The organism is Ruegeria sp. D4, from assembly GCF_056534475.1.
Genome location: NZ_JBQFPJ010000004.1, coordinates 1 through 53517 on the forward strand (window position 1 = coordinate 1; position 53517 = coordinate 53517).

General features: G+C 59.7%; 64 protein-coding genes and 1 tRNA gene (1 of these 65 only partly in view). 34 read left to right on the forward strand and 31 right to left on the reverse strand.

The features are described from left to right. Positions 1 to 57: 57 nt before the first annotated feature. Positions 58 to 219, reverse strand: a complete 162-nt coding sequence (locus ACR0MI_RS07555; RefSeq protein ID WP_170614122.1) for a hypothetical protein — start codon at positions 217 to 219, stop codon at positions 58 to 60. A gap of 60 nt (positions 220 to 279) precedes the next feature. Between ACR0MI_RS07555 and ACR0MI_RS07560 the strand changes: the two genes are divergently transcribed. From ACR0MI_RS07560 to ACR0MI_RS07590, 7 genes are all read left to right on the forward strand, one after another. Continuing rightward, positions 280 to 1461 (forward strand): phosphoserine transaminase, encoded by a 1182-nt coding sequence (locus ACR0MI_RS07560; protein ID WP_170614135.1) that lies wholly within the window; start codon positions 280 to 282, stop codon positions 1459 to 1461. A gap of 59 nt (positions 1462 to 1520) precedes the next feature. Then, on the forward strand, positions 1521 to 3116 hold the full coding sequence (gene serA / locus ACR0MI_RS07565) for a phosphoglycerate dehydrogenase (protein WP_170614136.1): 1596 nt from the start codon (positions 1521 to 1523) through the stop codon (positions 3114 to 3116). Positions 3117 to 3234: 118 nt separating this feature from the next. Further along, positions 3235 to 3972, forward strand: coding sequence for a metallophosphoesterase (locus ACR0MI_RS07570; RefSeq protein ID WP_170614137.1), 738 nt, complete (start codon positions 3235 to 3237; stop codon positions 3970 to 3972). A 103-nt stretch (positions 3973 to 4075) separates the two neighbouring features. Further along, complete coding sequence (gene serB / locus ACR0MI_RS07575) at positions 4076 to 4954, forward strand: phosphoserine phosphatase SerB (protein ID WP_170614138.1); 879 nt, start codon at positions 4076 to 4078, stop codon at positions 4952 to 4954. 42 nt (positions 4955 to 4996) lie between these two features. Further along, positions 4997 to 5326 carry an ArsR/SmtB family transcription factor gene (locus tag ACR0MI_RS07580; RefSeq protein WP_170614139.1) on the forward strand — a complete coding sequence of 110 codons (330 nt, stop codon included), beginning with the start codon at positions 4997 to 4999 and terminating at the stop codon, positions 5324 to 5326. Next, a complete protein-coding gene (locus ACR0MI_RS07585) occupies positions 5314 to 5742 on the forward strand; it encodes an SRPBCC family protein (RefSeq protein WP_170614140.1) in 429 nt (142 codons plus the stop codon). The genes ACR0MI_RS07580 and ACR0MI_RS07585 overlap by 13 nt, the downstream gene beginning before the upstream one ends. 23 nt (positions 5743 to 5765) lie before the next feature. Continuing rightward, on the forward strand, positions 5766 to 6086 hold the full coding sequence (locus ACR0MI_RS07590; protein WP_170619302.1) for a YciI family protein: 321 nt from the start codon (positions 5766 to 5768) through the stop codon (positions 6084 to 6086). 5 nt (positions 6087 to 6091) lie between these two features. Here the strand turns inward: ACR0MI_RS07590 and ACR0MI_RS07595 are convergent, their stop codons facing one another. Beyond that, positions 6092 to 7090, reverse strand: coding sequence for an asparaginase (locus ACR0MI_RS07595; RefSeq protein ID WP_170614142.1), 999 nt, complete (start codon positions 7088 to 7090; stop codon positions 6092 to 6094). Positions 7091 to 7270: 180 nt separating this feature from the next. Between ACR0MI_RS07595 and ACR0MI_RS07600 the strand changes: the two genes are divergently transcribed. From ACR0MI_RS07600 to ACR0MI_RS07620, 5 genes are all read left to right on the forward strand, one after another. Beyond that, positions 7271 to 7804 carry an invasion associated locus B family protein gene (locus tag ACR0MI_RS07600; protein ID WP_170614143.1) on the forward strand — a complete coding sequence of 178 codons (534 nt, stop codon included), beginning with the start codon at positions 7271 to 7273 and terminating at the stop codon, positions 7802 to 7804. Positions 7805 to 7975: 171 nt separating this feature from the next. Continuing rightward, positions 7976 to 8140, forward strand: a complete 165-nt coding sequence (locus ACR0MI_RS07605) for a hypothetical protein (RefSeq protein WP_170614144.1) — start codon at positions 7976 to 7978, stop codon at positions 8138 to 8140. Between the two features lie 145 nt (positions 8141 to 8285). Next, positions 8286 to 8663 carry a lysozyme inhibitor LprI family protein gene (locus ACR0MI_RS07610; protein ID WP_170614444.1) on the forward strand — a complete coding sequence of 126 codons (378 nt, stop codon included), beginning with the start codon at positions 8286 to 8288 and terminating at the stop codon, positions 8661 to 8663. Between the two features lie 79 nt (positions 8664 to 8742). Next, positions 8743 to 9930, forward strand: coding sequence for a dual-specificity RNA methyltransferase RlmN (rlmN, locus tag ACR0MI_RS07615; RefSeq protein ID WP_170614145.1), 1188 nt, complete (start codon positions 8743 to 8745; stop codon positions 9928 to 9930). A 234-nt stretch (positions 9931 to 10164) separates the two neighbouring features. Continuing rightward, positions 10165 to 10791 carry a cytochrome P460 family protein gene (locus ACR0MI_RS07620; RefSeq protein WP_170614146.1) on the forward strand — a complete coding sequence of 209 codons (627 nt, stop codon included), beginning with the start codon at positions 10165 to 10167 and terminating at the stop codon, positions 10789 to 10791. Positions 10792 to 10798: 7 nt separating this feature from the next. On the opposite strand, the gene ACR0MI_RS07625 is transcribed toward ACR0MI_RS07620, so the two are convergent. Together ACR0MI_RS07625 and ACR0MI_RS07630 are read right to left on the reverse strand one after the other, a co-directional pair. Beyond that, on the reverse strand, positions 10799 to 11143 hold the full coding sequence (locus tag ACR0MI_RS07625) for a hypothetical protein (protein ID WP_170614147.1): 345 nt from the start codon (positions 11141 to 11143) through the stop codon (positions 10799 to 10801). Continuing rightward, positions 11140 to 12066: a DnaJ C-terminal domain-containing protein gene (locus ACR0MI_RS07630; RefSeq protein ID WP_170619301.1), complete on the reverse strand. Its 927-nt coding sequence runs from the start codon at positions 12064 to 12066 to the stop codon at positions 11140 to 11142. The genes ACR0MI_RS07625 and ACR0MI_RS07630 overlap by 4 nt, the downstream gene beginning before the upstream one ends. A 151-nt stretch (positions 12067 to 12217) precedes the next feature. On the opposite strand from ACR0MI_RS07630, the gene ACR0MI_RS07635 reads away from it, so the two are divergent. Next, complete coding sequence (locus ACR0MI_RS07635; protein WP_170614149.1) at positions 12218 to 12601, forward strand: aromatic acid exporter family protein; 384 nt, start codon at positions 12218 to 12220, stop codon at positions 12599 to 12601. Here the strand turns inward: ACR0MI_RS07635 and ACR0MI_RS07640 are convergent, their stop codons facing one another. After that, complete coding sequence (locus ACR0MI_RS07640; protein ID WP_170816976.1) at positions 12602 to 13702, reverse strand: cystathionine gamma-lyase; 1101 nt, start codon at positions 13700 to 13702, stop codon at positions 12602 to 12604. Positions 13703 to 13705: 3 nt separating this feature from the next. Beyond that, positions 13706 to 14548, reverse strand: a complete 843-nt coding sequence (locus ACR0MI_RS07645; RefSeq protein ID WP_170614151.1) for an LOG family protein — start codon at positions 14546 to 14548, stop codon at positions 13706 to 13708. Between the two features lie 79 nt (positions 14549 to 14627). Between ACR0MI_RS07645 and ACR0MI_RS07650 the strand changes: the two genes are divergently transcribed. From ACR0MI_RS07650 to dapD, 3 genes are all read left to right on the forward strand, one after another. Continuing rightward, entirely contained in the window at positions 14628 to 15539 is a 912-nt protein-coding gene (locus tag ACR0MI_RS07650) for a threonine/serine dehydratase (RefSeq protein ID WP_170614152.1), read from the forward strand. A 44-nt stretch (positions 15540 to 15583) separates the two neighbouring features. After that, complete coding sequence (locus ACR0MI_RS07655) at positions 15584 to 16183, forward strand: GntR family transcriptional regulator (RefSeq protein WP_170614153.1); 600 nt, start codon at positions 15584 to 15586, stop codon at positions 16181 to 16183. A gap of 151 nt (positions 16184 to 16334) precedes the next feature. After that, positions 16335 to 17162: a 2,3,4,5-tetrahydropyridine-2,6-dicarboxylate N-succinyltransferase gene (gene dapD / locus ACR0MI_RS07660; RefSeq protein WP_170619300.1), complete on the forward strand. Its 828-nt coding sequence runs from the start codon at positions 16335 to 16337 to the stop codon at positions 17160 to 17162. A 134-nt stretch (positions 17163 to 17296) separates the two neighbouring features. Here dapD and ACR0MI_RS07665 read toward each other — a convergent pair whose 3' ends face one another. After that, the gene (locus ACR0MI_RS07665; RefSeq protein ID WP_480440789.1) at positions 17297 to 17731 is read right to left on the reverse strand and encodes a hypothetical protein; all 435 of its coding nucleotides are present in this window, start codon (positions 17729 to 17731) and stop codon (positions 17297 to 17299) included. Positions 17732 to 18222: 491 nt separating this feature from the next. Then, a complete protein-coding gene (locus tag ACR0MI_RS07670) occupies positions 18223 to 19155 on the reverse strand; it encodes an MBL fold metallo-hydrolase (protein WP_170614155.1) in 933 nt (310 codons plus the stop codon). 116 nt (positions 19156 to 19271) lie between these two features. Between ACR0MI_RS07670 and ACR0MI_RS07675 the strand changes: the two genes are divergently transcribed. Then, a complete protein-coding gene (locus ACR0MI_RS07675) occupies positions 19272 to 19706 on the forward strand; it encodes a DUF1801 domain-containing protein (protein ID WP_170614156.1) in 435 nt (144 codons plus the stop codon). Positions 19707 to 19802: 96 nt separating this feature from the next. After that, the gene (gene gltX, locus ACR0MI_RS07680) at positions 19803 to 21128 is read left to right on the forward strand and encodes a glutamate--tRNA ligase (protein WP_170614157.1); all 1326 of its coding nucleotides are present in this window, start codon (positions 19803 to 19805) and stop codon (positions 21126 to 21128) included. A gap of 81 nt (positions 21129 to 21209) precedes the next feature. Here gltX and ACR0MI_RS07685 read toward each other — a convergent pair whose 3' ends face one another. Continuing rightward, the gene (locus ACR0MI_RS07685) at positions 21210 to 21779 is read right to left on the reverse strand and encodes a gamma-glutamylcyclotransferase family protein (RefSeq protein ID WP_480854048.1); all 570 of its coding nucleotides are present in this window, start codon (positions 21777 to 21779) and stop codon (positions 21210 to 21212) included. A 95-nt stretch (positions 21780 to 21874) separates the two neighbouring features. Between ACR0MI_RS07685 and ACR0MI_RS07690 the strand changes: the two genes are divergently transcribed. Further along, on the forward strand, positions 21875 to 22321 hold the full coding sequence (locus tag ACR0MI_RS07690) for an RrF2 family transcriptional regulator (RefSeq protein ID WP_170614159.1): 447 nt from the start codon (positions 21875 to 21877) through the stop codon (positions 22319 to 22321). 3 nt (positions 22322 to 22324) lie between these two features. Here ACR0MI_RS07690 and ACR0MI_RS07695 read toward each other — a convergent pair whose 3' ends face one another. Beyond that, the gene (locus ACR0MI_RS07695; RefSeq protein ID WP_170614160.1) at positions 22325 to 24853 is read right to left on the reverse strand and encodes an FtsX-like permease family protein; all 2529 of its coding nucleotides are present in this window, start codon (positions 24851 to 24853) and stop codon (positions 22325 to 22327) included. Continuing rightward, the gene (locus ACR0MI_RS07700; protein WP_170619298.1) at positions 24850 to 25545 is read right to left on the reverse strand and encodes an ABC transporter ATP-binding protein; all 696 of its coding nucleotides are present in this window, start codon (positions 25543 to 25545) and stop codon (positions 24850 to 24852) included. The genes ACR0MI_RS07695 and ACR0MI_RS07700 overlap by 4 nt, the downstream gene beginning before the upstream one ends. A gap of 65 nt (positions 25546 to 25610) precedes the next feature. Between ACR0MI_RS07700 and ACR0MI_RS07705 the strand changes: the two genes are divergently transcribed. After that, complete coding sequence (locus ACR0MI_RS07705; RefSeq protein WP_170614445.1) at positions 25611 to 26231, forward strand: arylesterase; 621 nt, start codon at positions 25611 to 25613, stop codon at positions 26229 to 26231. A gap of 9 nt (positions 26232 to 26240) precedes the next feature. After that, positions 26241 to 26855: an SOS response-associated peptidase gene (locus ACR0MI_RS07710; RefSeq protein ID WP_170614162.1), complete on the forward strand. Its 615-nt coding sequence runs from the start codon at positions 26241 to 26243 to the stop codon at positions 26853 to 26855. A gap of 5 nt (positions 26856 to 26860) precedes the next feature. Here ACR0MI_RS07710 and ACR0MI_RS07715 read toward each other — a convergent pair whose 3' ends face one another. Both ACR0MI_RS07715 and ACR0MI_RS07720 read right to left on the reverse strand, forming a co-directional pair. Then, positions 26861 to 27421: a L,D-transpeptidase gene (locus ACR0MI_RS07715; protein ID WP_170614163.1), complete on the reverse strand. Its 561-nt coding sequence runs from the start codon at positions 27419 to 27421 to the stop codon at positions 26861 to 26863. Between the two features lie 167 nt (positions 27422 to 27588). Continuing rightward, complete coding sequence (locus ACR0MI_RS07720; protein ID WP_170378838.1) at positions 27589 to 27795, reverse strand: cold-shock protein; 207 nt, start codon at positions 27793 to 27795, stop codon at positions 27589 to 27591. Positions 27796 to 28333: 538 nt separating this feature from the next. Here ACR0MI_RS07720 and ACR0MI_RS07725 point away from each other — a divergent pair. The 5 genes from ACR0MI_RS07725 to ACR0MI_RS07745 all read left to right on the forward strand — a co-directional run bounded on the left by ACR0MI_RS07725 (position 28334) and on the right by ACR0MI_RS07745 (position 30871). Then, on the forward strand, positions 28334 to 28753 hold the full coding sequence (locus tag ACR0MI_RS07725; protein WP_480440795.1) for a hypothetical protein: 420 nt from the start codon (positions 28334 to 28336) through the stop codon (positions 28751 to 28753). Between the two features lie 241 nt (positions 28754 to 28994). Then, positions 28995 to 29231 carry a transposase gene (locus tag ACR0MI_RS07730; RefSeq protein ID WP_480854054.1) on the forward strand — a complete coding sequence of 79 codons (237 nt, stop codon included), beginning with the start codon at positions 28995 to 28997 and terminating at the stop codon, positions 29229 to 29231. Positions 29232 to 29316: 85 nt separating this feature from the next. Further along, positions 29317 to 29556: a hypothetical protein gene (locus ACR0MI_RS07735; protein ID WP_480440799.1), complete on the forward strand. Its 240-nt coding sequence runs from the start codon at positions 29317 to 29319 to the stop codon at positions 29554 to 29556. A 244-nt stretch (positions 29557 to 29800) separates the two neighbouring features. Beyond that, the gene (locus ACR0MI_RS07740; RefSeq protein ID WP_170815840.1) at positions 29801 to 30145 is read left to right on the forward strand and encodes a hypothetical protein; all 345 of its coding nucleotides are present in this window, start codon (positions 29801 to 29803) and stop codon (positions 30143 to 30145) included. Between the two features lie 375 nt (positions 30146 to 30520). Next, entirely contained in the window at positions 30521 to 30871 is a 351-nt protein-coding gene (locus tag ACR0MI_RS07745) for a hypothetical protein (protein WP_480854057.1), read from the forward strand. A gap of 41 nt (positions 30872 to 30912) precedes the next feature. Here ACR0MI_RS07745 and ettA read toward each other — a convergent pair whose 3' ends face one another. Then, positions 30913 to 32580, reverse strand: a complete 1668-nt coding sequence (gene ettA, locus ACR0MI_RS07750) for an energy-dependent translational throttle protein EttA (RefSeq protein ID WP_010442471.1) — start codon at positions 32578 to 32580, stop codon at positions 30913 to 30915. Positions 32581 to 32717: 137 nt separating this feature from the next. On the opposite strand from ettA, the gene ACR0MI_RS07755 reads away from it, so the two are divergent. The 3 genes from ACR0MI_RS07755 to dacB all read left to right on the forward strand — a co-directional run bounded on the left by ACR0MI_RS07755 (position 32718) and on the right by dacB (position 35387). Beyond that, on the forward strand, positions 32718 to 33188 hold the full coding sequence (locus tag ACR0MI_RS07755; RefSeq protein ID WP_480440802.1) for an MOSC domain-containing protein: 471 nt from the start codon (positions 32718 to 32720) through the stop codon (positions 33186 to 33188). A 32-nt stretch (positions 33189 to 33220) separates the two neighbouring features. Next, a complete protein-coding gene (locus ACR0MI_RS07760; RefSeq protein ID WP_170614167.1) occupies positions 33221 to 33841 on the forward strand; it encodes a nicotinate-nucleotide adenylyltransferase in 621 nt (206 codons plus the stop codon). A gap of 67 nt (positions 33842 to 33908) precedes the next feature. Beyond that, complete coding sequence (gene dacB, locus ACR0MI_RS07765; RefSeq protein ID WP_480854060.1) at positions 33909 to 35387, forward strand: D-alanyl-D-alanine carboxypeptidase/D-alanyl-D-alanine endopeptidase; 1479 nt, start codon at positions 33909 to 33911, stop codon at positions 35385 to 35387. A gap of 2 nt (positions 35388 to 35389) precedes the next feature. On the opposite strand, the gene ACR0MI_RS07770 is transcribed toward dacB, so the two are convergent. The 4 genes from ACR0MI_RS07770 to modA form a co-directional block, all read right to left on the reverse strand. Next, positions 35390 to 35812, reverse strand: coding sequence for a tellurite resistance TerB family protein (locus ACR0MI_RS07770; protein WP_170614169.1), 423 nt, complete (start codon positions 35810 to 35812; stop codon positions 35390 to 35392). 129 nt (positions 35813 to 35941) lie between these two features. Continuing rightward, entirely contained in the window at positions 35942 to 37039 is a 1098-nt protein-coding gene (modC, locus tag ACR0MI_RS07775; protein WP_170614170.1) for a molybdenum ABC transporter ATP-binding protein, read from the reverse strand. After that, positions 37036 to 37728, reverse strand: a complete 693-nt coding sequence (gene modB, locus ACR0MI_RS07780) for a molybdate ABC transporter permease subunit (protein ID WP_170614171.1) — start codon at positions 37726 to 37728, stop codon at positions 37036 to 37038. Before modB ends, modC begins: the two co-directional genes overlap by 4 nt. Before the next feature lie 5 nt (positions 37729 to 37733). Next, on the reverse strand, positions 37734 to 38513 hold the full coding sequence (modA, locus tag ACR0MI_RS07785; protein ID WP_170619294.1) for a molybdate ABC transporter substrate-binding protein: 780 nt from the start codon (positions 38511 to 38513) through the stop codon (positions 37734 to 37736). A gap of 204 nt (positions 38514 to 38717) precedes the next feature. Here modA and ACR0MI_RS07790 point away from each other — a divergent pair. Next, positions 38718 to 38793: transfer RNA gene (locus ACR0MI_RS07790), tRNA-Val, on the forward strand. A gap of 85 nt (positions 38794 to 38878) precedes the next feature. On the opposite strand, the gene ACR0MI_RS07795 is transcribed toward ACR0MI_RS07790, so the two are convergent. From ACR0MI_RS07795 to ACR0MI_RS07810, 4 genes are read right to left on the reverse strand one after another with little or no spacing between them, the layout of a single operon-like run. Next, positions 38879 to 40120, reverse strand: a complete 1242-nt coding sequence (locus tag ACR0MI_RS07795) for a membrane dipeptidase (protein ID WP_170816973.1) — start codon at positions 40118 to 40120, stop codon at positions 38879 to 38881. Between the two features lie 46 nt (positions 40121 to 40166). Further along, positions 40167 to 41348 carry a carbohydrate porin gene (locus ACR0MI_RS07800; protein ID WP_170619292.1) on the reverse strand — a complete coding sequence of 394 codons (1182 nt, stop codon included), beginning with the start codon at positions 41346 to 41348 and terminating at the stop codon, positions 40167 to 40169. After that, complete coding sequence (locus tag ACR0MI_RS07805; protein ID WP_170614174.1) at positions 41345 to 42109, reverse strand: DUF3299 domain-containing protein; 765 nt, start codon at positions 42107 to 42109, stop codon at positions 41345 to 41347. Before ACR0MI_RS07805 ends, ACR0MI_RS07800 begins: the two co-directional genes overlap by 4 nt. Positions 42110 to 42135: 26 nt before the next feature. Continuing rightward, positions 42136 to 43548, reverse strand: a complete 1413-nt coding sequence (locus ACR0MI_RS07810; protein ID WP_480854067.1) for an amidohydrolase family protein — start codon at positions 43546 to 43548, stop codon at positions 42136 to 42138. Between the two features lie 127 nt (positions 43549 to 43675). Here ACR0MI_RS07810 and ACR0MI_RS07815 point away from each other — a divergent pair, with 127 nt between their 5' ends. Then, positions 43676 to 44683 carry an AraC family transcriptional regulator gene (locus ACR0MI_RS07815; RefSeq protein ID WP_170619291.1) on the forward strand — a complete coding sequence of 336 codons (1008 nt, stop codon included), beginning with the start codon at positions 43676 to 43678 and terminating at the stop codon, positions 44681 to 44683. 132 nt (positions 44684 to 44815) lie between these two features. On the opposite strand, the gene ACR0MI_RS07820 is transcribed toward ACR0MI_RS07815, so the two are convergent. From ACR0MI_RS07820 to ACR0MI_RS07850, 7 genes are all read right to left on the reverse strand, one after another. Beyond that, positions 44816 to 45613, reverse strand: a complete 798-nt coding sequence (locus ACR0MI_RS07820; protein WP_170614177.1) for a DUF1217 domain-containing protein — start codon at positions 45611 to 45613, stop codon at positions 44816 to 44818. Then, positions 45613 to 46011, reverse strand: coding sequence for a flagellar biosynthesis repressor FlbT (flbT, locus tag ACR0MI_RS07825; RefSeq protein ID WP_170614178.1), 399 nt, complete (start codon positions 46009 to 46011; stop codon positions 45613 to 45615). Before flbT ends, ACR0MI_RS07820 begins: the two co-directional genes overlap by 1 nt. Further along, positions 46008 to 46385 (reverse strand): flagellar biosynthesis regulator FlaF, encoded by a 378-nt coding sequence (gene flaF / locus ACR0MI_RS07830; RefSeq protein WP_170614179.1) that lies wholly within the window; start codon positions 46383 to 46385, stop codon positions 46008 to 46010. The genes flbT and flaF overlap by 4 nt, the downstream gene beginning before the upstream one ends. Positions 46386 to 46462: 77 nt before the next feature. After that, complete coding sequence (locus ACR0MI_RS07835; protein WP_170619290.1) at positions 46463 to 47674, reverse strand: flagellin N-terminal helical domain-containing protein; 1212 nt, start codon at positions 47672 to 47674, stop codon at positions 46463 to 46465. A 5-nt stretch (positions 47675 to 47679) separates the two neighbouring features. Further along, a complete protein-coding gene (locus ACR0MI_RS07840) occupies positions 47680 to 47811 on the reverse strand; it encodes a hypothetical protein (RefSeq protein WP_480440811.1) in 132 nt (43 codons plus the stop codon). 73 nt (positions 47812 to 47884) lie between these two features. Then, a complete protein-coding gene (locus tag ACR0MI_RS07845; protein WP_170816982.1) occupies positions 47885 to 48244 on the reverse strand; it encodes a flagellar biosynthesis protein FlgN in 360 nt (119 codons plus the stop codon). Continuing rightward, positions 48234 to 48509 carry a rod-binding protein gene (locus ACR0MI_RS07850; protein ID WP_170614182.1) on the reverse strand — a complete coding sequence of 92 codons (276 nt, stop codon included), beginning with the start codon at positions 48507 to 48509 and terminating at the stop codon, positions 48234 to 48236. The genes ACR0MI_RS07845 and ACR0MI_RS07850 overlap by 11 nt, the downstream gene beginning before the upstream one ends. 112 nt (positions 48510 to 48621) lie before the next feature. Between ACR0MI_RS07850 and ACR0MI_RS07855 the strand changes: the two genes are divergently transcribed. The 3 genes from ACR0MI_RS07855 to ACR0MI_RS07865 are packed head-to-tail and all read left to right on the forward strand — an operon-like array spanning position 48622 to position 51436. Next, positions 48622 to 49845, forward strand: a complete 1224-nt coding sequence (locus ACR0MI_RS07855; protein WP_170816970.1) for a flagellar hook-length control protein FliK — start codon at positions 48622 to 48624, stop codon at positions 49843 to 49845. Between the two features lie 3 nt (positions 49846 to 49848). Beyond that, on the forward strand, positions 49849 to 50514 hold the full coding sequence (locus tag ACR0MI_RS07860; protein ID WP_170619288.1) for a flagellar hook capping FlgD N-terminal domain-containing protein: 666 nt from the start codon (positions 49849 to 49851) through the stop codon (positions 50512 to 50514). Next, the gene (locus ACR0MI_RS07865; RefSeq protein WP_170816968.1) at positions 50486 to 51436 is read left to right on the forward strand and encodes an aminoglycoside phosphotransferase family protein; all 951 of its coding nucleotides are present in this window, start codon (positions 50486 to 50488) and stop codon (positions 51434 to 51436) included. Before ACR0MI_RS07860 ends, ACR0MI_RS07865 begins: the two co-directional genes overlap by 29 nt. A gap of 7 nt (positions 51437 to 51443) precedes the next feature. On the opposite strand, the gene ACR0MI_RS07870 is transcribed toward ACR0MI_RS07865, so the two are convergent. Beyond that, a complete protein-coding gene (locus tag ACR0MI_RS07870) occupies positions 51444 to 52745 on the reverse strand; it encodes an NAD(P)/FAD-dependent oxidoreductase (protein WP_170816967.1) in 1302 nt (433 codons plus the stop codon). Next, a protein-coding gene (locus ACR0MI_RS07875; protein ID WP_170614186.1) for an ABC transporter permease crosses the window boundary here: on the reverse strand, positions 52742 to 53517 show its 3' portion. Its footprint extends 43 nt past the window's final position; 776 of the gene's 819 nt are visible here — the last part of the coding sequence; its start codon lies off the right edge, out of view; it ends in the stop codon at positions 52742 to 52744. The genes ACR0MI_RS07870 and ACR0MI_RS07875 overlap by 4 nt, the downstream gene beginning before the upstream one ends.

The window sequence follows — 53517 nt, forward strand, 5'->3', positions numbered from 1 at the left end:
AACCGCGTCGACAACGCATACGGCGACAGAAACCTCATCTGCACATGCCCTCCAATGTCAGAATACGAAGAAGCCGCTGAGTGAAAGATAATACCCCGCCAGCAAAATGGCGGGGTTTTTCGCCAATCGGAAACCTGCGTTCCAATTTGTGCCATTTTCAGATGTCGTTTTCACCCAATGAAGCGTCTTTTCTGCTTGCTGCGGGTGCAAACTGACCATACCTCTGTCCGTGGGACACCCCTCCCCAACGAGGGGCGTGTATCTGGAAGGGTAATACAGATGACTATCGAACAACCGGCGCCGCGCGACGCCGTGCGCAAACCCGAACTGCGGCCGGCGAACCCGCGTTTTTCTTCGGGCCCCTGCGCCAAACCCCCTACATTCGAACTGAACAAGCTGGCCGATGCCGCACTCGGTCGGTCGCACCGGGCCGCTGTCGGCAAGGACAAGCTCAAGGCGGCCATTGAAGGCACGCGCGAAATTCTGGGTATTCCGGCCGACTACAAGATCGGCATTGTTCCCGCTTCGGACACCGGCGCGGTTGAGATGGCGCTCTGGTCGCTGCTGGGCGAACGCAAGGTCGAGATGCTGGCGTGGGAGAGCTTTGGCGCGGGTTGGGTGACCGATGTGGTCAAGCAGCTGAAGATCGACGCCGAGGTCAAGACTGCGGATTACGGTCAGATTGTTGATCTGGCGACGGCCGATTTTGCCAATGATGTGGTGTTCACTTGGAACGGCACGACTTCGGGTGTGCGGGTTCCGAATGGCGACTGGATTGCTGATGACCGTCAGGGCCTGACGATCTGCGACGCGACTTCGGCAGCTTTCGCGATGGACCTGCCGTGGGACAAGCTGGATGTGACCACCTTCAGCTGGCAGAAAGTGCTGGGCGGTGAGGCGGCGCACGGTATGCTGATCCTGAGCCCTCGCGCTGTGGAGCGGCTGGAAAACTACACGCCGGCCTGGCCTCTGCCCAAGATTTTCCGCCTGACCAAGGGTGGCAAGCTGATCGAGGGCATCTTTACCGGCGCCACGATCAACACGCCGTCGATGCTGGCGGTCGAGGATTACCTGTTCGCGCTGGACTGGGCGCGCTCGGTCGGCGGGTTGCAGGGGCTGATGGCCCGTGCGGATGCCAATGCCGGTGCGGTGCACGCGTTCTGCAAACAGAATGACTGGATTGCCAATCTGGCCGAGGATGCGGCGACGCAGTCGAATACTTCGGTCTGTCTGAAGTTCACCGACGCGCGCATTCAGGACGGAGCGGGTTTCGCCAAGGCCGTGGCCAAGCGGCTTGAAGCCGAGAATATCGCGCTGGACATCGGGGCCTATCGCGACGCGCCTGCGGGCCTGCGCATCTGGTGCGGCGGCACGGTTGAAACCTCGGATATCGAGGCGATGCTGCCTTGGCTGGCGTGGGCCTTCGAGGCTGAAATCGTGGCGCAATCTGAAGCCGCCTGATCTTATTCACCGGGCCATATCCGGCCCGGACATCCAATACAATTCAAGGACCAGAGAATATGGCTCCCAAAGTACTCGTCTCTGACAAACTCAGCGAAACCGCCGTGCAGATCTTCCGTGATCGCGGCATCGACGTGGATTTCATGCCTGACCTGGGCAAGGACAAAGACAAACTGGCCGAGGTGATTGGCCAATATGACGGTCTTGCCATCCGGTCGGCCACCAAGGTCACACCGACAATTCTGGAGAAGGCGGACAAGCTGAAAGTCATCGGCCGCGCCGGGATCGGGACCGACAATATCGACAAGGAAGCGGCCTCGAAAAAGGGCGTGATCGTGATGAACACGCCTTTCGGCAACATGATCACCACCGCAGAACATGCGATTGCGATGATGTTCGCCGTGGCACGGCAAATTCCCGAGGCCAGCACCTCGACCCATGCGGGCAAGTGGGAAAAGTCCAAGTTCATGGGGATCGAGCTGACCAACAAGACCCTGGGCGTAATCGGTGCGGGCAATATCGGCGGCATCGTCTGCGAGCGCGCGCATGGGTTGAAAATGAAGGTCATCGCTTATGACCCCTATCTGAGCGAGGAAAAAGCCGACGCGATAGGAGTCGAAAAGGTCGACCTGGATCAGCTGCTGGCCCGCGCGGATTTCATTACTCTGCACGTGCCGCTGACCGACCAGACACGCAATATCCTGAGCCGCGAGAATCTGGCCAAGACCAAGAAGGGGGTACGCATCATCAACTGTGCCCGAGGTGGTCTGGTCGACGAAGAGGCGCTGGCCGAAATGCTGCAGTCGGGTCACGTCGCCGGGGCCGCGTTCGATGTGTTCAGTGCCGAGCCTGCGAAAGACAATCCATTGTTCAACCTGCCCAACGTGGTCTGCACACCGCACCTTGGGGCGGCGACGACAGAGGCTCAGGAAAACGTCGCGCTTCAGGTGGCCGAGCAGATCTCGAACTACCTGCTGACAGGTGCGGTCGAGAACGCGCTGAACATGCCCAGCGTCACCGCCGAAGAGGCCAAGATCATGGGACCGTGGATCAAGCTGGCGGGTCATTTGGGCAGCTTCATTGGCCAGATGACGGATGAACCGATCAAAGCGATCAACATCCTTTACGATGGTGTCGCGGCGGAAATGAACCTGGCGGCGCTGAACTGTTCGGTGATCGCTGGGATCATGAAGAAGTTCAACCCTGAGGTGAACATGGTGTCGGCACCTGTGGTTGCCAAAGAGCGTGGTATCAAGATCTCGACCACCAATCAGGACAAATCGGGTGCTTTTGACGGGTATATCAAGGTGACTGTCGTCACGGAAAAGCGCGAACGCTCGATCGGCGGAACCGTGTTCAGCGACGGCAAGCCGCGATTTATCCAGATCAAGGGCATCAATATCGATGCCGAGATCGGGTCGCACATGCTCTATACCACCAACGAGGACGTTCCGGGCATCATCGGTACGCTAGGACAGACCATGGGAGAGCATGGTGTGAACATCGCGAACTTTACGCTCGGCCGGTCCGAAGCTGGCGGCGAGGCGATCGCCTTGCTCTATGTTGACGAACCCGTCCCGGCCGAGGCACGGGCCAAACTGGCGGAGACCGGATTGTTCACGCAGATCAAGCCGCTGGAATTTGATGTGGCCTGAAGCCTGTTGAGAATCTGAGACGCTCGGATACCCGCAGGTGCATCCTTGCGGGTATCGGCTTTATGAAAGTCGTCAATTGCGCCAGAACGTTCCCTGTGGTCGTCACCGGAGGATACCAATGACAATGCCAGTTTACGCAGTCGGCGATCTGCATGGGCAAGTGGCCGAGTTTGAACGGGCGATGCAACTGGTCGAGCGCGATGGCGGGCCGGATGCGCGCATCGTGTTTCTGGGGGACTATGTCGATCGCGGCCGGGACAGTCGGGGTGTGATCGAAAGGCTCATTGCGGGCCGCGGTGAAGGCCGGGACTGGATCACGCTGCTGGGCAATCACGATCGCATGTTTGCCTGGTTCATGGAGGATGTTCCCCGCCACGACCCCCATCTGCTGGTCGGGTACCACTGGCTGCACGAGCGCCTTGGCGGTATCGAGACCTTGCGCAGCTACGGAGTGGAGTTCGAGGATCGCATCCGGCTTGAAGACCTGCACGCAATGGCCCGTGCGGCGGTTCCGAAGTCGCATGTGAATTTCCTGCGTGGTCTTCTTGCCATGTACCAGACCCAACAGGTTGCTTTCGTGCATGCCGGCGTCCGCCCCGGCGTGTCGCTGAGCGATCAGAACGAAAACGATCTGGTCTGGATCAGACAGGCCTTTCATGCGCACAAGAAGGCGTATTCAAAGCTGATTGTGCATGGCCACACACCGGTAGACAGGGCGACCCATTACGGAAACCGGGTCAATCTGGACAGCGGCGCGGGCTATGGAAAAAGCGTGAGTGTCGCGGTGTTCGAAGGTCGAAGATGCTGGTTGCTGACGGATCAGGGACGCGTGGAACTTAAGGCACCTGTCGGGTGACGGGCGGGCACGACCTGACCCAGCGGGGCGTGTTTTCGCAACGGCCTCTGGCCAAAATACTGTACCCGCGATTCTTCGCAGGTGAGCTTGCAGGAGATCGAATATGTACATTGCCACTCTGCTGACCAGCCCCGAGACACGGACGCTGGACCTGGCTTTGGTCGAGTCGTTGCGAAATGCCTGGGGCGGTGGCGATATTCTGTGGCTCAGCCCGGATGAGGCGGCGGAATTCCCGCTGTCAGAGATGCCCGGAAATCGCTGGGACGTCTGGGCGGATTTGCAGCAGATGGGGGTTGATCTGATCGTGCAGCCGGCGGAAGGACGGCGCAAAAGGATGCTGCTGGCGGACATGGACAGCACCATGATCCAGCAGGAGTGCATTGACGAACTGGCGGATGAGGCGGGTGTCGGCGAACGGGTCAAGGATATCACGGCTCGGGCCATGAACGGCGAACTGGATTTCGAAGGCGCGCTGACGGAACGGGTCGACCTTCTGAAAGGTCTTGATGTCGGCGTCATCGAGAAAGTTCTGGATGAGCGCATTACGCTGATGCCCGGTGGTAAGACCTTGTTGGGCACGATGCGGACAAATGGCGGTTATGCAGCGCTGGTCTCTGGCGGGTTCACCGCCTTCACCGCACGGGTCTCTGAGCTGTTGGGCTTTGACGAAAACCGGGCCAATACGCTGCTGTTCGAAAACGGCAAGCTGACCGGAAAAGTCCAGCACCCCATCCTGGGGCGTCAGGCCAAGATTGAAGCCCTGGAGCAGGTCACCAGCCGCCTGGGCCTGGCCGAGGCCGATGTTATTGCGGTGGGCGACGGGGCCAACGATCTGGGCATGCTGAGCCGCGCCGGAACCGGCGTCGCGCTGCACGCCAAACCGTCGGTCGCTGAGCAGTGCGAGGTTCGCGTCAACCATGGTGATCTGACGGCGCTGCTTTACCTGCAGGGCTATACCCGCGCGGAATTCGTCACGATCTGATCGAGGCTTCCCTTTATTTAACACATGTGTTAATTATTGGTCATGAACACGCTTCTGACCGCTTTTTCTGCCCTGTCCGACGCCACCCGCTTTTCGATCGTTGAACAACTGATGGAGAAAGGTGAGCTGCCCGCCGGTGATCTGATTGAAGGCCGGGGCATGTCCGGTGCCGCGATCTCTCGTCATCTCAAGGTTCTGCGGGAAGCCGGACTGGTGCGGCAACGGGTGAACGGCACTCAACGGATTTACTCAATCCAGCCCGATGGCCTGCGCGCGATTGCGGAATGGACCATTTCCAAGCGGCAGTTCTGGGAGGCCAGCCTCGACCGTTTGGGCGACATACTTGAACAGGAGAATTCATGGCCGACCTGAAACTCGAACGGGAATTTCCCGTCAGCCCCGAAACCCTGTTTGCCTGGATCAGCGACGGCGCAAAGCTGTTGCGATGGTGGGGGCCGGAAGGCGTACACGTGCCCGAGCATGATCTGGACTTTTCACGAACCGGACCATGGTTCTCGGTCATGCAGAACGATGAGGGCAAACAGTTCAAGGTGTCCGGTCACGTGACCCATGTTGATCCGCCGAAGTCGGTTGGCTTCACCTGGGCCTGGCATGACGATCAGGACAAGCGCGGAGCGGAAAGCCACGTGACCTTTTCCGTTGCAGCGACGCAAACCGGGGCGCGACTGACCGTGGATCACCGCGAGCTCGCGGATGCCGAGGCAGCGGCCAATCACGAGATGGGCTGGACTTCGTCCCTGCGCAAATTGCAGGCCCAGTGCACGTAGGTTTTCAAAAAGGGAGGAGCGATATGCCCCAATATTTGTTTGTCTATCACGGGGGGACAACCCCAACCGACCCCGCCGAGATTGAGGCGACCATGGCCGCATGGGGTGCCTGGTTTCAGGGCATGGGCGATTCGCTGGATATCCCCGGCAACCCGGTGGGTCAGTCCTATACGGTCAGCAACAATGGCGTTGCCGATAATGGCGGCGCCAACCCCGCCTCGGGGTTCACCGTCGTTCGGGCCGACAGCATCGATGCCGCGACCGAAATGGCCAAAGGCTGTCCAATGGTCGTCAATGGCTCGGGCTCGGTCGAAGTGGCCGAGGTGCATGAGATCGAGATGTAGCGGGCTTAGCCGGGAAACCCCGGTGCAGGTCTGATCACGCCGCATTCCAGCCCACGGCGGCTGTATTGAATGGCGTTCATGAACTTGCGGGTGGCCGGGTGATCGGCCTCCAGCACACCGAGGCTGACCAGAATAGCAGCGATAGCGCACTCACTGGCGCGGGTTGTGCCATCAGTGATTTTCAGCGCAACGCCCATTCGTTTCTCGGGGATGATGGCGACAAACACCGCCTCGGCCCCGGTTTTGATTGCAGCGCGACCATTCATGGCGCGCATCAGTTCGGTACAGGCCCGGGTTTCCCCGGCAACCAGCTCAGGATGCGCGAGCATGGCTTCGGTCAGTTGGCGCGCGGCATCGCTGGCCCGGCCAGATCGGTCCGCCGCCGAGGCGAACCAGGCCATCGACCGCGCCAGACCCGAAAGTGTTGTCGCGAAATTTGGGGCGGAACACCCATCAATTCCATAGGTCGGGCTGGTTTCACCTGTGGTTTCTTCAAAGGCCGCCAGGCAGGCCTGCTGAACCGGGTGATCGATTTCAAGATATTCCGGCCCGGCGCCCATATGCTGCGCCACCGAAAGGAACCCGCAATGTTTGCCCGAGCAGTTGTTGTGGATCTGGCAGGGCGTATCATCGGCCAGGATCAACCCATCCCGCGCGGCCATGTCCTGCGGCTCTTGCGGGCCGCAGCGCAGGTCAGGCTCGGCCAGACCTAGATGATCCAACCACGTCGACACACGATCAGTGTGAGTCGCGGCACCGCTATGTGACGCGCAGGCCAACGCCAGATGTTCGCTGTTCAACCCGTATCTGGCTGAAGCACCCGAGGTGAGCAGCGGCAGAGCCTGGATCATCTTGGCCGACGACCGCGGATAGATAACCGCCTGCGGATCGCCCCAGCTTTTTACGATCTGGCCACTGTCGTCACAGATCACTGCATGGCCCAGATGCAGGCTTTCCAGCAGCGAGCCGCGCCACAGTTCTGTCATTGCCACGGGCTGCGTCATGTTATCCTCCGAAATTATGCGCAAATTTCTGCCAATCGCCCTTTCGCCTGTGGCGAAACCTGCGTTAGTGTGTGTATGTCGGCAATTATCGGAATGCGCAACATACGAGAGACGGACCATAAGGGTTCGCGGGCGCGTCCGATCGGTTTGGGGTATGGGTCGGGCTAGGAGGCTGGACAAATGGGATCAAGACTAGTCCGCGCAGTTGCGGGCTTGTGCATGGCCGGGATGGCAACAACCGCAACGGCCCAACAGGCAAGCAGCACCAACAGGGTTGCGGCAAAAACCGACTGGAGCGTTTTTGTCGAAAGCGATCCGACGGAATGCTGGAGCGTTTCTGCGCCAAGGGAAACGGTCAACACACGCGGTGGCCGAGTGGTTTCGGTGCGCCGCAGCGATATTCTGCTGTTTGTGTTCTTCCGCCCCAATGCCGAGGTTAAAGGGCAGGTCACGTTTACCGGCGGCTATCCCTTTGCGCCTGGATCGACGGTCAATCTGAATGTCGACGGGACCGAGTTTGAACTGATCACCGAGGGCGAATGGGCCTGGCCAGCAACTGAAGGCGAAGACCTTAAGGTGGTTGCAGCAATGAAGCGCGGCACCGAAGCAGTTCTGACGGCGCGCTCAGAACGCGGAACTCAGACCAAAGACACGTTCTCGCTGCTGGGGTTCACCGCAGCGATCGAAGACGCCGAGAAGCGCTGCACCAACTAAGCGCTCATTTCAAGTTCATGCGGCCCCGTCATCCGGCGGGGCTTTTTCGTGAAAAGGCGCAATGCAGTCTTTTCCTTGACGCAACGTTCGATCCTGAACTTGATCCGCATCAAGGCAGGCTACCCGCTTTTTCTGAACTAATCGGTTCAGGAATTCAGAAGGAACCTGCCAATGCTGAACAAATCACTTGCCGCGCTGATGATGGCCGCGATGTTGCTGAGCGCGTGTGAAAAGACCGCCGAAACATACCCTGTGACCGGTGAACAATGTGGCCCGGAAGATCCCGTACAAACCCTGGACGCTGCGGATTGCAATATCCTTCCCCCGGGCGTTTGACGTATTCGCCTGATCTGAAACCCTGAAAGCGAAATGTACTTGTTTCGGTCGCATCGACTTGGTCTTTGCGACCGAACTGCGATTGGGACGCCGGAAAACACGTGCTACTGTGACCTGATGTAAGGGTTCACATGTGGAAACGATGATGCGTTACGTCTTGATCGCACTGCTATTCTCATCCGCAGCGTTGGCCGACCCCAGCCTGGAATGCTCTGACGCGGGTTCGCAGGTTGAGATCGGGTCTTGCGTCGGGAAAATGGAAGAACGCGTAAACATGGCAGTGAAGGCCAGTTACGATTTTGCCATGCAGACAGCAGCAGAGTTGGATGAGGTTACAGGCCGCATGGCCGCGCAACCCGCACTTGAGGCCGCACAAAAAGCTTGGACCACGTATCGCGATACGCAGTGTGACGCCGTAGGTGCGTCGTATGGCGGCGGGTCTGGAACCGGGATTGCCATCACGTCCTGCCGCATTGATCTGGGTCGGGCGCGCGTGGACGAATTGCTGCGCATGGCAAATTAAGTCGCACGATTCCTTTTGATCTTTGCGTGCAATCCTATATAGAGGCGCATCCCAAGCCAGAATTCTTCGAGATAACCACATGTCGCCCAAAGCGCCGATCACTCAGGATGTCATGACCATCCCCCGCAAATTGCCCGAGGGGAAGGTGAACCTTGTCGGTCTGACCCGTGACCGCTTGCGCGAGGTTCTGATCGAACACGGGACGCCGGAAAAGCAGGCCAAGATGCGCACCGGCCAGATCTGGCAGTGGATCTATCAGTGGGGCGTGCGCGACTTTGCCGAGATGACAAATCTGGCCAAAGCCTATCGCGCGCAACTGGCCGAGCATTTCGTCATAGAGGTTCCCGAGGTTGTGACCCGTCAGGTGTCCGAAGACGGCACCCGCAAGTACCTGTGTCGCATCGCCGGCGGGCATGAGGTCGAAGTGGTCTATATCCCCGAAGAAGACCGGGGGACACTGTGCATCTCGTCTCAGGTCGGCTGCACGCTGACCTGTTCGTTCTGTCATACGGGCACTCAGAAACTTGTGCGAAACCTGACGGCGGCCGAGATTGTAGGTCAGATTATGATGGCCCGCGACGACCTTGAGGAATGGCCCGTCCCCGGCGCGCCCAAGGACGAAACCCGTCTGCTGTCAAACATCGTTCTGATGGGCATGGGCGAGCCGCTGTATAACTTCGACAACGTCCGCGATGCGATGAAGATTGCCATGGACCCTGAAGGGATTTCCCTGTCGCGCCGCCGCATCACGTTGTCCACATCCGGCGTGGTGCCGGAAATTGCACGGACTGCCGAAGAAATCGGGTGTCTGCTTGCGATCTCTTTCCACGCGACCACGGATGAAACGCGCGATGTGCTGGTGCCGATCAACAAGCGCTGGAACATCGAAGAGTTGCTGCAGGCGCTGGCCAGCTATCCAAACGCGTCGAACTCGGAACGGATCACGTTCGAATACGTAATGCTGGATGGCGTGAACGACAGTGACGAAGACGCGCACCGCCTGATCGACCACATCAAGCGCCATAACATTCCGGCAAAGATCAACCTGATCCCGTTCAACGAATGGCCCGGCGCGCCGTACAAGCGCAGCTCGAACAACCGCATTCGGGCCTTTGCCAACATCATCTATCAGGCCGGATACGCCTCACCCATCCGCAAGACGCGGGGTGAGGACATCATGGCGGCCTGTGGGCAGCTGAAATCGGCGACCGAACGCGCGCGGAAGTCCCGTAAGCAGATCGAGGCCGAGGCCGGTCTGGGAACCTGACCCTGACCCTTGCAACCCTGCCGGTCGCGAGAATTAATGTTCCCGCGCCTGTTCTTTATATGCGCGATTTGTTATGTTTCATCTTGTCGGCGCCCGGGGGGTTCACGCGTGTGCACAAGGCGGTGAAAGCCATGGACCGGTTGTGGCAGGTTTTTTTGCGCCTGTTATTATCGAATCTGACGCAGGTGCGCTGAAACAAGGCAAGCCTTTTTCAACTCAGGTGGGTCATCCAGTATGATTGCACGTTACCAGATTCAGCTTTTGAAACCCCTCGTTTTCCTGATCATGGCAACGGCCCTGCCGTCCTTCTCTGCGGCTCAGTCCAGTGATGAAGACGCGCATCTGGCCATCGAGAACCCGGCGGATTTGTCGAAAAAGGATGCGCGCAAGTTCTATAAGTCCCTGCAAAAGCGTCTGGCGCGCGGGTACGCGGCTGCGCAGATGGATTTGATCCGGAACTATCAAAGCTGGCCGCTGTTCAACGATGCGCCTTATATCTCGGCCACACACGGTCAGCGCTACGTGAACAGTTACGCCAATCGCATGGCGCATAATTACGGAACCCTGCAAGAGGGCGAAGAGTTGCCGATGGGGTCTGTTCTGGCCAAAGACAGCATGACGGTGACCGATACCGGCAATCTGCACCCGGGTGCCATGTTCGTAATGGAAAAGCTGGCCAAAGGCGCCAGCCCTGAAACCGGTGACTGGCGCTATATCATGGTTATGCCGGACGGATCGCTCTTTGGGGACACGATGGGCGCTCGGTCAGAAGCTGTTTCCTATTGTCACGACTGCCACGAGGTCGTGGCGGATCGGGATTACACGTTTTTCGTGCCGGAAGACTACCTTGTGAACAACTGATCGCAGATTATCTGCGACCAAACCGGGCCGACCCGATGACCTCGATCAGGGTTTGGCGCACCGGTTCGGGCTGGGTATCGACGGCATTCAGAACCTCGCGCAGTTCGGCGCGCAGACAATGCATCTGGTCGATCAGGGAAATCATCATCGACAGCGCGTCGGGCTCCATCTCGTATTGATCATGCAGTTCGCAGGCCAGTTCCAGACGGGCGACGTCGATGCTTTGGTAGACAAGCCCTTGCTCCGTTTGTTCGGGGATCACAATTTCGGCGGCCAGATAAACGGACAGCCGGTCCGGGGTCAGGCGGGCAATAGTTGCGAGCACTTCGTCTTCGGTCAGGTGTCGGGTCATGACGGTATCCCTTCGCGAGGATCGTAGCGATGCGTTTCACGCCAGGTTTCCATGAAGGCCCTGAGGTCATCATCGACCTTGTCCGGCAGGGTCACGATCAGTTCGATCAGCTGATCCCCGCGCTCGGACGCACCCCGCTTTTTGACACCCTTGCCGCGCAGGCGCAGGGTCTTGCCGCTGCTGGTCCCCGCCGGGACGCTGACGTTCACGCCACCGTCTATGGTGGGGGCGGGAACCTTGCCGCCCAGAATCGCCTCGTCGATCGAGATCGGCAGAGTGATGTGGATGTCGTCGCCCTGCCGGTCAAAGACCGGATGCTTGGCGACCGAGATGGTGACAAGCGCATCGCCCGCAGGCCCCTGTCCATATCCGGGCGCACCCTTGCCGCGCAGCCGGATGGTCTGACCATCGGTGATGCCAGCGGGGATTTTGACCTCGATTCGATCACCATCGGGCAGGGTTAACTTCTGACTGGCCCCGAACACCGCGTCCAGAAAGCTGACCTGAAGCGAATAGTTCAGGTTGTGACCGGGCGCGTGAAATTCATGGCTGCGGTGCCGGCCGCGCCCGCCACGCCCACGCATGAACTCGGCAAAGATGTCGGACATATCCTCGGGGTCGCCATAAGACGCACCTGAACGATAGGGATTTCCTGCCGCCTCGGCATAGTCGCGGTAATATTGCTGCTGCGGTCTCTCCTGACCCGATGCATCAATTTCGCCATTGTCATAGCGCGCCCGCGTTTCGGGGTCTTTCAGCAGATCATAGGCTGCTGCGGCAGCTTTGAACTTTGCCTCGGCTTTGGCGTCACCCGGTTTCAGGTCCGGGTGGCAATCCTTGGCAATGCGCCGGTAGGCTTTCTTGATATCAGCGGCGCTTGCGTCTTTCTGGACGCCAAGGACCGAATATGGATCGTCGCTCATCTCACTCTCGCGGGTCACGTCTGATCGTTGGGCATGTTTTTTATCATGCGATTTCAATGCCCCGATTGGAAGAGGCTTTTGAAACCGCTCGCAAATTCCCGCAGGTCTGATAACATATGCATATTTCAGCTTGTTTTCTGACGGAGCCCCCATGACACGCAGAATTAAATCCGCACTGGCCCTTCTGGCGGGGAATGCCATCGGGTTGTTGATCGCCTCACTTCTGTTGTCCGGTTTCGCGATCCGGCCAATCTCGTTCATTGTCGTGGTGATCGTATTCACCCTTGTTCAGGTCGTGGCCGAACCGCTGATCCTGAAGCTGGGAGAGAAGAAAGCGCCCGCGCTGAAAGGCGGGATTGCGCTGATCGTGTCCTTTGTAGGCCTTTTGGTAACTGATCTGGTGACGACGGGCCTGACCGTCGGCGGCATCTCCAATCTGCTGGCTGCAACTTTGCTGGTCTGGTTGGGGGCTTTGATCGCCAGCGTGGTGCTGCCGATCTACGTGTTCACAGAACTGCGTGAGCCCAAGAAGTAATCACAGCGCGTTCAGGCTTGCCTCGATGGCCTGCCACAGTTCCTCCACCGGCTCGCATCCGACCGACAGGCGGATGAAGGCAGGATCGACGGCGTCGCCCCACCGTGCGCGACGCTCGGCCGAACTGTGGATGCCTCCGAACGAGGTGGCCGGGCGCAGCAATGGGCAGGCGTTGATGAAGGATTCGGCGTTGGCCTCGCTGTCCAGTGTCAGAGACAGCAGAAAGCCGAACCGCGCTGTTTGGGCATGTGCCAGTGCATATGACGGATCATCGGGCAGACCGAGGTAACGGACTTTTTTCACGGCCGGGTGCGCCGCTAGCCGTTCTGCCAGAACCTGTGCCGACGCGCACATGCGGTCGAACCGCACGTCCAGCGTTTCCAGCCCGCGGTGCAACAGCCATGCCTCATGAGGTCCGGGGATCGAGCCGGAGATCTTCCGCCATTCCTCGACCCGCTCCATGATCTTGGCGTCGCGGCTGGCCACATGGCCCATCAGCATGTCGGAATGCCCACCCATCGCCTTGGTGTCCGAAGACACGACGACGTCGATGCCCAGATCCAGCGGGCGCTGGCCCAATGGTGTCAGGGTCGTATTGTCGGCAATGGTCAGCCCCCCGGCGGTGCGCACATGTCCGGCTACGGCTGCCAGATTGATCATGTCCAGTCCGGGGTTCGAAGGGCTTTCGACAAAGACCACATCGAACCCGTCAAAGCCGCCTTCGGCAAAGGCGGTGGTGGGACGTTCCTCGATCTTCACGCCAAGGCGTGAGAGGAACCTGTCCGCCAGCAGGCGCGTGACGTAATATCCGTCCGATGGGATCAGCAGGCGCGATCCGGCTTGCACGGTCGCAAACAACGCCGCTGATATTGCCGCCATGCCGGACGGAAAGCTGAGGCAGGGCGCGTCTTCCAGATGTGCCAGCACGTTCTCAAGATGTACCCATGTTGGATTGTCGACGCGTCCGTAGGTCGCGTGACCATCCGGCGGGCCCGGCAAGTGGAACATGCTGCTTTGCGTCAGCGGCAGCGCCACCGGCTCGCCCATTTTCAGGGCATTCCCGCGCAGGTGAAGCATTTCTCCGGTCTTTGGCGCCGTCATCCGTCAGCGCCCCGGGATTTCGTCGCGGGGCGGGGCGGGTTCCCAGTTTTCGATGATCCCGACCGCCTCTTGTGCCGTGTCGACGAAACGGAAAAGGTCCAGGTCTTCGTCCGAAATGGTGCCAGCGTCCGCCAAAGCTTCCCAGTTGATGACCTTTTCCCAGAATGCGCGGCCAAACAGCAAGAAGGGGACGCGTTCCATACGACCGGTCTGGATCAGGGTCAGCGACTCGAACAGTTCATCCATCGTGCCGAAGCCGCCGGGGAAGATGGTGATGGCGCGGGCGCGCATCAGGAAATGCATCTTGCGGATCGCGAAATAGTGGAAATTGAAGCTCAGGTCCGGTGTCACGTAAAGGTTTGGTGCCTGTTCGTGCGGCAGCACGATGTTCAGACCGATCGAGTAACCTTCGGCATCCTGTGCACCGCGGTTTCCGGCCTCCATCACGCCGGGACCGCCGCCGGTGACGATCACGTTTTCACGGCAGCCGGTTTCCTTCGACTTCAGGGTCATCAGCCGGGCAAATTCCCGCGCTTCGTCGTAATACTGCGACAGACCGGCCAGCGTTTCGGTCCGGGCGGTGTGCTTTTGTGACGGTTCGGGAATGCGGGCCCCTCCGAACATCACGATGGTCGAGGTGATCTCGCGCTCGGTCATGATCATCTCGGGTTTCAGCAATTCCAGTTGCAGGCGCACCGGTCGCAGTTCTTCCCGGCACATGAAGTCCTCGTCGGCAAAGGCCAGACGATAGGCGGGCGACCGTGTCTGTGGCGTGTCCGGCACCTCGCTTGCGGTCGACCGGTCGGTCTGCGCGTCGCGGAAGGGGCTGAGTCGGTCTTCTCTCATGGGTGAACGATCCCTGCTTGCGTGTTTTTCAAACAGCTATAGGGTTCGCGGACAGAGTGCCAGCCACGGAAAGACAAGAATGAACTGGAAGAGTGAAATATCGGCGGCGCGGGATCGCATTGCCGGCTATGCACAGGTCACGCCGGTGATGGAAAGCCGCATTCCGGGGTTTCCGGTTGAAATGAAGCTGGAGCATTTGCAGCACACCGGCAGTTTCAAGGCACGCGGGGCCTTCAACACGCTGCTCAGCCTGGATGTGCCCGAGGCGGGCGTTGTTGCGGCATCAGGCGGCAACCACGGTGCGGCGGCGGCCTATGCGGCGCAGTCGCTGGGCCACCCGGCCAAGATTTTTGTGCCGGAACTGGCGGGGCCGTCCAAAATTGCGCTGATCGAGCAGACCGGCGCCGACCTGAGCGTTGTTCCCGGCGAATACGCCAATGCGCTGACCCAGGCCCGTTCTCATGAAGAAGAAACCGGGGCAATGCAGATCCATGCTTACGACGCACCGGCGACGGTGGCCGGGCAGGGCACCTGTTTCGCCGAGTGGGAGGCGCAGGGCTTGCAGGCGGATACCGTTCTTGTCGCGGTCGGTGGCGGCGGTCTGATTGCCGGGGCTTTGGCCTGGTTTCAGGGTGCGCGCAAAGTTGTGGCGGTCGAACCGGAAACCTCCTGCGCGCTGCACGCCGCGTTGCAGGCCGGGGAACCGGTGGATGTGTCCGTATCAGGGGTTGCGGCAAACGCATTAGGCGCGAGGCGGATCGGATCGATCTGTTTCGATCTGGCACGCGGCATGTCATCGGTTCTGGTCCCGGATGCGGCCATCACCAAGGCGCAGCGCGCATTGTGGCAGGCCCATAGGCTTCTGGTGGAACCGGCGGGGGCAACGGCTTTGGCGGCCTTGATGTCGGGTGCCTATCGGCCGGAACCGGGCGAGAAAGTGGCCGTTCTGATTTGCGGCGGCAATATTGCCCCGGACCCGTTCGCGGGCTGAATTATCTGCTTGTGGAAGGCGGGCTTCATTTTTATCTACAATCTATGACCGCGACCATTGCCGATACGATCTATCAGAAACTCAGCCAGCAAATCGTCACCGGCGACCTGATCGCCGGTGAAAAACTGCGTCAGGACCATATCGCCCGCGCATTCGAGACCAGCCATGTTCCGGTGCGCGAAGCTCTGCTGAGGCTGGAGGCGCATGGGCTGGCCAAAAGCGAGCCGCGGCGGGGGATGCGGGTCACTGCGCTGGACCCATCCGAAGTGCGCGAGGTCATCGAAATGCGCGTGGCGCTGGAATCGCTGGCGATGCAGCACGCGGTTCAGAACCTGACGCCAGCCGCCTTGCGGAAAATTGACGAAGCACGGCTGGCCTGCGACGCGGCCCGGACCATGCCGGAGTGGGAGGCGGGAAACCGTGCTTTTCACCGGGCCATCCTGACACCCTGCGGGTTGCCGCGCCTGCTTCACACGATTGACGATCTGCATATCGCCAGCGCGCGCCATCTGTTTGCCTATTGGCGTCCCCGGTGGAAGCAACGCGCAGACACTGATCACGCCGCCATCGTGCGCGCGATGAAAGGCAGGGACGCTGCCGCCGCTGTCTCGATACTGGTTCGGCACATACGCCGGGCCAGCTGACAAAAGCCGCGAAAGGCTGCGGATAATCACCCGGGCGATGGTCTTTGTCCCACGAGTGACGCAAAACCGCCCGCCTACGCCGCATTGCGCCCTGTGTGTGGCTTGCTTATAGGCAAAAACAACGTGAACAGATTCAGCAGGGAGTGATCTCATGTCCAATGCGCAACTGGAAGCCGCAATCGAAGCCGCCTGGGAGGTTCGCGACACGATCTCGCCCGCCAGCACCGGCGAGCAGAGAGAGGCGATTGAGGAAACACTGAACGCGCTGGACAGCGGATCGCTGCGCGTTGCCGAGAAGCTGGAAAGTGGCGATTGGCACGTGAACCAGTGGGCCAAAAAGGCAGTTCTGCTGGGCTTTCGCATCAAGGACATGGAAATCCACGCTGGCGGACCGCAGGCCGGTGGCTGGTGGGACAAGGTCGACAGCAAGTTTGCCGGTTGGGGTGAGAGCCAGTGGCGCGCCGCCGGCTTCCGCGCCGTGCCCAACTGTGTTGTCCGCAAATCAGCCTATATCGCACCGGGTGCGGTTCTGATGCCGTCCTTTGTGAACCTTGGCGCCTATGTTGACGAAGGTACCATGGTCGACACCTGGGCCACCGTCGGATCCTGCGCGCAGATCGGCAAGAACGTGCACCTGTCAGGTGGCGTCGGCATCGGCGGGGTACTTGAACCCATGCAGGCTGGTCCGACCATCATCGAAGACAACTGCTTTATCGGTGCCCGCTCGGAAGTGGTCGAAGGCTGCATCATCCGCGAAGGTTCGGTTCTGGGGATGGGTGTTTTCATCGGTAAATCCACAAAGATCGTGGATCGCGAAACCGGCGAGGTCATGTATGGCGAGGTTCCGCCCTATTCGGTGGTCGTTGCGGGTTCGATGCCGTCGAAGAACAATATCAGCCTCTATTGCGCCGTAATCGTGAAGCGTGTGGACGAAAGAACCCGTTCGAAAACCAGCATCAACGAGCTGCTGCGCGACTGAAGATATCGTACAGAGTTGAAAGGCCGGTGCGGGACAGCACCGGCCTTTTTTATTGAACTTTCCCGAAGGATTTTGATCCTGAGCTTTCAAAGCTCTGATCAATCGGCTTTTCGGGTAATACCAACCGTGTTTGGTTAGCGATCTTCGCCCGGCCGTTCTACGTCATTCTCGGTTGACCCTTCGTCATCTCCCGAATTGCCTTCGGTGTCTCCATCGTCTTCGGTGTCGCTGCCGCCTTCATCACCGCCCGAGTTGCCATCGGTTTCACCACCGCCTTCGGTCTCGCCACCGCCTTCGGTCTCGCCACCGCCTTCGGTTTCACCACCGCCTTCGGTTTCACCACCGCCTTCGGTCTCGCCACCGCCTTCGGTCTCGCCACCGCCCTCGGTCTCGCCACCGCCTTCGGTTTCGCCACCGCCCTCGGTTTCACCACCACCCTCAGTCTCGCCTTCGCCTTCCTGGGCATAAGCGGAGGTTGCGACAAAGCCGGTCAAAACAGCCGCCGCCGGGGTCATTGACAATACAAGAACACTTGCAGTGGTAGTCAGCAGTTTGGACAAAATGCTCATTTGATTCCCCTTTTGATGAAATTTCGGATGCAGTGCCGTCATTCTAGGGACGGGGGTGCTGGCTTCGTAACGGCTTGACCCTGTCTCATTCTGATAGGCCATTACCCGCGTGACTCAGCGCGGGTTGTTGGCAGTTTGATGCTCAATACAACCAGGTAGAGACTCGCCAATGAGCGCGACACTTTTCAGGTGTGGATTCGATTCGCCCTGCCAGTGAACTGCTCCAAAGTACCAAGGACGGTTTCAAGCTTTCTGACTGGCCGGGCAATGTCGCACAGACAGAACTAGTGACGCTCGATGAGGTGTAGCGCTGTGGCTCGTTGGCCTGCGATGGTCCAGTCGAACAGGCCTCCGGTCTTGCGGCTTTTGCGCGATCTGAACTTTTGCTGGCAAGGCCGCCGCAGGTTGCGACGGGTGAAAATCCACGCGCACCAAACCCGCCCTAGTTCAAGGGCGGGCCGGGTCCGCTATGAAATCCTGTGTCTTTGGGGTCAGCCCATCATCTGATAACTGACGGGGACAAACCGGAACCCTTCACCCCGGGTTTCGACATATCCCGCTGCGGGAAATGGCATGTGATAACCGATCATCGGCACCTTGTCGGCGGCCAGAAGCCCAAGCACATTGCGCCGTGCCGCGGTGGCTGCCGCCTTGTCCATGTCGAACCGGACTTCCCATTCCGGATGGGCGAACGACCAAACATAGTGGTTTGCCAGATCCGCAGTCAGGATCAGACGCCGGCCGTTGCTTTCCAGATGATAGACCGTATGGCCGGGCGTGTGGCCAAAGGCAGACATGGCCGTGATGCCGGACGCAACATCGCCGCCGTCTTCGACAAAGGTCATCTTGTCCGCCAGTGGCGTCACCTTGGCCGCAACCAGATCGCCGACCCGGTTTCCTGCCTCCTGCGCGGCCCAGAAATCGTATTCGTTCGAGGCGGTCACATAGCGTGCATTCGGAAAGGTCGGTGCGTCACTGTTTGTCATGCCGCCGATGTGATCGGGGTGCATGTGGGTGATGACCACCACGTCGATCTGATCGGGTGTCACACCGGCATCGGCCAGTGCCGCCTGAATCCCGCCTTTTCCGAGGCCTGTGTCGAACAGCACCATTTCGGACCCGGTATTGACCAGCGTTGGCGTGAAGAAGAACTGGGCCATGTCGTCTGGAATAAAGTTCTCGGCGGAAACCCTCGCGAATTCCTCGTCCGATGCACCGCCGCCGAAAATTTCCTTGGCGCCGTCGCGCGGCAGACTGCCATCCAGCAATGTTGTAACAGTGAAATCACCAAGCGCGAACGATCTGGCGGTTGTCGGGTTTGCGCCGGTTTCAGCATCATTGGCCAGAACCGGAGCTGCAGCCGACGCAAATGGCATTGCTGCGGCAGCGCCGAGCGCTGCTCTTCTTGTCAAATTGATGGTCACTATGTTTCTCCCTGTCAGGACACCAGTCTTGGAACTAGCCCGCTGTGGGTCATTTCCCATATCTTACCCGCCTGACATGGGCTGCATGGATAAACATTACGTGTTAATTTTTGCTCATGTCCCGATCCGAAAACAAAACACAGCCGACAGGGCAGCCGGTCGACGGGTTTTTGTCATCCGTCCTGCCTCCGCGAAAGGGCGACGAGGCGCGTGTGCTGGATGCGCTGTTTCGCGAAGCAACCGGATTTGAACCGATGATGTGGGGACCGTCGATCATCGGGTATGGCCGCTATCACTATCGCTACAAATCCGGGCGCGAAGGAGACTTTCTGGCAACCGGGTTTTCCCCGCGCAAGGCGGCGCATTCCATCTACATCATGCCCGGTTATGCTGATTTCGGTGACATCCTGTCCCGGCTGGGAAAACACAAACTTGGGAAATCCTGTCTTTACGTGAACAAGCTGGCGGATATCGATCCTTCGGTTCTGTCCGAGCTGATCGTCGCGGGGCTTGAAGATCTGGGCCGACATTGGCAAGTCGAGCCGACCTGAGCCTTTCCTGGCGCGCTCAATCTTGCCCGGGGCCTCATTCGCTTGCTGGACAAAACGCCCCTCATGTGACAAGAGCCGCGCCAACAGGAGATATCCATGACCACCACCCGCTTCGCCCCGTCGCCCACCGGTTACATACACGTGGGCAACCTGCGCACTGCCCTGATGAACTATCTGATTGCCCGCAAAAACGGGGGTACGTTCATCCTGCGCATCGACGACACCGATCCTGAGCGGTCGAAGGAAGAATATGTCGATGCCATCAAGCAGGACCTTGAATGGCTGGGCCTGCACTGGGATCGGGTCGAGCGTCAGTCCGAGCGTCTGGACCGTTATGCCGAGGCCGCCGACAAGCTGCGCGAGATGGGGCGGTTCTACGAGGCTTTCGAGACGCCGACCGAACTGGACCTGAAGCGTAAGAAGCAACTGAACATGGGCAAACCGCCGGTCTATGACCGCGCCGCGCTGAACCTCAGCGAGGCCGAGAAAGACGCGCTGCGCGCCGAACGTGGCAACGGGGTCTGGCGCTTCAAGCTGGATCACGAGCGGATCGAGTGGACCGACGGTATTCTGGGCGACATCTCGATCGATGCAGCCTCGGTTTCCGATCCGGTGCTGATCCGTGGTGACGGTCAGGTTCTTTATACGATCGCTTCCGTTGTGGATGACACTGAGATGGGCGTGACCGACGTGGTCCGCGGCTCGGACCATGTAACCAACACGGCGACCCAGATTCAGATCATCAGGGCACTGGGCGGCACCTGCCCGCGCTTTGCCCACCATTCTTTGCTGACCGGTCCGCAGGGCGAGGCGCTGTCAAAACGTCTGGGCACGTTGGCGCTGCGGGATCTGCGTGAACAGGGCGTGCAGCCGATGGCCTTGCTGAGCCTGATGGCACGTCTGGGATCGTCCGACCCGGTCGAACTGCGCGCGGATATGGCCGAATTGATTGACGGGTTCGACGTAAGCCGCTTTGGTGCCGCGCCCACCAAGTTTGACGTGCAGGACCTGTTCCCGCTGACCGCGAAGTATTTGCAATCACTGCCGCTTGCCGATGTGGCTGATGCTGTTGCCGATGCCGGTGTTCCGGCAGATCTGGCCGAGCCGTTCTGGGCCATGGCGCGCGAGAACATCACCACGCTGGGCGATTTGAAAGCCTGGTGGGAGCTGTGCCGCGTAGGCGCGGAACCACTGATCGCCGATGAGGATTGCGCGTTCATCGTTGAGGCGATGGCGCTGCTGCCGGAGGGCCCGTTTGACGGCGAAACCTGGGGTAAATGGACCAGCGCCGTGAAAGAAGCGACCGGCCGCAAGGGCAAAGGTCTGTTCATGCCGTTGCGCAAGGCGCTGACGGGGATGGAACGCGGGCCCGAGATGGCGGCCCTGTTGCCCCTGTTGCAGGTGATCCGCGCGCGGGGGTGATGAAACGCGCCTTGCGGCGCGTGCCTTCGGCGAGAGTATTTTGAAAAAGATGAAGAGGGCTGGTTGAATCCGGCCCCTTTTTTATGCGTTTTGAACGATGTTTGCCGAGATACTGCGCAGGCGGTCGTCGACGAAGTCTGTTTCGTCGGTGCGGAGCTGTTGATGGCGCGGATAGCGGGGTTCGGAGCGGTCATTCAGGATCGGTGCATCCCACCCGTCCGTGGTGGCGAAGAAACGATCTGCTCCGTCCAGACCGAAAGCGCGCAGATAACCCTGCACCACCACGTCGATATAGCTGAGCAGCAGCGGATGTTTGTTGCTTGGCGCATTGTGCCGATCCTGCGGAACGGCATAGACGGCGATTTCAACTTCATGCGCCAGGGGGTGGGTCACTGATTGCGTCGCAGTCACGCGATCGTAGGCCCATTCGCGCTGATCCAGCGCTGCCCGGTCGTTCTTTGGAACATGCGCGATCATGCCTTCGATTTCGGCATCGGGGTCAGGTACGGCTGTCAGAAACGCCACCTCGCGCAGGTCGGTATGTCGCCATGCGCGCCGCCAGCCCTTCAGCCGGGCCGGATGCGGATCGGGAAAGTCATGGGTGGCCAGATTGACCAGGCTGCCATAACCGAAGAAATACGGGTCTTTCATGCGCTGTGCCGTCCTGGATCTCGATTGATGTATGTCAAACCGCTTTTTTGCGGAACATGCAATAAGACTGCATCTTGATATTTGGGAGGCCTGTGATGCGGATTACCAAACGGACGAATATTGCAGTGCGCCTGCTGATGTATTGCGCGGCGCATCAGGATCGGCTGGTGACAAAGGCCGAGATTGCCGAAGTGTGCAACATCTCGGAAAACCATCTGGCGCAGGTGATCAACCAGCTCAGCCAGCTGAACTATCTGAACACGCAACGCGGGCGCAACGGCGGCATGATGCTGGCCCGTCCGGCGGAACAGATCCGGATCGGATCGGTGTTTCGCCATGTGGAAGGCAATCTGCCGATTACGGAGTGCTTTGCCGATGCGGACAACACGTGCCCGCTGACCGATGCCTGTCGATTGCGGTTGGCCCTGCGCGATGCAGCCGAAGTGTTTTATGCGTCGCTGGATGAAATCACACTGGACGCGCTGGTCTGTGATAATGATCGCTTGTTGCAGATTTTGCAGCCGGTGGCCTGTGTTCGCTGAGACCTAACCGGCGGCGCGCAGGATGCGCGCCGGTCTGACAGCCAGAGGGCGCAGGGCAAAGACCAGGCCGGCTCCTGTGGTCACGGCGATTCCGGCCAGAACGATGGCAAGCGCGGATGGCCAGATGATCGTGAAGCCGGTGTCAAAAATGAACGTTGCCACGGCCCAACCGCCGGTGATGCCGGCCAGCAGGGCCACGCCTCCGGCTGCCGTGCCAAGAAGTACGGCGCGCAATGCAAAGCTGAGAAGAATGCGGCGGCGGCCAGCCCCGAGCGTTTTCAGGATCGCGGCCTCGTAGCGGCGCGCGGGCTCTCCGGCGGCGGCCGCGCCGATCAGCACGAGAAACCCGGTCAGCAGTGACACCCCGGCCCCGTAAGACGTGGCGGATGCCAACCCGGCTAGCAGGCCGGAAACCCGGTCGATCGCGTCCCGCACACGGATTGCGGTGATGTTGGGAAATTGCCCTGCGAGATCGCGTAGTATGGCGGCCTCGGCCTGTTCTTCGGCATAGACCGTTGCGATGAAACTGTGCGGTGCCCCGGCCAGCGCGCCGGGGTTCATGGACATGACAAACCCCATTCCGGCGGTTGAGAAGTCAACCTCACGCAGAGAGGTCAGCCGGGCCGTGATGTCCCGGCCGAGAATGTTAACCGTCAACTCATCGCCCAGCTTGAGACCCATCTCAGCAGCTTCTTCCGCGGCAAAACTGACCTGCGGCGCGCCGGAATAGTCATCTGACCACCATTCCCCTTTGGTGATGCGCGCGTTCTTGGGGGGACGTTCGGAATAGGTGATACCCCGGTCTCCGTCCAGCACCCAGTGATCGCCAGCCACCTCGCGTGCAGGCTGTCCGTTGATCCCGGTTATGATTCCGCGCAGCATTGGCGCACTTTCGATGCGGCTGACCGCCGGGTCGGTTTCCAGCCGTTCCATGAACCCGGGCATCTGGTCTTTCTGGATGTCGACAAAGAAGTAAGACGGCGCCACGTCCGGCAGATTGCCCGAGATTGCGTTGCGCAATGTTCCGTCAATCTGCCCGACGGCCGCCAGCACCGACAGCCCCAACCCAAGCGACAGCACGACGGGACCAGCACCTTCGCGCGGGTCAGAGATGGCCGACAGGGCCCAGCGCAAGGCGGGCCGCCCGCGTGTCGCCGAGGCGCCGGCTCGGGCAACCCGTCTTATGATCCACGCGGTTGCGGCCAGCAAAGCCATCGCTCCGGCCAGGCCGCCGCTGGTCCACAGGGTCAGGCGGGCGGAGCCGCTGAACCATGCGGCGGCTGAGATCAGGAGAGCAAGGCCCACTGCGGTGGCGATCACGTAAGCAGGACGGGGAAAGAACCGCGCCGATGTCAGGGCGTCGCGAAACAAGGTTGCGGCGCGGACCTCTTCGGTTCGGGCCAGCGGCCAGAGAGTGGACAGGAACGCCGTCAGAACGCCGTAGAGGGCAGCCTCGGCCAATGGCTGGGGATAGATCGAGAATACAGCGGGAACAGGCAACCGGCTTTCGATCAGCGATGAAAGCACCAGGGGGGCAGCGCCGCCCAGGGCTAGGCCCAGCGCGATGCCGATGACAGACAAAATGCCGATCTGGAACATGTATGTCTGAAAAATCGTGGCACGGTCGGCACCAAGGGTGCGCAATGTGGCAACCGTTTCCGTCTTTTGTGACAGGTACGCCCGCACCGCTGCCGAGATGCCGATGCCGCCTACGGCCAGACCCGACAGACCTACAAGCACCAGAAAGGCGCTGAGCCTTGCGACGAACTCAGCGATGCCAGGGGCACCGTTGCGAGCATCTGTCCAGCGCATGCCGGTGCCGTCAAAGGCTTCTTTTGCTTCGGTCGACAGGGTGGCAAGATCTGCGGCGGGCGGCAGGTCCAGCCGGTATTTCGTGGAGAACAGCGTGCCGGGTTCCAGCAAACCCGATTTGCTCAGGTCTTGAGTGCGCACCAAGGTACGCGGCCCCAATCCGAATCCGTCAGCGGCCCCGTCCGGCTCGAACATCAGCGCGGCCATTACGACAAACTCCTGCGTCCCGAGCGTGACGGTGTCCCCTGCCTCCAGGTTCAGCCGATCCATCAGGGCGGGGTCCATCACCGCTCCGGGCAGATCGTCCTGACCGTTCAACGCAACTGGCAGGGGCATCGCGGGCTCCAGCGTGACAGAGCCAAGCAATGGGTAGGCGTCATCGACCGCCTTCACCTGTGTCAACGCGCGATCCGGACCGTCATCCTGTTGCGTGACAGCCATGGACCGGAAGTCGACGATTTCGGATACCTGTCGGGCTGACGCGTTCATCCAACGACGTTCTTCGTCGCTGGCATAGCGGTAGGTGAATTCCAGCTGCGCGTCCCCGCCCAAAAGGGCGGCGCCCTCTTGGGCCAAGCCAGCCTGAATCGCATGCCGGACTGAACCCACAGCGGCAATCGCGGCGACACCCAGCGCAAGGCAGGCCAGAAACACGCGAAATCCCTGCAATCCGCCGCGCAGTTCACGGCGCGCCAACCGTCCGGCCAGCCGCAGGCTCATTCAGCGGCCTCCTGTTGGGCATCCCCGGCAATGCGGCCATCCCGCAAGCGCACGACTCGGTCGCATTTCCGGGCCAGTGCGTGGCTGTGCGTTACCAGAACAAGGGTGGCACCGTGTTTGTCCCGCAACCCGAACAACAGCTCGACAATGGCGGCGCCATTGCTTTCGTCCAGATTGCCGGTCGGTTCATCCGCCAGCAGGATCTGAGGCCGGGGGGCCGATGCGCGGGCAAGGGCAACGCGCTGCTGTTCCCCGCCCGACAACTGCGCCGGGTAGTGATTGCGCCGGTGCGACAGTCCAACGGCTTCAAGCTCGGCCTCGGCGCGGGTGAACGCATCCTTGTGACCAGCCAGTTCCAGTGGCGTGGCGACGTTTTCAAGCGCGGTCATTGTCGGGATCAGGTGAAAGTTCTGAAACACAACACCCATGTAGTCGCGCCTGAAACGCGCCAAAGTATCTTCGTCCAGCCCTGTCAGATCGCGCCCAAGCGCCGAGACGGTCCCACGGGTCGCCTGTTCAAGCCCACCCATCAGCATCAGAAGTGAGGATTTGCCTGACCCGGACGGTCCGACCAGGCCTATCGTTTCACCCTGCCGCACAGTCAGGTTGATACCATGCAGGATATTCACCCGACCGGCATTGCCATCCAGCGACAATGAGGCATCTTGGAGCGTAAGAACTGGTGACGTCATCAGTCTTTCCGAAAAGGAGCGGTCATTTGGGATATGGAGCGGTTGGGACCTTGCGCAAGACCTTGATGTCGGGCCTGTTTGTCTTTTGCGGCTTTGCGGCCACAGCCGAACCGGTGGTCATCGCGGCGGTAGGGGATTCTCTGACGCATGGCTATGGCTTGCCCGAGCAGGAGGGATTTGTCCCTCAGCTCGGCCGCTGGCTTGAAGATCGCGGCGCCGAGGTGACGCTGATCAACGCAGGTGTGTCGGGGGACACAACAGCCGGTGGCGCGGCGCGTATCGAATGGACGCTGACACCGGAAGTCGATGGCGTAATCGTTGCCCTCGGGGCCAATGATCTGTTGCGCGGTGTTGATCCTGCGGTGTCGCGTGAGAACCTCGATACCATCCTGCAGACAGCCAAAGCGGCCGATGTCGAGGTCTTGCTGATCGGGATGGAAGCGCCGGGAAACTTTGGCCCTGACTACAAACAGGCCTTTGACGCCATCTATCCTGAATTGGCGCAGAAACACGGAGCGCTTTATGCAGAAAGCTTTTTCGCCGGCCTTGATGCCGGTGGCGATCCGACTGCCGCGCTTGGGTTCATGCAGGCTGACGGCATTCATCCCAATGCACAGGGCGTGGCCCTGATTATCGAGGCGCTTGGGCCAGATGTTCTCAAGCTGGTCGGGAACGCAAACCGATAGGAGCGCATCATGCCGGGGCGGTTTTTTCTGACGCGGCCCATTTCCGAGATTGCCCGGTTTCTGGGTGTGCCCGCTGAGGTGGCCGCTCAGCCGCCGCGTCATAACATTCAGCCGGGGCAGGAGGTGATGACCCTGACAAGCGCGGGGCTGGCGCCGATGCGCTGGGGCATGATCCCGGTGGGGCGGGTCAACGCGCGGGGCCGCCCGGTGATGGAGACGATCATCAACGCAAGATCCGAAACGGTGTTTGATAAGACGGCGTTTCAGGGTGTGGGCAGGGCTGTGATTCCTGTCGACGGCTGGTACGAATGGACCGGAGAGAAACGGCGCAAGACAGCGTGGCGCATTTCCTCGGTTGACGGCGCGCCGCTGATATTTGCGGCGATTACGGACACCTGGCAGGCCCCCGGCGGACTATGCGTCAATCAGGTTGCCGCAGTGACCTGCGAACCGAACGCCGACGTCCGGCCGATCCATCATCGCATGGGGGTTTTGCTGAACCTGTCCGATGTGCCGGGATGGCTGACCGGAACCGAGGCTGAAGCGCAAAGCCTTGCACGCCCGTGGCCAGAAGGGCGGTTAAGGATCGAGCAGGCTGCGGATGTGGATTGGTCAGCGCCCTGATCGGATTAAACCACACTGACCACCGTGCCCAATGGTACGCGCTGGTAAAGGTCGATCACATGCTCGTTCAGCATTCGGATGCAGCCGTTTGACACCGCCCGTCCAATGGTCTGCGGCTGTGTTGTACCGTGAATGCGGAAATAGGTGTCGACGCCGTTTTGGAACAGATAGAGCGCCCGGGCCCCCAGTGGATTGTCTCCTCCGCCGGGCTGGACATAATCGTTGTCCTTGAACTTGGCGTAAGTCACCGGTTCCCGCTCGATCATTTCGTCCGTTGGCCGCCACGTCGGCCATTCCTTCTTCACGTCGATTGTCGCGGTGCCGGTGAATTCCAATCCGGCTTTGCCGACCCCGCAGCCATAGCGGATCGCCTTGCGCGGCTCGGTCACGAAATACAGATAGAACGAGCGTGGCACGACCAGCAACTGACCAGGCTGAAACTGTTTCTTGATCCGGACCACCTGCGGCGTGGGGTCGTATTCGACGCCTTTCTTCTTGGCCAGGCTCATTCCCGGTGTGAGGCTGGCTGCTGCTGTCGATGCAAGAAATACACGGCGCGTGAACATGGTGGGCTCACCTATCCTTCATGAAAAACATGAATTCAGTCTCGGAAGGATACACCATCCGGTCAATCGCTGCGCACTGATAAAGGGATTGTGATGTATTTTGCGCGCCACAGTTCAAGGGCGCGGCAAGAAAAAGGGCGGAGAGATTCTCCGCCCTTTTTAACTGGTCAGGCCAGTTCGATATTGTCCGCGCTTTCGCGGCCGTCACGACCCGAGCGCAGCTCGTACGTGACTTTCTGGTTGTCGGCCAGACCGGTCAGGCCGGAACGTTCCACGGCCGAGATGTGTACGAAGATGTCTTTGCCGCCATCTTCGGGTGCGATAAAGCCGTAGCCTTTGGTGGTGTTGAACCATTTTACGGTGCCTGCTGGCATGTCCGTTGTCTCCTGTTTTGATGCTGCCCACGGGGTTGCGGCAGCCTGGCGTCGTCGGTCTGGATCGATAGACTGAGCGCCGGAAACGGAGACAGTAGGTCGAAATAGAAAAACGTAAGCAACCGGGATATGGCACCGCGCAGGGCGTGTGACAAGGGAGTTTGTGTTCTTTGTACAACGGTTTAAGGGCCTGCAGCGCGTTTTGAACGGTTTCCCGCCGAAGGGTTCGGCCCGAATCCCGCGCATGTCGAACCTGATACGGGGACCGCGATTTCAACAACCTGAGCAGGATTGACAGAAGCGCCTACCACCATGGACCGTGCCCGGGCAATCGTCAGTTGTGTCCCGAGTCGCAGAGCACCCGAAAAACTATAGGGTAGAGAAGCAGGGTTGCCCACAACCCTCAGATTTTATTCAGATATTACGATGTTTTGAAAAGCAGGTTTTTGGTGCTATAGTAACGCACATAACCGTGGGGGCGGATATGAGACTTGTTTGTACATTTGCGGTCCTTTGCTGGGCTGGTTCTACCGATGCATTGACTGTTACAGTTGATTGGGAAAGCCCGTTGCCTGATGGTATCGAACGGGAAACCAACCGGTTGTCCACGTATTCGAGCGAAAAATCCCGTGAGGATATGGAATGGGACATGTTCCGAATCATCCAGTCGGCAGCAACCTCTGATCGCCACCTCGAAGAAATTCGGCATCTTGAAGAGCTGGAGTTGGAGCAGGAGCAGGACCCAATCGAACAGGATCCCATCGAACAGGATGAGGAATTGACGGAAGTTACAGAGCCCGACTTCTGTGAATTGTGGTGCGAAGAGCCCGGGTCGGAAGGTACCGTGACAGAAGTGAATGTCTCTGCCGTCCCAATTCCGGCCACTGGGTTGTTGCTGATCGCTGCTTTGGCGGGATTGTTCGGGTTCAGACGGATGGGTGGCAGCCGGTCCGGTTAGGTTCGGCAACGAACGACCCCTTGGTATTTCGAAAGTGAATTGTGTAATCCGATGGAGCGGTGCTTTGGCGTCGCGCGGTCGCGTATGCAATGAGTCGCTGGATGGGTGGAACCGCCCGTCCTTCCGGTCCTTTACCGTTTCAGTCCACCCCTTTACGAGTTGGTAGTCATAGCTGCCGTAAACCGGATGTTTGTCCAACTATCGACGCGCGCGTATCCCCGGAGCCAGGTATTTATTCACCGTGTCCTTGGCTGATCGTTCGCCGGGCCTGTTGACGCGCGCGGTGGCGCATCTGAGGGCGGCCTTTGCGATGACGCAGAGGGAGCGGCCATTCTGGTGCGATGCGTTTGTTGTGTTGCCGGATCATTTGCACGCGATTTGGACCTTGCCGCCGGGGGATGCGGATTATTCGACGCGGTGGAGTGCGATCAAGTCGCGGTTTACGCGCGGGGTGAAATCCGGGGAAATGATGGAGTGAAACCCCATCTTACGCACGGAATCGAAAGTTGCGAAGGAAGATGCCGGGATTTGGCAACGCCGGTTTTGGGAGCATGTCATTCGGGATGAAACGGATTACCGCAATCACATGGCGTATTGTTGGGGGTGAGTGCCGATCCACCGCAGGTGGCGAAACATCCAGTGGACATTTCGAGGCGCGAACGGGCGGAGCCCCGGTCAATCATGGGTTGGTGGAGTATCCAACCGATTGGCCGTATTCGTCGATCCATCGTGATATCCGCGCAGGTCAGGTTGATCCGGAGTGGAGTGGCGTGGTCACCGATGGCACGTTCGGAGAGCCGTAGGATGGGGTTCCACCCCATCATTTGGGACGTCGGGTATGGAAGTGGTTTGATACGCAGGAATAGATTGTACCGGTGTTTGGGGATGATTGTTGAGTGAGAGATGGGGTGGAACACCATCCAATGTTTGCTAAGCTTGCCAAATTACACCGAAATGTGCTCAGATAGGCGATATTCAGCGTACGGAGAGCGCAAAATTGGTTTCGTTTGCTACTGTTGTTGGTCACAAGCTTTTTTGAATTTTGGGGTGCCACTGATTGCTGTGGCGGTGTCCATATTCGTAAAATCTGTATCAAGAAATGATGCTCACACGTTTGTTAAGAAAGAAGATTTTGCATTCGGTTTCGATCTGATGATCTCTTCGATGCTGATCTTTGTAACAAGTATGTCAGCAATGGCGAGCAGATTGGCCCTAGATCCCAAAAATACCGCGCTAAGTGAGAAGCTGGAAGGAGCCCCCTGGCTGATAGCTTCGTTCTTGATTGTGCTCTGGGGACTATCTACCCTTGTGCGAAAAATTGGCTGGGATGGTGAAGATCGTTTAAACTACCCTTGGGGGATCTTTATGCCATGCTTATTTGGTGTGTCGTAGGATGGACGCAAATATGAAGACGCAACTTCATGGCATTGACGCCCGGACCCTCTTGGCAATAGCTGCTTTATCGATTGGATCGGTTTCACTGTTGATGTTGGCCCAACCATTTCAGCTGTCGGTGAGCAGTCTTTTACTCGTAGTTGCAGGTTCTGCGGTCGGCGTCGCAGTCGCTGGCGGAGCGTTGGAGGTGCGAAAACTCCTGGCTAAACACAATTCCACACGAACTGTCCTTCTGGACCGCCTGGACAATGAAGAATCAAAATCTTTATTGTTCTCATATCACGACAAGGATCAGGAGGTGGCTGGCAAAGTTACTGAATTTTTGAAGCTAATGGAGTTTGAAGTACACCAACCCTCTAGCTCGTTGTTTTTATGGGACGACTCTATTGCGGAAAAACCAGTCGTTTTGTGTTCCTGCTATCGGAAAACTCGCTGCGTTCAAATTCTTTGGTGCATCAGTTGCACGATGTTTTGGGTTCAGGCAAAGAGGTTGTTTCCCTGAATCTGCAGCCGCTACCTACGTCAAACGAGCTCATAGCCAAAATTGTTGCGGATTTAGCTGGTACGAAAGCCGATCTTGGAAAGGGCGAGGTCGCTAAATATCACGTTAAGCATGTGGACTTCACTGGAGATATCCTCAGTTCTTTTACCGAGCTTCGCGAAATTCTGAACGTTGAAAAGCCTAGGCCAATCAAGACAATTGAGGCAAAGGTGGAAAGTTAAGTGCCAAACCCTTTGTTTGGCACTTAACTCAGTTTGAAAACCTACCGCGCAAACTTCTTATGCTTCAACCGCTTGGGCTCCAGCGCGTCTGGTCCCAGACGGCGCTTTTTGTCCTCTTCGTAATCCTCGAAGTTGCCCTCGAACCACTCCACATGGGCATCGCCCTCAAAGGCCAGAATATGGGTGCAAATCCGGTCGAGGAAGAAACGGTCGTGCGAGATGACCACAGCGCAGCCGGCGAAATCGACCAGCGCGTCTTCCAGCGCGCGTAGGGTTTCGACGTCGAGGTCGTTGGTGGGTTCGTCCAGCAGCAGGACGTTGCCGCCCTCTTTCAACAGGCGGGCCATGTGGACGCGGTTGCGCTCACCCCCTGATAGCAGAGAGACCTTCTTCTGCTGGTCGCCGCCCTTGAAGTTGAAGGACGAGCAATAGGCGCGGGAATTGACCTGTGCGTCGCCCAGCTGGATGATCTCGGCGCCGCCGGTGATCGCCTCCCACACGGTGTCGTTGTCTTTCAGGTCGTCGCGGGACTGGTCGACATAAGACAGCTCGACCGTGTCGCCCAGCGTGATGGTGCCGCTGTCGGGCTGTTCCTGACCGGTGAGCATCTTGAAGAGGGTCGATTTACCGGCACCGTTGGGGCCGATGACGCCGACGATACCGCCGGGGGGCAGGGCAAAGTCCAGCCCTTCGATCAGTTGCTTGTCGCCCATGTGTTTCGACAGGCCTTCGACCTCGATCACCTTGCCGCCAAGGCGCTGGCCGTTGGGTATGACGATCTGGGCGCGGGTCAGCTTTTCGCGTTCGGACTGTTCGGCCAGCTCGTTATAGGCGTTGATCCGGGCCTTGGATTTGGCCTGGCGGGCCTTTTGACCCTGACGCATCCATTCCAGTTCGCGCTGCAGGGTCTTTTGCTTAGACTTGTCCTCGCGGGCTTCCTGCTCGAGCCGTTTGGCCTTTTGTTCCAGCCATGCGGAGTAGTTGCCCTCGTACGGAATGCCGCGGCCGCGGTCGAGCTCCAGAATCCAGCCAGTAATGTCATCCAGGAAATACCGGTCGTGGGTGACGATCAGGATGGTGCCTTTGTAGTCGATCAGGTGCTGTTGCAGCCAGGCGATCGTTTCGGCGTCCAGGTGGTTGGTCGGTTCGTCCAGCAGCAGCATGTCGGGCGCTTCGAGCAGCAGCTTGCACAGCGCCACGCGGCGTTTCTCACCACCCGAGAGGTTTGCGATGTTGGCATCGTCCGGCGGGCAGCGCAGCGCCTCCATGCTGACGTCGATCTGGCTGTCGAGGTCCCACAGGTTTTCCGCGTCGATGGCGTCCTGCAGGGTGGTCATTTCCTCCATCAGCTCGTCCGAATAGTTCTCGGCGATCTCCATCGCGATCTCGTTGAAGCGGTCGACCTTGGCCTTTTTCGCGGCCACGCCCAGCATGACGTTTTCGCGGACAGTCAGGGATTCGTCCAGCTGCGGTTCCTGCGGCAGATAGCCGACCTTGGCACCTTCGGCGGCCCAGGCCTCACCGGTGAAGTCGGTGTCGAGACCGGCCATGATCTTCATCAGCGTCGATTTACCTGCGCCGTTGACGCCGACGACACCGATTTTCACGCCGGGCAGAAAACTCAGGTGGATGTTTTCAAAGCACTTCTTGCCACCGGGATAGGTCTTGGAGACACCCTGCATGTGGTAGACATATTGATAGGCGGCCATGTCGCGTCCTCTGGGTCGGGAAATTGGGTTGGAACGGTAGATATCCAAGCGGGACGGGCGGGGCAAGCTGGTGGTTTCGTGAATTTCGTTCACGGATCGCGACGGGTATCGTGGCCATGGTTGAAGGGGAGAGTGTTTTGTCGGAACTGGCAGGTTTGATAGCTGGATGGGCGCAGCCCGGGCATGTTGATTGGATCGGCTTGCGCCCTGACCAGCGGGCCGCGATGATCCCTGTGAAACAGGTTCTGGTATCCGAGGCCGGACCCGAGGGCGATCGGAGCCGTGCAGGTAAACGCGCGGTGTCGCTGATCCAGCAGGAGCATCTGGCGGCGATTGGTGCGTATCTGAGACAGGGGCCTGTTTCGCCGGACATTCTGCGGCGCAATCTGGTGGTGTCGGGGATCAATTTGGCCGCGCTCAAGGGGCGCGAAGTGCAGGTGGGTGAGGCCATTTTGCGGTTCACCCTGATTTGTGCGCCTTGCAGCCGAATGGAGGAGGCGCTGGGCAAAGGTGGCTACTCAGCCGTGCGCGGACATGGCGGCTGGTGTGCCGAAGTGGTGCGATCCGGGCAGGTCCGCCTGGGCGACGCGGTGCAACCAGTTGATTGACAAGCCCGACCGAATTTGAACATCAGCAAAGAATGAAGCGGCATTCGATCCCTTTTGCGCGGCCCGGGCAGGTCGTGGGGCTGTTCGGTGGATCCTTTGATCCGCCGCATCGCGGTCATGTGCATGTGACGCTTGAGGCGATGAAGGCGTTCGGGTTGGATCGTGTGTGGTGGCTGGTTTCGCCGGGCAATCCGCTGAAAGAGCGCGGCCCTGCGCCGCTGGAACGGCGGGTTCGGGCGGCAAGGGCGGTCATGCGGAACCCAAGGGTCGAAGTCACGGATATCGAGGCGCAGACGGGAACGCGGGCGACGGCGGATACTCTGGCGGCGTTGCGGAGGCGCTATCCGCAGGTCAGGTTTGTCTGGCTGATGGGTGCGGATAATCTGGCGCAGTTTCACCGCTGGAAAGACTGGCGGAAGATCATGGACAGTGTACCTGTGGGTGTGGTCGCGCGGCCCGGTGACCGGATATCGGCGCGGATGTCTCCGGCAGCGCGGGCTTACGCAAGCTATAGGATTGACGGGCAGGCGCGGCATTTGCTGGGGCGGGCCAGCGCCCCGGCCTGGTGTTTCGTGAATGTGCCGATGGTCGATGTCAGCTCGACCGAAATACGCGGGCGCGGTGAATGGGCAAATCAGGTGTTGCCGGAATAGCCCCCATGGCTACATAATCCAGTGCGGGCGGTTGTTTGGGCGAAAACTCTGGGATTTTAATTGACCTATGGTTGATCGTTATTCGCGTCGATTCATTCTTGGCGGGCTTGGGGCCGCGCTGATCCCCGCTACCGGACTGGCTGGGGCGCCGCTGGTGTCACTGCGCCCACAGATGCGCGGGCCGGAGCTGAACGGTGTCGAACGTGTTGTCCGCGCAGCCGGACTGCAGGGTGAGGTCGTCTTTGCCGTCGCCGATGCGGAATCCGGGGCGCAGCTGGAAGGATATGGCGCGCAGGACGGATTGCCGCCAGCCAGCGTGGCCAAGGCGCTGACGGCATTGTATGCGCTGGATGTACTGGGGCCAAAGCATCGGTTTGAAACCAGATTGATGGCGGACGGACCGGTCGAGAACGGTATTCTGAAGGGCGACCTGATCCTTGTGGGCGGCGGCGATCCGCTGCTGGATACGGATGCGCTGGCCAGCATGGCGGCCAATCTGCGCGAGGCCGGGATCACCGAGGTGCGCGGCGCGTTCAAAGTGTATGATGGCGCGCTGCCCTACGTGAACAGCATCGACCCGGGCCAGCCGGATCATCTGGGCTACAGCCCGGCGATCAGTGGCATATCGCTGAATTTCAACCGGGTTCATTTCGAATGGAAGCGCGACGGCAAGGGCTATGATGTGGCCATGGATGCGCGCAGTGCACGGTATAACCCGGCCGTCGACATGGCGACGATGCAGGTCGAAGCCCGCAGTTTGCCGATTTACACCTACCAGCCCAGTGCGCGGCAGGACCGGTGGACTGTTGCCAAGGCGGCGTTGGGCAATGGCGGCGCGCGGTGGCTGCCCGTTCGAAAGCCGGCGCTATATGCGGGCGATGTGTTCCGCACGCTGGCGCGGGTCAACGGCATCGTTCTGGGCCGGGTTCAGGTCACACGGCAGGCGCCTGAGGGCACGATTCTGGTGGTGCACCAGAGTGACTCGCTGGAGAGCATCCTGCGGGGAATGCTGAAATACTCGACCAACCTGACGGCCGAGATGGTCGGGTTGGCGGCCTCACGGGCGCGGGGCGCGCGGCCGCAGACTCTGGCTGAATCCGCGTCCGAGATGAACCGATGGGCGGCTGAAACCTATGGTGTCGAGCGGATCGCCATGGTGGATCATTCGGGTCTGGGCGATGCCTCGCGCATGGCACCCGGCGATCTGGTCAAGGCGCTGGTTGCGGCGCGCAAGACAAATGTGCTGCGCCCGTTGTTGAAGCCCTTCACCCTGACCGACAGCAAAGGACGCGCCGTGCGGGATCACCCCGTCAAGGTAGCCGCCAAAACCGGAACGCTGAATTTCGTTTCCGGCCTGGGCGGGTTTTTGACAACGGTTGACGGAACCGATCTGGCCTTTGCCATCTTTACCGCCGACGTGGACCGGCGCGCCACAATTCCACGTGCGCTGCGCGAACGCCCCGAGGGTGCGCGCAACTGGAACAGGCGCTCGCGAAAGCTGCAGCGCACGCTGATCGAGCGCTGGGGGTCACTTTACGGCAGTTGAACTCAGACGGTGTGGCGGGCGCGGGCCCCCCGCTCGATTGCGGCGGCGTGCAGACGGTCAACGTCCAGTTCGTACCGGATTTCCTCGAGCAGGCGCAGTTCGGTTTCCGCAAGGGTGCCATCGGCGGCTGCAACATCGCAGGCCAGCGCGTAGGCGGTTTCGTTCAGCCGCTCGGGCAGGTTTTCCCGGATCAGGCCAAACAGGGCGTCCAGGCCGTCTTCCTGTTCGAACAGGTCAAACACGATCTGTGACACCCGGCGGGTACGGTCGATGTCGTAATCGGCAAAGACCGGCAGCATGTTGACGGCGGTTTCTATCTTGACCAATTCGGCAGTGCGGATGTTTTCGTCCGAGGCCGAGACCGCAACCATGATCGCCACGAGGCAATCCTGCGGGGACATGGGATGTGCAATTTGGTCGGTCATGGCCTGTTCCTGACTGGTTTTTCTGAGTGGGCACGATAGGAGGGCACGCAGGCAGGTTCAACACCTTGTTTTCTGTGACTTGGTCGGGGAATGCCCGCGGTTCGTATCCGGAATGCCGCTCCGGACGGATCAGCTTGTGTTCACCCGGCCGCCGACATCCTGAGGTGCCAGAGCCACGGTTTTGATTACGGCGTAACAGGTGCGTCCCGGGGCCAGGCCCAGGGCCGACACCGACCGGCGTGTGACGCGGGCCAGAACCGGGCCCGCGGGGGTTTGCACCGATACGATTGCCCCCGGACCGTCACCGGCGCGGATCGTATCGACCGTGCCTTCCAGGACGTTCAGGGCCGACAGACCTTCGGGTTTTCGGTCTGACAGGATGACTTCCTGCGCCGGGATGCGAATGCGCAGGTTTTCCCCGACCCGGTGCGGGATGCGAGGCAGGAACAGGCGTGCACCGCCCGCGTCCAGTTCGCTCAGCCCGTCGGCGTGGTGATCGTGGACCCGAACCCGCAGCACCGCGCCGACCGCGCGCACACCGGCAGGTGCAACAGAAGGGTCTGCCAGCACGTCCGAGGCGGGACCGTGCCGCACGACCTTGCCGTCCTGCAAGGCCACAACCGAGGTCGCCAACCGGGCCACCTCGGCGGCGGAATGCGTGACATAGAGGATCGGCACCGATACTTCGTCCCGCAGCCGCTCGAAGTAGGGCAGGATTTCCGCCTTACGGGCTTCATCCAGCGCGGCGAGCGGTTCGTCGGCCAGTATCAGGCGGGGGCTGGCCAATAGCGCCCTGCCGATGGCAACACGCTGCTTTTCGCCACCCGACAGGCCCGAGGGGCGGCGATCTAGCAGATGACCAACGCCCAGCATTTCGATCACTTTGCCGGGATCTTCACGGTGCGCCCTGCGGGGCGCAAACCAGCGGCCGTAAGCCAAATTCTGGCGGACGGTCAGATGCGGAAACAGTCGGCCTTCCTGAAAGATATAGCCAAGACGTCGCCGGTGAGGTGGCAGCCACAGTCCCTGATCCGTGTCGAACAGAACCCAGTCATCCACGGCCACCCGCCCCGCCCGGGGACGCAGCAGACCGGCCACCGCATTCACAACGGTGGTCTTGCCGGAACCCGATCGCCCGAACAGGACGGTCACACCGGGCGGTGCGTCAAAGCTGAGGTCCAGATCGATCCCCGGCAGTTCCTGTTGCAAGCGGACAGAAAGGCTCATGACCCGGCCACCCGTTCCGCCGCGCGGCGGCCGACATATTCGGACAGGAGCAGCGCGCCCATGGCAATGATGATGGACACGATGACCAGCCGGGTTGCGGCGGCCTCACCGCCGGGAACCTGCAGAAAGGCATAGACTGCGGATGGCAGCGTCTGTGTCTGACCGGGGATGTTGGACACGAATGTTATGGTGGCCCCAAACTCACCCATTGCCTTGGCAAAGGCCAGAATGGCCCCGGCGATGACGCCCGGAAGGATCATCGGCAGGGTCACGGTGGCAAACACCATGGGCCGTGAGGCCCCCAAGGTCGCACCTGCCTGTTCCAGTTTGGGGTCCACCGCCTCAATCGACAATCGGATGGCGCGAACCATTAAGGGAAAGGCCATGATGCCGGCGGCCAGCGCCGCGCCGGTCCAGCGAAAGGCAAACACGATGCCGAACTCGGCCAGGAAGCTGCCTAGTGGTCCCTGAATGCCGAAGGTCAGCAACAACAGATATCCGGTCACGACAGGTGGCAGGATCAGGGGCAGATGCACCAGCCCGTTCAGCACCTGCCGCCCCGGAAAGCGCCAGCGTGCCAAGGCGTAGGCCACAAAAATGCCAAACGGCAGCGTGGCCAGTGTGGCCCAGAACGACACCCGCAGGGACAGTTTCAGCGCCTCAAGCTCTTCTGGTCCCAACCAGCCCATCGGCGTTACCCGTTCGGCAGGGAAAAACCCTGCGCGGCAAAAACGCCCTGAGATGGCGTAGATTGCAAGTGTTCGAGAAAGGCCCGACCTGCCGGATTGGCGGTTGCGGTCAGGGCGGCGGGATAAATGATTGGGGGGTGCAGGTCACCCGGTATCGCGGCGACCACGCTGACCCGGGTTTCGGCCTGCGCATCGGATCGGTAGACAATGCCCAGCGGGGCTGCGCCGCTTGCGACCAGCGCAAGTGCGGCGCGCACGTTGTCGGACTGTGCAACCTGTTCCTGCACATCGTCCCACAGGCCGAGGCTTTGCAACGCGGCCTTGGCATAGACGCCCGCAGGGACGGCATCGACCAGCGCCGTGGCCAGATACCCGCCGTCCAGCGCGGTCATCAGATCGAATTCAGCGGACAGGTCCTGCGCGGGTGCCTGACGGGAAGGGCCTATCAGCACAAGACCGTTGCCCAGAAGATCGATACGGGAATCGGGCGCAATCAGCCCCATGTTCTGCAACTGATCCATCCAGTCCTGATTGGCCGAGATGAAAAGATCCGCCGGTGCGCCCTGCTGAATTTGCCGCGCCAGAACTGAGGATGCGGCATAAGACACCGTCACCTGATGCCCGGTCCGGTCTTCGAAAGCAGGGACGATTTCATCCAGCGCCGTCTTGAGGCTGGCCGCCGCAAAGACCAGAACACCCTCGGCCGTGGCCCGCACCGGAGCCAGCGTCAGGGTGCCAAGGACCAGGGCCGCAATAAGAAAACGGCAGGCGCGGGTCAGGATCATGCGCATTCCTGTGGTTTCAGTCCTTTCGGGAATATCGGAGGCAGCAGGGAACACGCAAGCGCCTTTCCCTGCGGCGAAGGAATTTGTGGGCCAGTGGTCTGACGAAATCGCTGATCTGATCCGGTCCGTTCCTGTCCTTTGGCGCAAGAATTTGTTCCGGACCCTCTTGCGCCCGCGCGCAGGCTTGGCTACATGCACCGTCACGGGTGATTAGCTCAGTTGGTAGAGCGCTTCGTTTACACCGAAGATGTCGGGAGTTCGAGTCTCTCATCACCCACCATCCTTCAGCCCTGATGTTCTGGCGTATTTTCAAATAAAGACGCGACAACGCCACTTTGCGTTCATCGCGGGTGTTTGTTGTTGGTCTAACGTGAATAGAACCCGTCACGAAGCTCTTGTCGCAAACGCAGACGCTCGGGGTATTCTTTCAGAAACTGTTTGGGCGGCTTGCCTTCCCAGACCTGCGCGTAGACCCTCATCTTGTTGCCGCCATAGATCTTTTCGAGATCCTCGTTGGAATAGCCGCGCGCCCAAAGATCATCCGTGATGGCCGCCAGGATCTTGGCGAGTTCACCGTTGCCGGTGGCTCCTTTGTTGAAGGCGTCGATCATGTATCCGCCATCATCGTACATGCTTGCATTTGCAGTTGCGAACTGCACGACGAGTTCGAGCGAGAACATGTCATCCGTTGCGATCCCGACATGGTCGACACCCACAAGCTGGACGTAATAATCGATCATATCTGCGGCCTGTTTGGGCGAGATATCCTCGGGCCAGACGCCGTCCATCATCCATTCGGTGAACGTCGGCGATACGTATCCGCCCGACTTGGCCGCGCGCAGCGCCTCGTCGTCGGGAATGGCCCTATAACACCCGCGTGCCGTGGCATTGGGTTCGTTTGCGTAAAGTCCGGCAGGCACAGAATGCGTGTAGACATAAGGCACGCCGGGGTAATTCTCGTCCATATAGTCCATGGCGTCGTTGGCGGTCTTGGAACCAGTATGGCTGAGGTCCAGCAGGATGCCGAACCGCACCATTTCATCGATGACGGATTTGCCCCAGGGCGTAAGGCCGATGTCACGTCCGTTGTAGGCTGCTAATTGTCCCGAACCCGTTCGGAAAATATCGTTGTAGGCCAGGATCATGCTCTTGACCCCCATATCCTTCAGCAACGCCATCTTCCTGAGATCGCCATCCAGGATCGTTGCCGTTTGGCTATTCCAGATGACCGCCGTCTTGCCTTGGATATGGGCGGCCTCGATGTCGCGTGTCTCGTTCACGATCAGGTAGTTTTCAGGCTGTTGCGCCATGGCTGCGCGGAAATGGTAGTGCTGCTCAAGCAGGGATTCAAAGGACATGCCAGCGGCTGCCAGCGTCATCTCATGCCCCGTGATGCCATTGTCCCGAGCACGTTCAAAGTAGGTGTGCAGCTGTTCGTACTCGGTCCAGCCGGTGCCATAGGGGCTGGCCAGCATGCCCAGAACGATTGTGTCCTTCACGAACTGCCTGGCTTCATCTGACGCGTCCCATGTCTTGCTTTCTTCACTGGCAAGCAACGCGCCACCAAAGATTATTGCCAGGGCGCTTGCGGCCAACAGGGTCTTCATTACGGAATCTCCCTTGTTATTTGTTGTTCAGGACGTCGGGCGAGCCTCAGAAAACGATCCGGGTTCGCAGACTGAACAGCGTGATATTATCCTGATTTGGGTTCAGCAACGGATTGGAAATGAACTGCACCGATGGCGTGATCTGCAGGCCGGGCGAAATCGAAAAGCGATAGAAGGCCTCGACTGTGAACTGGTCTCCGTCGATGCCGCGGGCTTCGGCCCAGTTCAGGCCCAACCCGGCCAGATCGGTGTTTCGGCCGTAATATCCCATGCCGGCCGAGACCGACCGTTTGTACAGCGCGGCCGTCCCTTTCGCGGCCCCGGCACGCAGGAACGGCATCCATTTGTTGTCCACAAACCAAGCGGCGGAGAACGCACCGCCATAGTCTTCGGGGCGGCTGCCGTCGTCGGCGGCATCCGCGTGCCAGAGGGTAAGATGGACATTGTCAAAATAGATGCGGTCGAAGCCGGATGTGTAACCAAGTTCGAGCGATTTGAAGAGATTGCCATCGCTGAAAACATCAAAATCCGGGTCGGACGGGTCGGCATTGGCATCGGCGACACTGGCGACCAAATAAAGGTTGCTGTTGAGCTTGAGGCCCCCGGCAATACCAAGCCCTGGATTTGGGGCATTGATGGTTGGATTGGTGTTGAATGCCAGGTTTTGAAAACCGCTATAGGGGCTGACCAGACCGTAGACATCAACGAAGTCGGTCACATCGATCTGACCAAACTGTAAGGTCCACGCCCCGTCGTCGGCCCTTTGCGTCCAGAACAGATTGGTCAGCAGCAGGCCTGTGTCATTGAATGCCGTCCCGGTGATCGACAGGGCGCCGCCGTCCAGTCCAAGAAACTGCGGCGCAACATCCGTATAGCTGTGCCGGTGCTCGATCTTAAATGTCAGAGAGCCACGCTCGGTCGCTTGCCAGTTTCCGTAAAAGCGCGCGATGCCGCTGGCCGCCTCGCCGGTTCCCAGATCGGCATTCGTGGTTTGGCCCAACGCCAGATAATCCAGGTTGAACCGAACCCCGTTCTCGGCCAGCCGATCTTTCCAATTGAACCAACCCGGCGCGATGTTGCGCGGAAAATCCGAACGGTATTGCGGGTCGGTCAACCCGTCCCCGGGTTCAAGATCGGCCTCAACGGATGAAGGTCCTGACAGCCCCTGCGCATTGGCTGCAGCAGCGGTCGCGATGACAAAAACGGCGGCAATCAGGTGCCTGATCATTCGGAAATCCTTGCCCCTCCGGTCTTGCGGTCGCCCGCCGCGCGGAGACGATCTGCTGCCTGCTTTTTCCACTCCAGCCTGTCTGCCTCTGTTTCCAAAGTTTCGACGCTGTCCGTCTCCAACTGGAAAGTTGCGCGCATGGGCACAAGTCCATCGACAACCATCAGTTCCTGATCCGAAGGATCAATTGTCAGCTTTCCGGTTAGTCGCACAGGTTCATGAACATAGCTGGGCGTCCAGTCGCCGTTCAGCCGCACCCGGATCATCTGGTTGGGCACAGGAGGGGGCATGTGGCTGCACATTCCGCGTTCCGGCACCAAATAGGCCACGGGCTGGCCGTCCGGGTCGCTGGGTGCGGGAATTGCAAAACCCGCCAGCGTAATTGTCTGACCGTCGAATTGCGGGTTGCCGGCAGTCCCCGCCTTTCTTCGGCGTTCAGTCACGACTTCCCGCTGATCCAGCAGCCAGTCGACATCCACACCACCGGCCAGCAAGGCATCCTCGGTCTCGGTCAGAAGCTCTTGCCAGTTCTGCCGTTCTTCGGCGCTGCCTTTGTCCTGCTGCAGCCTGCCGCGCAACCGCACAACAAACAGAACGTCGTCGAATTGTTCGGGGCTGAGGTCCCGGTACGGGTCCTCGAATTCCTGCACGGACGGGTCGGGCAAATCAGCCCAGTCCAGCGCTGTGCCCGACATCGCCACCGCAGATTGAGCGCACCAGGACATGGCTGCGACGACAGCGAAGAAAAACCAGTGACGCATTAAGAACCTCCGGGTGATTTCTGCGTTCAATCCAGCGTGTTTTTGTAAATTACACCGTCCTTCATGATCACGCGAATGGTTTCCGGGCTGTCGGGTCTGGGATCAGCACCGAACCATTGATCCCCGGTACCAACCACCGAGAAATCCTCGAGCGGGTTGCCATCGATCAGCAGAATGTCGGCATAGGCGCCTTCTTCGATCACACCCAGCTTGCCGGCGGTATACGGGTTCATGAAGTCGCCCGACAGCGCCACAACCTCGCCGCCGGTCGACGTCAGCGTCACCAATGACGTGTAGGGACCGAAGAATTCGTTATTGAGGTGCTTCTCGTAGGCGATCTGGATGTTGCACGCCTCGACCGAGCCGACGCAATCTGTCTGGAACCCACGCTTGACCGGGCATTCTTTCATGTTGTCGATGTAGCCGGCGAAAGTGGCCGAGGCCGATTTCGCCTTGGCGAGGCTGGAGGGCACATTGGCAACCGCCGGAATATCCAGCAGGCCGGGGTCGAAGGCTGTCAGGTTCGTGGTGATGTAGGCCCCTTTCTCGTTCATGAGCTGGGCAATTTCGCAGTCAAACGAGAAGCCATGTTCTATCGACATCACACCTGCGTCGAGCGCACCCAGGATCGCTTCCTTACGATAGGAATGCGCCATGACGTAGCTGCCGTACTCATTTGCCACCTGCACTGCGGCTTTGATCTCTTCAGGGGATCCCGCCAGCAATTGCCAGGGGTCGAATGCCGAAACCACACCGCCGGACTGCATGAATTTCAGTTGCGTCGCACCCATGCGAAAATTGTTGCGCGCGAATTTGTAGACGTCGTCAACGCCGCTGACCTCCTGCGCCAGGTTCAGGCGGCTCATGTTGGTTTCCGAACCCGGCGGCGCGGTGAAATTCGCAAAGTCGGCGTGGCCACCCCGGGTTCCGATGAACGCACCGGACGGATAGTAACGCGGGCCCTCGATTTGACCCGAGTCGATTGCCCTGCGAAGCCCCCCATTGGCCCCGCCCGCATCCCTCACAGTGGTGAAGCCCTGCATCAGGTACATCTCGGCCATCCGGGCGCCGTGAATGGCGAAGTCTTCCCACGTCGTGTTGGCCTCCATCGCCGGAAGCGTTGGGCCCATCAGCATGAGATGCGCATGCAGCTCGATAAAGCCGGGGGTTAGAGTTCGTCCTCCGCCATCGATCACGGTGGCATCCGGTGCCTCGATCGCATCGGTCGAAACGGATTTAATGAGGTTTCCCTCGACCAGAACGCTGGCATTCTCGATGCGCTGCTCATTCACACCGTCGAAGACATGGACATTGGTAAACAGCGTCTGGGGCGCTTTTTCGTCTTGCGCCTGTGCGGCCAGAGAAGAGGAAAACGTTACCGTGACAACGGCCGCTGAAAGAAGGAAGTTTTGTAAGCCGGACATGAGAAACCTCGTCATATTCAGATCCTTTTAGACTAGCCCGAAAGGGCTTGGACCGGTTGCCACTTTTTCAGTAGGATGTTCGAATGTGGCAGGAAAAGTGGCTACTCGCCTAAACTTGCCGCATGAGCCGAAGGGGACGATCGTGCCTGTCAATTCTACCGCCGGGGACCATAGCGAGGGCTTTATTCGGCTGGCATTGGCCGCGCCGTTTCTACGGTACCTCACCGACCGCAGGATCGACCCGCGGCCGGCCCTGGATCAGGTGGGCCTCAAGGCCGAATTGTTGTCCGATCCATCCGTCTATGTGCATTCCGAGCTGGTTTTCGGACTTCTGAATGTGTTTTCGGAATTGGCGGGCGATCGGTATCTCGGGCTTCATGTTGGCGAAACCTTCGATCTGCAAGGCTGGCCGCCTTTTGCGCAGGCGCAGCAATCCTCAAAGACGTTGTTCGAGTTTTTCGCCCATTTCGTGCGGCTTGTGCCGCAGGAATCCAGCTCGGTTCGGCACAGGCTGATCGTGGATGCGGACAAAGCGACCTATCGGGTCGAGCGGCAACAAGAGCCCGCGGTTCCACCGATCCAAGTCACCGGTTTCGGCGCCGCAATCTATGTGAGGCTTCTGCAAACCGTTGTTGGCAACTCGTGGGATCCAACTGTCGTGCGATGGGAAAGCCGATACATCAATGGCTTGCCGATCGCCTACAAAGGGATCGAGGTTGGTCTTGGGGCCGACCCCGGAATGCAGCTAAGTTTCCCTGTTGAATGGTTGTTTTTGCACCATGTTTCAGTGGGTTATGTCGCCCCCAAAGTCTCGGCACGACAAGAGGAAGAAGTGACCGTGGTGGCCGCATTGCGATCCGTCTTGCGCGACAAACTGGATGAAACGGATTTGGGACCAGAGGTGGTGGCCGGGTTGCTTGGCATACAGCCGGATCGGTTTCTGAAGGCACTTCAGCAACAAAGCACAACGCTGCCGCGCGAAATCAAACGGCTGCGCATCAATGTAGCAAAGGAACACCTGAAGGACGACAAAAAGACAATCGCAGAGATTGGTCTGATGCTGGGTTACTCGGACAAGTCCCATTTCACGCGGTTTTTTCGAAGCCAGACTGGAGTGACACCAACCAAATTCCGGCTTGGATCTGGCTGAAGCACAAAAGTCCGGACTGGCGGTTCGCGGCCTTTCATAGGCATGTCCGTCAAAAGCCGACAAGAATTCGTAACACATTCTCTCAGAAGGCATCTTAGGGTTGTGAGGTCTCGAGTTCTGCTCGCTATCCCGTCAGAAACCGCCCCCCAACAGGACCAAAGCTGTTTGCGCCGGAGAAATTGAACTTTGTATTTGTGCGATTTGACTGCGGGCCAGATACCTGTCGGTCAAAAGGCCAACGGCATCCGGATCTGAGAATTGAGACAGATCGTCGGAACCGGTCAGGCGGGACAACTTGTCTTTGAAAACCTGAAGCTGTTTGTCGATATCAAGCTGTGCGAAACTTGCTGGCAGGCCCAGCGCCGTTTCCATCATCTTGCGCAGGGGCGGCAGGCTCATCAGATCAAACCACTTGGTGTCCGCGCTCCCGCCGCTTGCCGCCAGATCGGCCAGCGCGTGCTGCGCATAAAGCGAGATTCGCAACGTTTCGTCGCTTTCGCCCACCGCAATCTCGAACCGGGAAACCACGTTGTTGCGTGCTATTTCTTCCATCTTCGCGATTAGGCCGGTTTTTCTGATTTCTCCTGGCCCCAGGCCAAAGGCTTCGGAGAACGCGCGATACCTTTTGTCGGACAAGCGATTGGACAGCGCATCATCGGCCTGGGTGCCGTCTGACAGGATCTTCTGAATGAAAAACCGATTGTTCAGGTCGTTCTCCAGCCCAAACGCCCCCAGCGCAACCTGTAACAGGCGGCGGTCAGACACCAAATCTTCTGCCGCTTTCACTTTGCCGATGTTGTCCAGAAAATACCGGGCCTCGCGGTCATTGACGTTGGACGTGCCGAAGCTTTGCATCTGCGCGTCATAGGTACGCTGCAGGAAGCGCCAACCGACCAGTCCGCCCGATGGTATGACCGGCTGAAAGCTCATCACTGATACGCCATCAGCCGCGCTTCCCGCGGCAGCAGGGATCTGAGCGCTTTCAGGCATTTATAGTGCTGTCCGGCGACAAGGGCCTGCGTTGCCTCGGCCAGAACCCGTCGGCTGTCGGCGTCGGTGAACACCTGGCTCAACTCCTCGACCCGGCGCAGCAATTGTTGGCGGGCCTGATCCGGATCCATATCTCCGGACAAAACAAGCTGAGCCGCGTAGCATACCCGTCGGACAGGTGTATTGACCTCGTCCGGATGAATGGCGTCCCGCAACCGCAATACATTTGCCTCCGGCGTCATGATCGAGAACCGGCTGCGCCGGTCTCCGTTTTCGATCACCACCCCGTTGATTAGCACCCGTTCCTTTGGGGCAAGCTTCAGAACCAGCCCGCTCATCTTGGGTCTCCGTTTTGGCGAAGACCGCGCAGGACGGCCATGTTGATCTCAAGCAAAGGGTCCACCATTGCGTCGTTGCTTAGCACTTTGCTGCTGTGCTGTTCCGTGAACTCGGCCAGATAGAATATCCGGGCACGCAGTTCGGCGGGCAACGCGTTTTCTGAATCTGAAACACCGCTGGCAAGCACCGACCACAACCGCCGGTTTTCGTGCAGCGCATGAACAAACCCGCCATAATCCGCATTACGGCGCGCGGATGCGGCCTTCAGCCTGTGAGTGATCTTGGAAATCGCCTCGTATTCCGTGTCGCGCGGCGTTCGTGTCGGTGCAGCGGTTTGAGCATAAGCGCGTTGGGCTAGAGTGAGAGGGGTCACATGAAATCCTTCCAGCAGGTCGTCTTCAGGCTGTCTTTGCCGGGGCGGATCGCGCCCGCCCCGACAAGGTTTGGATATTACCGGAACAGCGACAGGATCGACTGCGGTGCCTGGTTGGCGATCGAAAGCGACTGGGTGGCCAACTGCTGCTGTACCTGCAGCGCCTGCAGGCGCGCCGAGGTCTCTTCCATGTCGGCGTCGACCAGCGAGCCGATCCCAGATTTGAACGAGTCCGCAAGGTTCGAAATGAACGCTTTTTGGGTTTCGATTCGACCCTGCGATGAGCCAAATGCCGCAGATGCGTCAATCGAAGTGTCGATCAGCGATTCGACTGCTGCCAGGGCGGCGGTCGCTCCTGCTCCGGTGGAGACATCGATCCCCGCCAGCGCGCCCAGGCCGCCGGATCCGGCGTTCACGTACTGGGCCGAGAACGAGATATCCTCGCCGGTGCCATTGGTCACGGACAGTGTCCCCGCAGTGCCTGAATCGTAATCGACGGTCAGGCCGGTAATGCCCAATTCCTCAATCTTTGCTTTCAGGCCTACGGCGACCAGATCGCCGGTAGTGGTCGCAGCGGCATCCGCTGCCGACACCGTGTAGGATACAATCTGATCGTCAATCGCGACGACAACCTTGTCACCGGCGGCGAAGGCGCCGCTGGATTCATCCGTCACCAGGGCGGTGGCGGACGTGGCGCCATTGTCAATTGTGGCCCCCACGCGGTCGTTGCCGGTCGACGCGCCGGTCGAGCCATCGAACACCTGCGCCGCCACATAGCCGCCCGTTGAAAGGTTCTGGCCTGCAACCGTGATGGACGACGCCGTTACCGCACCGGTATTGTCGCGATCCAGAGAGGCCAGGATTGACGCCGACCCGGCTGATCCGTTCACCAGATTCAGGCCGTTGAACTGGGCTGCGCTGACCACAGACGCGATCTGGTCCTTCAATGCGGTCACGTCGTCATTGATCTTGCTGCGATCAACGTTGTCTTCCTGCGCGGCAACGATCTTGGCCTTCATTTGGGTCAGCAGATCCGTCACCGTCTCGGACGCATTGCGCGCCACGGCGACCGTCGATTCACCCAGTGCGAGGCTGTCCTTGATGGCGTTGAACCCCTTGACGTCCGACTCCATCACCTTGGAAATTGCCCAGACGGCAGAGTTGTCCTTGGCAGTCGCAACGTCTTTGCCTGTCGAGATCGCGTTCTGGGTCTGTGCTAGGTTCTTGTTGACCGACTTCAAGGTTTGCAGCGCCACCATTGCGCCGTTGTTTGTCAGAATACTGGACATGTCATTCATCCTTCTCCGTTCGGGCATTTCGGGCCCATGCTGTCCCGCCAAATTGGGCGGGCTTTGATGTCTTTCTGACGGATGCGATGCGCCGTTCGGTCGTTCGCGCCACCTGCTGTTTCCAGATGCAGGCTCACTATTGGTGCCGATCCCCTAACGGAGTGCTAAAGCGAAATGCCGCTAAAATTCCGATTTGAATCAAACCTGCGGCTATGCCCGTTTTTCCAGCTTTGCACTGCGCCGAACGGAAAAGCCGCTGCGTTGCCCGTCTGCCCCATAGGTGCTGAACTCCTGCTGAACACGGCGCAGCTCGGCGATGCGGCCAGCCACCGACCGGATACCTTCGGCCGCGCTTTTCAGCAGATCCTGATTCCGCGAAACCTTGCCTTGAACCCGCATCAGTTCATCCCGGCGAAATACCTGCAGGTCATTGATCGCGTTAATCAGTTTCTCTTTCTCGGGCTCCAGATGCGCCACGCGATTCAGATCACCTTCGGTAAGCGCGTTGCGCTCAAGCTCCAGGACGTTTTCCAGTGATTTCAGCAGGTCAACGTTTCGTTCAGTCGGCATCGGTGTTCTCCATCATGGCTTTCAACAGGATCTCGGACAGGCCCACACCGCCCGACAGGGCCAGTTGCTTTGCCTGATGTTGGACCAGAAAGGTCGAAAACTGATCTTCCCCTGCTCCGCCACCAAAGGTCTTTCGTGTTTCGCCCAACCCGGCGGATTTCAACATCTCGGCCAGAAACGTGGCCTCGAGCTCGACCGCGGCGGCCTGCAACCTGGTCAGAGGCGAAGACGGCTGAGGTGAGGCGGAAGGGGCGGCGATCTTCATGGCTTTCTCCGAAAATTCGATCGAACTTTCCTGATCAAAGGGGAAAGCGGTTAAAATAAACCTAACTTCCGCAAGGCAGGTTTCCGGATACGCAAACGGAGCCCGGAGCAAAATGCCCAACCCGATTCTGATGTCCACCCCGTCAAAATCTGTGCCCGCCAAAGCGAACGCGAACCCGCACCCGCGTGGTGACGTCAAAAAGGAGGCGACCTTCCAGGACATTCTGGAAGGGGAGATCGACACGACCGAGACCGGGGTTGATCCCGAAGCCCCTGAGGTGACTGACGCGGTGCCAGAGCTCGAAAATCAATTGCCGAGGGAACAGGCCGAACCGCAAGCGACGCCGGAACAGCCCGCTCGCCCGGCACCTTCGGATGTGCTGGCGGCCGACGCTCCAGAAGTTGGTGGGGGACCGGATGACTGGACGGGGATTTCCGTGCCGCCGGACGGGGGGACAGACTTCAACGCATCAGTAGAACCTCGGGCGGAAACCGCTCAGGCTTTGAGTCACCCCGTGCAGAGGGTGGAAATGGCTGATCAGGTCGGGCGCAAACCGTCATACTCTCCCATGCCCGCAAACCCTGAAGCTGCGCCGATCCAAGCGGCTATGTCTTCCCTGATAGACAAGCACGTGGTGGTGACTACCACTACCGGGTCTGAACCGAAACAGCAGGGGGTCAGTGCCAACCTTGCGGAGATACCTCAGGGGGATAGTTCGGTCGCTTCAGAATTCAGGCCCGCACCCGCCCGTACCAACGGCGCGGCAGCTGCACCGGGCTTTGCTCAGATGCAATTGCTCGCGTCAGCCAAATCGGATTCCAAGACCGAGCAGTCAGCGGTTCAGGAACTCGACATTTCACAATCGCCGGGTGACACCCGTTCACCTGTCGCGACGCGCGAAGCATCACTTATGAGCAGTCCACCGCCCACTCCCCGCGCAGATATCGCGCGAGCCATCGCAGGACAGATGGCCGCCGTCCTCTCGTCAAGGCCCGGCACCGGAGCCGTTGAGGTCGCCCTGAACCCAGAAGAATTGGGACGGGTCTCGATTGTGTTGAACGGACGCGAGGACGGGTTGCACATGAGCATTACCGCTGAGCGTCCGGAAACGCTGGACCTGATGCGCCGGCATATCTCGGTTCTGGAAAGCGAGTTTCAGAAACTCGGTTTTGGGGGGCTGTCCTTCGAGTTCGGTACATCCCCCGATGCAGGACACGGCGGGTCGGACGCCCATCGCCCTGCAAGCGTGGACAACGGATTGGCCGAGGCCGACCAGATCCTTGACCCGTCCGTTCCAAAAACAGGCCCTTCAAGGGGCATCGACATAAGGCTTTGACGCATGATCACACCCGCCCAATCCGTCACGCAGTCTACGGCTCAGCCGCCTACTGCGGCAAAATCCCGGGCATCTGCCCTGACATCAGATTTTGAAACCTTCCTTTTGATGCTGACAGCACAGGCCCGCAATCAGGATCCTTTGGAACCCCTGGATTCGTCCGAATACGCATCCCAGCTGGCGCAGTTTTTAATGGTTGAGCAACAGGTCCAGACCAATGATTTGCTGACCAGCCTTGCCATGGCGATGACAGGAGCCAATCCCGAGCAACTTGCCAACTGGGTCGGAATGGACGTCCGGTCTGCTTCGGCGTTTCAGTTCGATGGCCAGCCTGTCACCCTGTTTGTCGAACCGGAGCCGGCTGCAGACCAAACCTTGCTGGTCATCCAGAATGCCGAAGGCGCTGTTCTGCAGCGGAAAACTCTGCCCGTTACCGAAACCGAACTGGACTGGGCCGGGGTGGAACCGTCCGGCAATCCTCTGCCTTCGGGCAGCTATTCCGCTACACTGGAAAGCTACAAAAGCGGCGAGTTGATATCGCGCAAGCTGGCCTCGGCCTACACGCGCGTTGTCGAGGCTCAGGTCGCGGAAGGAACGGTTCTTTTGATTCTGGAAAGCGGTGCGGCGGTTCCCGCCGGCGATGTCACCGGTATCCGAACCGGCGCTTGATCTGCCGGGCCGTACAGGCCAAAGGTTGGCAAAGCCCGACTCGTTATTAATCCCGGTAAAGCCCCTGTCCCGTCCGCTTCTTCCTCCGACCGACCTTGTCGATCACCTCTGCCGTCAGAAGCTGATCGCGACCGATGCACAGTTTGAGACGCTTTATGGTGGTCGCACCAATCAGGTGTGGAAGGTGCTGGGCGAGGAGTACGACAGGGTGCTTAAGCTATATCGCACGGCACTACGAAACCCTCTGTTCCGCAACGACGCGGGTCTGGAAGCCGGTTGTCTGCAAGCGCTGGCGCATACCGGGTTCGTACCGCGCCTGCGTGGTTCGGGGCAGTACGGAATGGATCGATGGGTTTTTTATGACCACGCCCCCGGATCGCCCTGGCAATCCGGGCCGGAAGAGGTCGCGTCGCTGCTGAACAGGCTGCATTGCCTGCCTCCGGCGGTCGAGGCCCCGGACGGTTGCAACGGCAGCGCCGATCTGGCCCGTCATGGCCAGCAAATCCTTGAAGCCTGCACGTCCGCAGACCGGTCCCGGCTTGAGGGTTTGAAGCCGGTCGGGCAGGTCGCTGCTTTGCCCCATCGCTGCCTGATCCACGGGGACCCGGTTCCGGGCAATATCCTTGTTGCATCATCGGGCTTGACCCTGATCGACTGGCAATGCCCGGCTTTGGGGGATCCGTGCGAAGACCTTGCCCTGTTTCTGTCGCCCGCAATGCAGGTTCTGTATCGCGGAGCAGCTTTGACGCGGGATGAAGAAGACCGGTTCCTGTCAGCCTACCAAAACGCAGCGGTTACGGATCGGTACCGGAGCCTGCGCCGCTGGTACACGTGGCGCATGGCGGCCTATTGCCTGTGGCGCAAGGAAAATGGCGCACCGGATTACGCAAAAGGGTTCGAATTGGAACTGGCCGCGCTTTGATCTGTGCTCAGAGATCGTCCAGCGCCAGCAGCGCATAGGCGGGGGGCATCAGGGCACGCCGCCAGGGCCCAAGCGGGAAACGACGCGGCGCGCGGGTCATTGGCGGCGGAAGATCGTCAGGCTGTCCCAGGGCAAGCCGGGCCAAGGCGCGGCCGCTATAGGTCCCCATGGCGACCCCGTTGCCATGGTAGGCAAAGCCGGCGAACATCCCGGTCTGCCCGGGAACAGCCCCGACAAATGGAACCAGATCGCGGGCCAGGCACACCATTCCGGACCATGTGTGCGTTACGTCCACTCCGGCCCAGCCCGGGAACATTCGCCTGAAATCCTGTTCCACTTTCCGGCGAATGGCCGCCTCGGCGCGGGCCGAGGACAGCAACCCGCCGCGCATTCCGAACAAAAACCGCCGGTCCGGCATCAGCCGGAAATAGTGCAACAGGTTCCGGCTATCGTATGACATCTGATCCGTGGTCCAGCCCTGCGCCTGCAATTCGGCTTCGGACATGGGCCGGGTGACCAGAACCGTCGACTGGGCGGGCATGTAGCGGCCCGCCATCCAGGGCGGGATATTTTCACTGGAATATCCGTTGGTGCAGACCAGCACGTAATCCGCACGCAAGTTGCCGTTCGGTGTTTTGAGTTCGAAGCCACTGCGGGTCTTTTCTATGCTTGAAACCGGACTGGACTGAAAGAACTGTGCACCGGACGATCCGGCGGCGGCCGCCAGACCGAACAGGTATTTCCGGGGATTCAGGGCAAAACCAACGGGAGTTGTGTAACCGCCGTAAAACGGACCGCCGAACCCCAAGTGCAACAATTCTTCCCGCTCGTGCAAGACACCGGACGCGTCCGCCTTTTTGCGCAGTGCATCCATCGCGCGTTTTGAATGGGCAAGCTGTGTCTCGCCGCCCGAATGGGTATCGGCCTCAATGCCGTGGGCCGAGAGCAGGTCGGCAACAAGCGCCACGGCGTCCTGTTCGGCCTGTTCATAACGCTCGGCTGCGGGTTCCCCGAAACGGCGGGCCAATCCGGTGTGGCTCAGTTTCGATCCCCCCAGACAGCAGAACCCGCCATTGCGCCCCGAGGCGCCCCAACCGGGCGTTGCCGCTTCGAGCACGGCGACCGAAACTCCATTCCGGGCCAGGTGCAAGGCGGCGGAAACGCCTGTGAAGCCGCCCCCGATGATGGCGACGTCAACCTGCGACCCGCCAGGAAACGTGGGCCAGTCCGGTGCTGCGATGGTTTCGTCCCACCAGCACCCCTGCCGGGGGGCGGGGCCGTAGGTATAATCAGGAAACAGGCGCTTCATTCAGTGCGCGCCGCCGCCGTCTCGTCCTGACGTTGCCGTACCATGGCCCGCTTTGTCACCAGTGACGCGGTGATCACCCCGACCGTCACCGCCGCAATCATGAGCGTGGACAGCGCATTGATCTCAGGGCTGACGCCCAGCCTGACGGCCGAGAATATCTTGATCGGCAAGGTCGTGGCCGACGGCCCCGAGGTGAAAGATGCGATCACCAGATCGTCCAGTGACAGGGTGAAAGCCAGCAGCCAGCCGGAGATCACCGCAGGCGCGATGATCGGCAACGTGACCAGCCGGAACGCCTGCGCCGGAGAGCAGCCCAGATCAAGCGCTGCCTCTTCCAGAGACTGATCGAACGTCACCAGCCGCGAGGAGACCACGACCGAAACGAAGCACATCGAAAAGGTTGTGTGGGCCAGAACGATGGTCAGGATGCCCCGGTCCAGACCGATGCCGATGAACAGCAGCAGCAGGGACAGGCCGGTGATCACTTCGGGCATGACCAGCGGCGCGTAGATCATGCCGGAGAACAGCGTACGGCCAAAGAACCGCCCGCCGCGCACCAGCACATAAGCCGCCGCCGTGCCCAGAATGGTGGCCAGCGTTGATGAGAACACCGCAACCCGGATCGTGACCCAGGCGGCATCCAGAAATGCTTCGTTCTGGACCAGTTCCCCATACCATTTGGTCGAGAACCCGGCCCAGACCGTGACCAGTTTGCTTTCGTTGAAGCTGAAGATGATCAGGATGATCATCGGAATGTAAAGGAAAGCGAAGC

Bases quoted from the DNA above. Each gene is read 5' to 3' on its own strand.
- ACR0MI_RS07760 (WP_170614167.1), top strand. From the start codon at position 33,221: ATGAAGCGGCATTCGATCCCTTTTGCGCGGCCCGGGCAGGTCGTGGGG.
- ACR0MI_RS07675 (WP_170614156.1), top strand. From the start codon at position 19,272: ATGTCCCGATCCGAAAACAAAACACAGCCGACAGGGCAGCCGGTCGAC.
- ACR0MI_RS07690 (WP_170614159.1), top strand. From the start codon at position 21,875: ATGCGGATTACCAAACGGACGAATATTGCAGTGCGCCTGCTGATGTAT.
- ACR0MI_RS07655 (WP_170614153.1), top strand. From the start codon at position 15,584: ATGACCGCGACCATTGCCGATACGATCTATCAGAAACTCAGCCAGCAA.
- flbT (WP_170614178.1), bottom strand. From the start codon at position 46,011: ATGAGCGGGCTGGTTCTGAAGCTTGCCCCAAAGGAACGGGTGCTAATC.
- ACR0MI_RS07800 (WP_170619292.1), bottom strand. From the start codon at position 41,348: ATGATCAGGCACCTGATTGCCGCCGTTTTTGTCATCGCGACCGCTGCT.
- modC (WP_170614170.1), bottom strand. From the start codon at position 37,039: ATGAGCCTTTCTGTCCGCTTGCAACAGGAACTGCCGGGGATCGATCTG.
- ACR0MI_RS07685 (WP_480854048.1), bottom strand. From the start codon at position 21,779: ATGAAAGACCCGTATTTCTTCGGTTATGGCAGCCTGGTCAATCTGGCC.
- ACR0MI_RS07720 (WP_170378838.1), bottom strand. From the start codon at position 27,795: ATGCCAGCAGGCACCGTAAAATGGTTCAACACCACCAAAGGCTACGGC.
- ACR0MI_RS07555 (WP_170614122.1), bottom strand. From the start codon at position 219: ATGGTCAGTTTGCACCCGCAGCAAGCAGAAAAGACGCTTCATTGGGTG.
- ACR0MI_RS07735 (WP_480440799.1), top strand. From the start codon at position 29,317: ATGAAACGGATTACCGCAATCACATGGCGTATTGTTGGGGGTGAGTGC.
- ACR0MI_RS07850 (WP_170614182.1), bottom strand. From the start codon at position 48,509: ATGAAGATCGCCGCCCCTTCCGCCTCACCTCAGCCGTCTTCGCCTCTG.
- ACR0MI_RS07605 (WP_170614144.1), top strand. From the start codon at position 7,976: ATGCTGAACAAATCACTTGCCGCGCTGATGATGGCCGCGATGTTGCTG.
- ACR0MI_RS07665 (WP_480440789.1), bottom strand. From the start codon at position 17,731: ATGAGCATTTTGTCCAAACTGCTGACTACCACTGCAAGTGTTCTTGTA.
- modB (WP_170614171.1), bottom strand. From the start codon at position 37,728: ATGGGCTGGTTGGGACCAGAAGAGCTTGAGGCGCTGAAACTGTCCCTG.
- serB (WP_170614138.1), top strand. From the start codon at position 4,076: ATGTACATTGCCACTCTGCTGACCAGCCCCGAGACACGGACGCTGGAC.
- ACR0MI_RS07820 (WP_170614177.1), bottom strand. From the start codon at position 45,613: ATGAGCTTTCAGCCGGTCATACCATCGGGCGGACTGGTCGGTTGGCGC.
- ACR0MI_RS07620 (WP_170614146.1), top strand. From the start codon at position 10,165: ATGATTGCACGTTACCAGATTCAGCTTTTGAAACCCCTCGTTTTCCTG.
- ACR0MI_RS07870 (WP_170816967.1), bottom strand. From the start codon at position 52,745: ATGAAGCGCCTGTTTCCTGATTATACCTACGGCCCCGCCCCCCGGCAG.
- ACR0MI_RS07770 (WP_170614169.1), bottom strand. From the start codon at position 35,812: ATGACCGACCAAATTGCACATCCCATGTCCCCGCAGGATTGCCTCGTG.
- ACR0MI_RS07695 (WP_170614160.1), bottom strand. From the start codon at position 24,853: ATGAGCCTGCGGCTGGCCGGACGGTTGGCGCGCCGTGAACTGCGCGGC.
- ACR0MI_RS07640 (WP_170816976.1), bottom strand. From the start codon at position 13,702: ATGACGGCGCCAAAGACCGGAGAAATGCTTCACCTGCGCGGGAATGCC.
- ACR0MI_RS07570 (WP_170614137.1), top strand. From the start codon at position 3,235: ATGACAATGCCAGTTTACGCAGTCGGCGATCTGCATGGGCAAGTGGCC.
- ACR0MI_RS07580 (WP_170614139.1), top strand. From the start codon at position 4,997: ATGAACACGCTTCTGACCGCTTTTTCTGCCCTGTCCGACGCCACCCGC.
- ACR0MI_RS07810 (WP_480854067.1), bottom strand. From the start codon at position 43,548: ATGACGAGGTTTCTCATGTCCGGCTTACAAAACTTCCTTCTTTCAGCG.
- ACR0MI_RS07600 (WP_170614143.1), top strand. From the start codon at position 7,271: ATGGGATCAAGACTAGTCCGCGCAGTTGCGGGCTTGTGCATGGCCGGG.
- ettA (WP_010442471.1), bottom strand. From the start codon at position 32,580: ATGGCCGCCTATCAATATGTCTACCACATGCAGGGTGTCTCCAAGACC.
- ACR0MI_RS07715 (WP_170614163.1), bottom strand. From the start codon at position 27,421: ATGTTCACGCGCCGTGTATTTCTTGCATCGACAGCAGCAGCCAGCCTC.
- ACR0MI_RS07865 (WP_170816968.1), top strand. From the start codon at position 50,486: ATGTCACCGGTATCCGAACCGGCGCTTGATCTGCCGGGCCGTACAGGC.
- serA (WP_170614136.1), top strand. From the start codon at position 1,521: ATGGCTCCCAAAGTACTCGTCTCTGACAAACTCAGCGAAACCGCCGTG.
- gltX (WP_170614157.1), top strand. From the start codon at position 19,803: ATGACCACCACCCGCTTCGCCCCGTCGCCCACCGGTTACATACACGTG.
- dacB (WP_480854060.1), top strand. From the start codon at position 33,909: ATGGTTGATCGTTATTCGCGTCGATTCATTCTTGGCGGGCTTGGGGCC.
- ACR0MI_RS07560 (WP_170614135.1), top strand. From the start codon at position 280: ATGACTATCGAACAACCGGCGCCGCGCGACGCCGTGCGCAAACCCGAA.
- dapD (WP_170619300.1), top strand. From the start codon at position 16,335: ATGTCCAATGCGCAACTGGAAGCCGCAATCGAAGCCGCCTGGGAGGTT.
- ACR0MI_RS07635 (WP_170614149.1), top strand. From the start codon at position 12,218: ATGACACGCAGAATTAAATCCGCACTGGCCCTTCTGGCGGGGAATGCC.
- ACR0MI_RS07650 (WP_170614152.1), top strand. From the start codon at position 14,628: ATGAACTGGAAGAGTGAAATATCGGCGGCGCGGGATCGCATTGCCGGC.
- ACR0MI_RS07710 (WP_170614162.1), top strand. From the start codon at position 26,241: ATGCCGGGGCGGTTTTTTCTGACGCGGCCCATTTCCGAGATTGCCCGG.
- ACR0MI_RS07645 (WP_170614151.1), bottom strand. From the start codon at position 14,548: ATGAGAGAAGACCGACTCAGCCCCTTCCGCGACGCGCAGACCGACCGG.
- ACR0MI_RS07590 (WP_170619302.1), top strand. From the start codon at position 5,766: ATGCCCCAATATTTGTTTGTCTATCACGGGGGGACAACCCCAACCGAC.
- ACR0MI_RS07860 (WP_170619288.1), top strand. From the start codon at position 49,849: ATGATCACACCCGCCCAATCCGTCACGCAGTCTACGGCTCAGCCGCCT.
- ACR0MI_RS07700 (WP_170619298.1), bottom strand. From the start codon at position 25,545: ATGACGTCACCAGTTCTTACGCTCCAAGATGCCTCATTGTCGCTGGAT.
- ACR0MI_RS07625 (WP_170614147.1), bottom strand. From the start codon at position 11,143: ATGACCCGACACCTGACCGAAGACGAAGTGCTCGCAACTATTGCCCGC.
- ACR0MI_RS07610 (WP_170614444.1), top strand. From the start codon at position 8,286: ATGCGTTACGTCTTGATCGCACTGCTATTCTCATCCGCAGCGTTGGCC.
- ACR0MI_RS07855 (WP_170816970.1), top strand. From the start codon at position 48,622: ATGCCCAACCCGATTCTGATGTCCACCCCGTCAAAATCTGTGCCCGCC.
- rlmN (WP_170614145.1), top strand. From the start codon at position 8,743: ATGTCGCCCAAAGCGCCGATCACTCAGGATGTCATGACCATCCCCCGC.
- ACR0MI_RS07630 (WP_170619301.1), bottom strand. From the start codon at position 12,066: ATGAGCGACGATCCATATTCGGTCCTTGGCGTCCAGAAAGACGCAAGC.
- ACR0MI_RS07585 (WP_170614140.1), top strand. From the start codon at position 5,314: ATGGCCGACCTGAAACTCGAACGGGAATTTCCCGTCAGCCCCGAAACC.
- modA (WP_170619294.1), bottom strand. From the start codon at position 38,513: ATGATCCTGACCCGCGCCTGCCGTTTTCTTATTGCGGCCCTGGTCCTT.
- ACR0MI_RS07795 (WP_170816973.1), bottom strand. From the start codon at position 40,120: ATGAAGACCCTGTTGGCCGCAAGCGCCCTGGCAATAATCTTTGGTGGC.
- ACR0MI_RS07845 (WP_170816982.1), bottom strand. From the start codon at position 48,244: ATGCCGACTGAACGAAACGTTGACCTGCTGAAATCACTGGAAAACGTC.
- ACR0MI_RS07595 (WP_170614142.1), bottom strand. From the start codon at position 7,090: ATGACGCAGCCCGTGGCAATGACAGAACTGTGGCGCGGCTCGCTGCTG.
- ACR0MI_RS07745 (WP_480854057.1), top strand. From the start codon at position 30,521: ATGGGACGACTCTATTGCGGAAAAACCAGTCGTTTTGTGTTCCTGCTA.
- ACR0MI_RS07835 (WP_170619290.1), bottom strand. From the start codon at position 47,674: ATGTCCAGTATTCTGACAAACAACGGCGCAATGGTGGCGCTGCAAACC.
- ACR0MI_RS07705 (WP_170614445.1), top strand. From the start codon at position 25,611: ATGTCGGGCCTGTTTGTCTTTTGCGGCTTTGCGGCCACAGCCGAACCG.
- ACR0MI_RS07805 (WP_170614174.1), bottom strand. From the start codon at position 42,109: ATGCGTCACTGGTTTTTCTTCGCTGTCGTCGCAGCCATGTCCTGGTGC.